The sequence below is a fragment of the Janthinobacterium sp. SUN176 genome (assembly GCF_030587335.1).
In the GTDB taxonomy this organism is placed as follows: domain Bacteria; phylum Pseudomonadota; class Gammaproteobacteria; order Burkholderiales; family Burkholderiaceae_D; genus Janthinobacterium; species Janthinobacterium kumbetense.
In genome coordinates this window covers 682,926-737,443 of the sequence record NZ_JAPWIA010000001.1, presented here as the reverse complement: position 1 = coordinate 737,443, position 54,518 = coordinate 682,926, and the positions used below count along the sequence as shown (strand labels likewise).

The window sequence follows — 54,518 nt, the reverse complement described above, 5'->3', positions numbered from 1 at the left end:
ATGCCGCTGGAACGCTTCATCGGCATGACGCGCTGGGACAACAACCCGGAAATGCGCAATTCGCGCTGGGGCAAGCAGCATATCGCCAACCTGGAAGCCCACCTGCCCTTTTCCAACCTCGAATATGCGATGCATGACCGCGATGGCCAGCTGCGCTGGTTCAGCATCAATGGCGAGCCGCTGTTCAACGAACTGGGCGACTTTCGCGGCTACCGGGGCACGGGGTCCGAAATCACGGAACGCAAGCTGGCCGAGCAGCAAATCCAGCACATCGCCCACCACGACGTGCTGACGGGCTTGCCCAACCGCGCCCTGCTGCGCGACCGCCTGGCGCAAGCGATGGCCCTGTCGCGCCGCAAGAACCGCGCATTATGGGTGCTGTTGATCGACCTGGACCGGTTCAAGTTCGTCAATGACAGCCTCGGTCACAAGGCGGGCGACCTGCTGCTGAAAACCATCGCCACGCGCTTGCAGTCCAGTCTGCGCGAAAGCGACACGGTGGCGCGCCTGTCCGGCGATGAATTCGTCGCCATCCTGTGCGAGCAGGCCGACGAAGTGCTCAGCGGCGCCATCGTGCAGCGCGTGATGGATGCCGTGGCGCAGCCTGTGCTATTGGATGGCAAGGAATTTTTCGTCACCTGCAGCATCGGCGTGGCCGTCTACGACATGTCGCGCTACGACGCGCCCGGCGACGTTACCCTGAATGGCGAGACGCAGAACCTGATCGAGCAGGCCGACATCGCCATGTACTGCGCCAAGAAACAGGGCCGCAACAATATCAAGTTCTACACGACGGCCATGAACCAGGCCACCCTGGAGCGCCTGCGCATCGAGACGGCGCTGCGCAACGCCCTGGAACGCGAGCAGTTCGTGCTGCATTACCAGCCGCAGGTGGACCTGGCCAGCGGGCGCATCGTCGGCGTGGAAGCGCTGCTGCGCTGGCAGCATCCGGACCTGGGCATGGTGGCGCCGCAGCGCTTCATCGCGCTGGCCGAGGATACGGGCCTGATCGTGCCGATCGGCGCCTGGGTCATGCGCGAAGCGTGCGCGCAGGTGAAACGCTGGCATGCGGCGGGACTGGACACCTTGCGCCTGGCCGTGAACCTGTCGGCGCGCCAGTTCAACGAGCCGAACCTGGTCGCGTCGATCGCCGACGTGCTGCTGGAAACAGGCTTGCCGCCCGCCTGCCTGGAACTGGAACTGACGGAAAGCCTGTTCATGCACGACGTGGCGCTGGCCGTCAGCCAGCTGCACGACATGAAGGCGCTCGGGGTGCAGCTGTCGATCGACGACTTCGGCACCGGCTATTCCAGCTTCGCCTACCTGCGCACCTTCCCCATCGACGTGCTGAAGATCGACCGCAGTTTCGTCGGCGACGTGGCGCGCGACGCGGACGACGCGGCCATCGTCGTCTCCATCATCGCCCTGGCCCACAATTTGAAGCTGCGCGTGGTGGCCGAAGGCGTGGAAACGGCGGAGCAGCTCGATTACCTGCGCCGCCATGGCTGCGACGAGGCGCAGGGCTATTATTTCAGCCGGCCGCTGCCCGCCCATGAAGTGGAAGCCCTGCTGCGGGCGGAAGAATCGCACGTCATGCTGTAGGCGACGGCGGCACCCTTGCCCCGAGTTCGAGCTCGTCCCAGTCGTCGTCCAGGCCGGATTGCGCCAGCAGGGAAGCCACATCCGTGGCATGCGCCGGATCAATGTCCTGCTCCGGATGCGGCCACACGAAATCGCATTCCGTGCAGACGATCACCTGCTGGCCCGTCTGGCGGACCGTGGCGTGCACCAGGTCGCCATATCCGTCGCAAGTGGGGCATTGCATGCCATGTGCGCTCATGCCCGGGCCTTACAGTTTCTGTTGCAGGAATTCGAGGAAGCAGCTGATGCGCTGCGCCAGCTGCGTGTTGCGGTAGTAGACGGCGTGGATCTGCTGGCGGTAGCCCGTGTAAAACGGCTGCAGCACCCGCACCAGCCGGCCGGCAGCGATGTCGTCCTTCGTCATGAAGTCGGACAGGCAGACGATGCCCTGGTCGTGCAACGCCAGCTGGCGCAGGGTTTCGCCGCTGGACGCGGCCAGCGCCGGCACGATCTGCAGGCTGTTGCCCGCTTCGTGGCGCAGCGGCCAGTTATTCCCCAGCTCATATTGCGCAAAACCCAGCAGCGCATGGCCGGACAGCGCTTCCGGCGTGGCGGGTTCGCCGTGGCGCGCCAGGTAGGCGGGCGTGGCCAGCACGTGCAGCGGGCTGGCGCTGAGCGGGCGCGCATGCAGGGTCGAATCGACCAGGGCGCCGATGCGGATGGCGATATCGGTGCGGTGCTCGAGCAGGTCGGCGATCTGGTCGTTGCTGGTCAACTCCAGGCGGATGTCCGGGTACATGGCGCGAAATTCCGCCACGTGGGGCACCACGCAATGGAGCATGAAGGGCGAGGCGGCATCGACGGACAGCCGCCCGGCCGGCTTCTGGCGGCGGATGCGGATCGATTCCTCCACGTCTTCCATCGACGCGAGGATGGCGCGCGCCTTGTCCAGGAACAGCTGTCCCTCTTCCGTCAGCTCCATGCGGCGCGTGGTGCGCGTCAGCAGCGAGGTGGCCAGCTTGTCTTCCAGGCGCGACAGGGCGCGGCTGACGCCCGAAGTGGTTTGTCCCAGGTGCACGGCGGCCGCGCTCAGGGTGCCGCTGTCGATGACGGTGACGAAGATTTTCAGGTCGTCCGAATTGATATCCATTGTTGCCTTATTATTGCCGCATTGTTGCGCTATTTTCACATATCGCGCCATTATAATGGAATCATGGCAACAGTGATGGCAAGGGATAACGTCAGGCAACGTAGAACAAAATGGCGATAAAATGACAGCTACTGCCGGCCAGCACGAACAGGTGCCAGATGCCGTGGCCATGGCGCAGCTTGTGGTCGGTGGCATAGAAAGCGATGCCGCCCGTGTAGCACAGCCCGCCTGCTACCAGCCACAGGAAGCCGTTCCACTCGAGCGCCGCCAGCAGCGGCTTGATGCCGATGACGATCAGCCAGCCCATGGCCACGTAAATCACCAGCGACAGGATGCGCGCGCCTTTCGCGTACACGTATTCCTGCACGATGCCCAGCAAGGCCAGGCCCCAGACGACGCCGAACAGCGACCAGCCCCACGGCCCGCGCAGGGTCACCAGCATGAAGGGCGTGTAGGTGCCCGCGATGAGCAGGTAGATGGCGCAGTGGTCGAGCCGCTGCAGCATGGCCTTGGCCTTGCCGCGCACGCTGTGGTACAGGGTGGAAGTGAGGTAGAGCGTGAGCAGCATGGCCGCATACACGCTGCAGCTGACGATTTTCCAGGGATCGCCCGTGCGGGCCGCCGCGACGATCAGGATGACGCCGCCGATGGCCGCCAGCGCGGCGCCCACCGTATGGGAAATGCTGTTGAACCGTTCACCGTGGTACATGCTTGACCGCCCGCCGCGTTAAAAACAGGCTCATCGTACACGCTTGGGGAGATCGGGGTGCGCGGTTTGCGCAAGGCAGGGACCGGAAAAGCGGGGGCGCATGCGATTGCCGCCCCGCTTGTTGCCGCTCAGGCTATCAGGCAGCTTCCGCCTTCTTGCGCGCGGGACGGCGCGCCGGCGTCTTGCGCGGCGCCTTGGCCGGCTTGTCTTCCGCCACGGCAGCCACTTCCACCGGCGCCGCTTCAACGACAGGCGCAGCTTCCACCACAGCTTCTGCCGCCTTCTTGGCCGGTTTCTTCGCCGCAGCCGCCTTGCGGGCCGGCGTGCGCGGCTTGGCCTTAGGCTTGGCTTCGGCGGCGGCTTCCACCGGCACTTCGGCTACCGGCTCAGGCGCAGGCACGGCTTCCACCACCGGCGCCACCTCGACGGCGACGACTTCGGCGCGCGCTTCGCGGGCGCCATCGCCATTCTTGCGGCCACCACGGCCATTGCGGCGCGAACCGCGCTTGGCGTTGCCCTCTTCTGCAACCACCTCGGCCACCGCTTCGGCGGCGGCTTCGGCCACTTCGTGCTGCACTTCCGGCTGCGGCGCCGGCGCATACTGCTCGATGACGACGGCTTCGGCGTCGGCCACCGGCACGAAGGCCTGTGGCGCGGACTCGCCGCGGCGTTGCTCGTTCTGCTTGCGGCCGCCACGGCCATTGCGGCGCGAATCGCGGCGGCTGCCGCCTTCGCGGTGATTGCCCTCTTCCGCCGTCACGCCGGTCTCGCCGCCGGCCTCATTGGCTGTATCCGCGTTCACGGCAGCCGGCACGGCCACCAAGCCGCTGCTGCGGTAGACATAGGCGCCCGATTTTTCATCGCGGCCAAATTCCAGCAAGCCGCGCGTCTGCGCTTCTTCCAGCAAGTTGCCGAAGGTGCGGAAACCGTAGTAGGACTCGCTGAAGTCCGGCTTGCGGCGCTTGATCGCTTCCTTCAGCATCGAGGCCCAGATCTTGCCGCTGTCGCCGCGCTCGGACACCAGCGCGTCGAAAGTCTCGACAGCCATTTCGATCGCTTCCGTCTTGCGCGACTCGTATTTTTCCTTGCGGCGCACTTCCTCGTCCGGCGAGCGCTTGGCGGCAGGCGTATCGCGCGCGTCGCGCTTGGCGGCCGTGCGGCGGCTTTCGCGCACCAGGTCATCGTAGAAAATGAATTCGTCGCAGTTGGCCACCAGCAGGTCGGATGTCGACTGCTTGACGCCCACGCCGATCACCTGCTTGGCGTTTTCGCGCAGTTTCGACACGAGCGGCGAAAAATCGGAATCGCCGCTGATGATGACGAAGGTATTCACGTGGGCCTTGGTGTAGCACAGGTCCAGCGCATCGACCACCAGGCGGATGTCGGCCGAATTCTTGCCGGACTGGCGCACATGGGGAATTTCGATCAGCTCGAAGTTCGCCTCATGCATGGTGCCCTTGAAACTTTTATAACGGTCCCAGTCGCAATATGCCTTCTTGACAACGATGCTGCCCTTCAGCAGCAAGCGTTCAAGGATGGGCTTGATATCGAATTTTTCGTAATTTGCATCTCGCACGCCGAGCGCGACGTTCTCGAAGTCGCAAAACACGGCCATGCTGAGGTTTTCTGGGGATGACGCCATAAGGGTGAATTCTCGCTGATGATAAGGGCGGACGGGAAGCGCAACGCCTCCCTTTTCGCCTAGTATATTCGCCCGCCCCCCGTTTCGGCGACAACTATCGTGCGCGGCCGCCTATTGTGCGCCGCCAGCGGCGCTCGCGCTGGCGCCGGCGACCGGCCAAACGACGCTTTCATCGACCGAATACAGCTGGCACGGCAGGTTGCTGCGCCGCTGGCACGAGGCCAGCGCGCGCACATCGGGGCTTTCGCCCTCCTCGGCCCAGCCCCAGGCGCCGCTGGCCGACAGGGCAAAGGCGCGCGGCGCGGTTTTTTCCAGGAAGACGCGGTAGGCGGCGCGCCCCTGCTCTTCCAGGTAGGGCACGGCGGCAATATCGTCCTGCGGCGCGAAATGCGTGGCGGGCGGCGACGGCGCATCGGCCACGCGGTAGACCTGGCGCACCGGCATGCCGATTTTCTGCAGGAAGCGCTCGGTGGCGGGCAGCCACACGGCCACGCCGTCGCGGCTGCCCAGGGTCAGGTGGGCGTCGCGCTTGAACGGGCCATAGGCGACCAGTTGCGCCCGGCCGCCGGAACCGGTAAAGGAATTGAACAGCCGCCGCGCCAGGGCGGGCCCGAAATAGGAATCGTTGGCGCCATACAGCCACAGGCTGGGAATGTGGTTGTAGGCGCCCAGGGTGGCGAAGGACTTGGCCAGCGCCCCTTGCCAGTCGCAGCCGGGCATGTCGACGCGCAGGCCGCCGGAAAAATTGAGCACGCCCCGCACGCCGGGCAGCACCCGGGTGGCCAGCGCCAGCGCCGCCATGCCACCGTACGACTGGCCCGCGACGACGATGCGTTCCGGGTCGACCCAGCTCTGGCGCCGCGCATACGCGAGCGCAGCCAGCACGTCGCGCGCCTGGCCCTGGGCGTTGCCCAGCATGTCGCAGCCGAAATCGCGGTAGGCGCCCGTGGAGCGCGCAAAACCGGCGCGCATGGGCAGCATCACCGCATAGCCGCGGCGCACGAATTCGGCGGCCATATAGATGAAGCGCTCGCGCGCCTGCAGTTTCGCCGGCCCGGCCTGCTTGCCGTGATTCATCAGCAACAGGGGAAACGGGCCGGGGCCGGCGGGACGGAACACCGTCGTCTCCAATGTCTCGCGCAAGCCGTCGCCGGCCGGCACCATGATGACCTGCTCGTTCAAGCGCGCATCGAGCGGCAGTGAGGCAGAAGCAGGCTGAGCTTGCAGGGTCAGGCAAGGCCAGCTGAGCAGCAAAGCCAGGCAAAGGCGGCGTACGAGGGGAGAAATGGCAGGCTCCATGCGAGATTTCCCAGCCAGTCTAGGCAGTGAAAGGGCGCAGGACAATATTAAAACATTATGGATGGGTAACTTTTTTTGCAGTCATTGACGACGCGGAAAAATGTTGCCTTGCACCAACCACATAGCGCCCGCATGGGAGTAAACTAGGAGCCTTCTGAAGGAGTTGCCATGTCCATATCCGCCCTCACCACCGGTACCTCGGGGCTGACCGCCAACCAGCGCGCGCTGGATGTGGCAGCCAACAATATCGCCAATGCGAATACCCAGGGCTTCCAGCCGCAACAAGCCGAGTTCCAGGAAGCCAGCCCGGCCGGCACGGGCGTCACCCTCTCCGTCGAAGGACGCAAGCTGGCCGCCGGCGAAAGCGTCAGCGGCGCCAATGCGAATGCGGCCAAGGCTGCCGAAAGCCGGCCGAACGGCGTCGGCCTGGCATCAGAACTGACGGATAACCTCGTCTACAAGGCCGGTTTTAATTTGTCGGCGAATGTCGTCAAGGCGGCCGACCAGGCCCTGGGCAGCCTGATCGACGTCAAGACCTGAGGCAGCAAACATCCACGGCGACTATCGGCAAGATAGTCTAATTTTTCATTTCCAGCGCCAAGGGCGCCATCGCCGGTTGAATCAGCGCCAGCAGCCGTTCGGCGGGAATGCCGTCGCGCGCCTGCACCGACAGGCCATGCAGCAGCGCCGCATAATAGTCGCCCAGCGCCTGCACGTCCGCCTCCTCTTTCAATTCTTCCGCCAGCTGCGCCGCGCGCAGGCGCTCGATCACGGCCTGCGTGCGCGCGCGGCGGTGCTGCGCCAGCCAGTCGGCGATGCCCGCGTTGTCCGTGCTCGTATTCGTGGCGGCCGTGACCACCATGCAGCCCTGCGGCTGGCCGCTGCGCGTATATAGCAGCACGGCTTCTTCCAGCATGCGCGCCACGGCGTCGCGCACATTCAGGCTGGCCGCCAGCGCATGCACGGCAAATGCGCCCTCGCCCGTTTCATACAGTTCCACGGCTTCGCGGAACAGCTGCTCCTTCGAGCCGAACGCCGCATAGATGCGCGCCGAGGCAATGCCCAGCGCCGCCACTAGGTCGGCCATCGATACGCCTTCATAGCCGCGCGTCCAGAACGCGTCGCGCGCTTTTGCCAGCGCCTGTGCGCGGTCAAATTCCCTCGGTCTTCCTGCCATTTTCATCCTTTGCTTGCAAACTGGCGGCCAGTATAACGCTTGCAAGCCACACCGATTCCGCATTTATTTTGCATCACGGTCTTGACCGCGCAGAAAATTTCGCCTATTCTTTGTCGATCGACAAACAATAGGAGCCGATATGAAAACCATCCAAGGACCAAGCCTGCACCTGGCACAATTCGCCGCCGATACGGCGCCCTTCAACACCCTGCCCGCCATCGCCGAGTGGGCGGCCGGCATGGGCTTCAAGGCCCTGCAGATCCCCGCCTGGGATGCACGCCTGTTCGACGTGGCGCAAGCGGCGCACAGCCAGCAATACTGCGACGACCTCGTCGCCATGCTGGCCAGCCATGGCCTGGTCATCAGCGAACTGACGACGCACATCCTCGGCCAGCTGGTCGCCGTGCACCCGGCCTACGACGCGCTGTGCGACAGCTTTGCGCCGGCACACCTGCACGGCCAGCCGGCGGCGCGCACCGAGTGGGCCATCGAGCAAGTGAAACTGGCGGCCATGGCCTCGAAGCGCCTGGGCCTGACCGACATGGGCACGTTCTCCGGCTCGTTCGCCTGGCCCTACCTGTTCCCGTTCCCGCAGCGCCCACCCGGCCTGATCGAGGCGGCCTTCGACGAACTGGCGCGCCGCTGGCTGCCCATCCTCGACGTGTGCGAAGAACAGGGCGTCAACCTGTGCTACGAAATCCACCCGAGCGAAGACCTGCATGACGGCATCAGCTTCGAGATGTTCTACGAGCGCGTGGGCCGCCACCCGCGCTGCAAGATGCTGTTCGATCCGAGCCACTTCGTGCTGCAGCAATTGAACTACCTGGAATTCATCGACATCTACAAGGACCATATCCGCATGTTCCATGTGAAGGATGCGGAATTCAATCCGACGGGACGACAAGGCATTTACGGCGGCTACCAGTCGTGGGAAAACCGCGCCGGACGTTTCCGCTCGCTGGGCGACGGCCAGGTCGATTTCAAGGCGATCTTCTCGAAGATGGCGCAAAACGACTACGCGGGCTGGGCCACCTTGGAATGGGAATGCTGCCTGAAGGACCAGGAAGTGGGCGCGCGCGAAGGCGTGGCCTACATCAACGCCCACATCATTCCCGTGACCGACAAGATCTTCGACGACTTCGCCGGCGCCCCCGTCAGCGCGACGCAGATCAATACCCTGCTCGGCATCACGAACAACTAATCAAGCAAATTAACTGAATCAATACAAGGACTTGCCATGCATCAGAATGAAGACAGCTACACCCACGACTACGTGCGCATCGACGGCCAGCGCCTGCATTGCGTCATCGCCGGCGAAGGCAAACCCGTGCTGCTGATCCCCGGCTGGCCGCAAACCTGGTACGCCTGGCGCCACGTGATGGCGGCGCTGGCCGCCCAGGGCTACCAGGCGATCGCCATCGATCCGCCCGGCAGCGGCCACTCGGAACGTCCGGCCGGCGGCTACGACACGGGCGCCGTTGCCGCCACCCTGCACCGCGCCATGCTGGCCCTGGGCCATGCGCAGTACGATGTCGTCGGCCACGACATCGGCATGTGGGTCGGCTATGCGCTGGCCAGCGATTTCCCGCAAGCCGTGACGAAACTGGCGCTGACGGAAGCCGTGATCCCGGGCCTGGCGCCGGCGCCGCCGATTTTTGTCGCGCCGTCCGACAACATCTTCCTGTGGCACTTCATGTTCAACCAGGTGCTGGACTTGCCCGAGATGCTCACGGCCGGCAAGGAGCGCGAATACATCCGCTTCATCCTGGACCGCTGGTCGTACCGCCGCGACAAGGTGGCCGTCGACGTGTATGCGGACGCCTATGCCACGCCGGGCGCCCTGCGCGCCGGCTTCGCCTACTACCGCGCCATTCCGGAAACCATCCGGCAAAACCTGGAGCGGGCGAAAAAGAGCCTGGCCATGCCCGTGCTGGCCATCGGCGCCGACCATGCGACGAATGACGCGCCATTGCTGACCATGCAGGGCAAGGCGGACATCTTGAAAGGCGCCATCGTCGCCGAATGCGGCCACTTCATCATGGAAGAACAGCCGGAAGCCTTCATCGCCCACCTGCTGCCGTTCCTGGCCGGAGAAGCCGCATGAGCCTCGATCCTCTGATCGCCGCCTGGCTGGAACAGACAAGGGATGCGCCGCCGCCCGCCTCGCTGGCGGACTTGCGGGCCGCCACGGAAACGGGGCTGCGCCAGTTGCACGGGCCGCTGGAAGACGTCGCCTCGATCAAGGATTACGTGCTGCCTGGCGAGCACGCGCTGACCGTGCGCGCCTACGTGCCCGCCGGCGCGGACACAAGCAAGCCCCTGCCGGCCATCGTCTTTGCGCATGGGGGCGGCTGGTGTCTGTGCTCGCTGGACCTGTACGACAATCCGTGCCGCGCACTGGCCAACGCCACCGGCTGCGTGATCTTTTCCGTCGACTACCGGCTGGCGCCCGAGCACAAATTCCCCGTGCCGCTGAACGACTTTTACCGGGCAGTCTGCTGGGTGGCGGACCATGCCGAAGCGCTGGGCATCGATGCGAAGCGGCTGGCCGTGGGCGGCGACAGCGCGGGCGGCAACCTGGCGGCCGCCGCGGCCCTGATGGCGCGCGACCAGGCCGGTCCCGCGCTGGCGCACCAGCTGCTGCTGTACCCGGCGCTCGATTTCGCCTTCGACACGCCGTCCTACCAGCGCTATGCGGAAGGCCATTCGCTGACGCGGGAAGCCATGCGCTTTTGCTGGTCGGCCTATCTGAACGAGCCGGCTGAAGGCGCGCAGCCCTATGCGGCGCCCCTGCGGGCAACGTCGCTGAAGGACTTGCCGCCGGCGACCGTGCTGGTGTGCGAGTACGATCCGCTGCATGACGAAGGTGAGGCCTATGCGCGGTATTTGCGCGACGACGGCGTGGCGGCGCAATGCGTGCAGCTCGACGGCATGATCCATGCGTCGATCCACATGCTGGGCTTGACGCCAGCGGCGCGCGGCCTGTTCGACGTGGCGGGCCAGGCCATGCGGCAAGCGCTGGCGGCATAAAAAAACGCGCCGGGGATGGCTCCACGGCGCGTTTTTTCCATCAGCTTATCGTCACTCCACCAGCTTGCGCACCTCGATGCCGTTCAGCCACTTCACGTGGCGCGGTCCCGTGCGGATGTCCTTTGCCGAAATGAGGGCGATTTCGCCATCGTTGTCGTCGAGCGCCTTGCCGTTTTTTTCGTAGTAGACGATCACGCCCTCGCCGGCCGGCGCGTTATACAGCTCGCCCCAGGAAAACACCACGGCATAGCCGTCGGTGGCCGTGGCGATGATGGCAAGCTTCTTGACGTCGTTGTGGCCCGGCGCATCGAGCACCGCCTTGTCGAGGATATCGCGCAGGCGCACGCCCTTGTAACTGGTGATGGTTTCGGCCTTCTCGCCGTTATGGCGCGTGACGGCGATTTCCCCGCCGTTGGCCGGCGGCAGCTGGCGCAGGTCGGCCACCTTCAGGGTCAAGGGCGTTTCCACCACGCCCGTCACGGTCAGCGCGTGGCTCATATTGTCGCGTGCCGGCGCCGGGTCTGCCCACGCGGGCACCGCCGCCAGCAGCGCCGCCGAAACGAGGCTTGTCAGTATTGTCTTCAACATGCTGTGTCCTTTCATGAAACATTCAAAAAATCAGAATTGGTACTGCGCATTGGCCAGCCAGGTGCGTCCAGCGCTGGGAAAACCGTCGGCCAGCGCGTAATTGCGGTCGCCCAGGTTCGCCACGCCCGCTTCCAGGGTCAAGGCCGGCAAGGGACGGTACACAGCCTTCAGGTTCACGGTCGTAAAGCCGCCGAGTTCCAGGGTGTTCGACACCCAGCGTCCGCTGTTCGATTCGGCGATGGCCACCACGTCCACCTGGCGCGCCGCGTGCAGCACGGCGTGCGCCGTCAGCTTGTGGCGCGGCACGTCCGTCAGGCGCGTGGCGCGGTCGCTGACGTTCCTCATGTCCGTGTAGGTGTAATTGCCGCCGAAATCCAGCCAGGCGCCGGCGCTGCCGCGCAAGCCAAGTTCCACGCCGCTGATGTGCGCCCTGCCCGCGTTGCGCATCTGCGAGCGCACGCCCGAGACATTCGCCACGCTCTGGATCTTGTCCTTCACGTCGCTGTAGAACAGCGCCGCTTCCACCTTGGCGCCCTGCACGTTTCCTTGATACCCCAGCTCATAATTCATCGCCTCTTCCGCGCGCAGGGCCGGGTTTTCGATATACGTGCCCAGGCGCTGCGAGTAGCGGTCCTTCAGGGTCGGCAGGCGCGACTTGCGCGCCACGGTGGCGTACACGCGCGCATCGGCGCCGACCTTGCGGAACAGTCCCGCCTGCAGGTCCGTGGCCGATTGATTGGCTGGCAAGGTGTAGGCATTGCCGGCGCTGTAGACAGTGTCCGGGCGCAGCTCATTGCGCGAGACGCCCAGCGACAGTTCCGTCGCCGCATCGAGGGCGATGCTGTCTTCCGCGCCCAGGGTCCACAAGGCATCCTTGTACCAGGTGGTGCGCACGCCTTTTGCATCGAGTTCCTGGTGTTCGTCGGCCTTGTAGCTGGCCACAAAACGCAGGCTGTGCGCGGCCAAGCGGAACGATTCGAGTTCCACCGCGCCGCCATTCGTACGGTCGTTATAGATGCTGCGCCCGCCGCTGACGCTGCCCTGGCCGCTGGTTTTCAGGGTCGCGTAGCTGCCGTTTGTGTAGGAGGTGATTTCATTGTCGTAGCTGTCATGGTACAGGCGCAATTTGAGGCGCTCGGCGTCGCCCAGGCGCGTCTGCGAGACGAAGTACACGCTTTCCTTGTTCCAGTACGGCCATTGCCAGTAGCGCGCGCCCACGGGATTGGTCGACGGCGGCTGGCCCTTTTCGCCATGCTGCTTATAGTAGCTCAGTGCATATTCGTCGCCTGCCTGCGCGCCATCGGGCGTGTAGCCCACCTTGAACGACAGTTTATGATCCTTGCGGTAGGAATTGTTGCGCATGCCGCCGTCTTCCGTGGCCGTGGGGCGGAAGTCCGACGACAGGGGAAAACCGTCGCTGTCGATATACGACACGCCCGCCTGCAGATACCACAGCCCCTGGTTGGTGCCCACGTTGGCCGACACCTGGCGCTCGCTGCCCGAGCCGAAACCGATGGACGTATCGCCTTCCATCCGCGCGGACGGCTTGCGCGACACCAGGTTGATGGCGCCGCCCAGGGTGTTGGCGCCATACGCCACGGAGCTGTAGCCCTTGGCCACCTGGATGGCGGCCAGGTCGCTGGTGGTGAAGCGGTTGAAATCGACGTAGCCGTCGTACGGCACGTAGACGGGAATGCCGTCGATGTACAGCGGCACCTGGCGCGCATCGAAGCCGCGGATGGCGACGGTTTTTTCATTGCGCGAATTGGTCGACAGCGACACGCCGGACAGCAGATTCAATGCATCGCCCACATTGTCGCGGTTAAAGCGGCGCATCTCGGCGCGGTTCACTTGCGCGCCCACCTGTTGTTCCATTTGGCCTGCCTGCTCGCGCTGGCCGATCACCGTCACCGTGCCCAGCACGAACGGCGCCGCCGCATCCACGCCATCGTTGCCCGCCGTTTGCTGCGCCTGCGCCGTCTGTGCCATTTGCGCCAGCGCCAGCATCACGGCGCCTGCCATTACCTGTTTCAACATCGTCTAGATCTTTCCACTCTCGTTATATATCGTCTTATATAGCGATACTCAAAAAAGCGGCCACGCATGCGGTGGCCGTCACCCAACAGCGCAATATACAGACGTATATAGCGACGCTCAAGCGACAAGGCGGGAAACCCCTGCGCAAGTCAATTTTCGAGGCAAATTTCATGCACTGTTTCATGCACTGCAGCATTTCGCTGTGCGAACGAATGTTTCACAAAACGGTTGACATGCCAGATTCGGCTAGGCAAACTGATTTCCAGGGAGCCTGAAAATGAATGCAAATATGACAAATATTCAGACCGCAGCAGATCCGGAACTCATCGTCTTCAGCGATGACGAGGAAGGCAAGGACCGCCAGTTCGTCAACGCGCTGGCGCGCGGGCTGGAAGTGCTGCGCTGCTTCCGTCCCGGCGAAGTGTTCCTGTCGAATGCGGACATGGCCAAGCGCACGGGCATCCCGAAACCGACGATTTCACGCCTCACCTATACCCTCACCAAACTGGGCTACCTGAATTACTCGGACAGCCTGGGCAAGTACCAGCTGGGCGCCGGCGTGCTGGCCCTCGGTTACCGCATGCTGTCGAACCTGGACGTGCGCAAGATGGCGCGCCCGCTGATGGAAGAACTGGCCGAACATGCGCAAGCGTCCGTCTCGCTGGGCACGCGCGACCGCCTCAGCATGGTGTACGTGGAAACGTGCCGCAGCAGCGCCAACGTCACCCTGCGCCTCGACGTCGGTTCGCGCATCCCCCTGATGACGACCGCCATGGGCAAGGCCCTGCTATGCATCCTGCCGCAGGCCGAACGCGACTACCTGATGGATCACGCCAGGGTGCACGAGACGGAACGCTGGCCGCGCATCAAGGCCGGCATCGAACAAGGCTTCAAGGATTACCAGGACCGGGGCTTTTGCATCTCGGCCGGCGAATGGCAGAACGACGTGCATGCCGTGGGCGTGCCCATGCTGGGTGCCGACGGCGAACAGGTGATGGCCTTCAATTGCGGCGGCCCCGCCTTTTTGCTGTCGCGCGAAAAACTCGAGTCCGACCTGGGACCGCGCCTGGTCGCCCTGGTCAAGACAGTGGAAAAAAACCTGGGCCGCGGTTAGACTGCGCGCCCCCTCTCAACATCGCCTCCGAGGACCCTGATGATACGCGACGAAGAAACCCTGAACATCCTGCTCGACAGCATCGCCCGTTTCGTGCGCGAAGTGCTGGTGCCGAACGAGGCGCTGGTAGCTGAAACGGACACCATCCCGCCCGCCATCGTGGCGCAGATGCGCGAACTGGGCCTGTTCGGCCTGTCCATTCCGGAAGCCTACGGCGGCCTGGAATTGAGCATGGAAGAGGAAGTGCGGGTCGCGTTTGAAATTGCCCGCACCTCGCCCGCCTTCCGCTCGCTGATCGGCACGAACAACGGCATCGGCTCGCAAGGCATCGTTATCGACGGCACGGAAGCACAGAAACAATACTATCTGCCCAAGCTGGCGGCCGGCGAGATCATCGGCTCGTTCGCGCTGACGGAAGCGGGATCGGGGTCGGATGCCGCATCCCTGCGCACGACGGCCGTGCGCGATGGCGACTTTTATATCCTCAACGGCAGCAAGCGCTATATCACCAACGCGCCCGAAGCGAGCATTTTTACCGTCATGGCCCGCACCGACCCCGTCAAGCGGGGCGCATCGGCCATTTCCGCCTTCATCGTGGAAAAGGACACGCCCGGCCTCTCGCTGGGAAAAATCGATAAAAAGATGGGTCAGCAAGGCGCGCATACCTGCGACGTGATCTTCGAGAACTGCCGCGTCCCGGCGGCAAACCTCATCGGCGGCAAGGAAGGCGTGGGTTTCAAGACGGCCATGAAGGTGCTCGACAAGGGCCGGCTGCACATCGCCGCCGTCTGCGTGGGCGCGGCCGAACGCATGCTGGCCGACGCCCTGGCGTATGCGATGGAACGCCAGCAGTTCGGACAGCCCATCGCCGAATTCCAGCTGATCCAGGCCATGCTGGCCGATAGCAAGGCGGAAATCTACGCGGCGCGCAGCATGGTGCTCGACGCGGCGCGCCGGCGCGACAACAAGGAAGACATTTCGACGGAAGCGTCGTGCTGCAAGCTGTTCGCCTCCGAAATGTGCGGCCGCGTGGCCGACCGCTCCGTGCAGATCCACGGCGGCGCCGGCTATATCAGCGAATACGCGGCCGAACGCTTCTACCGCGACGTGCGCCTGTTCCGCATCTATGAAGGCACGACGCAGATCCAGCAGATCGTCATCGCCCGCAACATGATCAAGGCAGCGCAAAAGTGAAGGAGGCCGCCATGGACATTCCCACCCTGCTGGCCGGCTTGCCGGCGCGCCTGTCGGCCATCCCGGCCCACTGGGCGGCGCGCGCGCCGGACGCGCCCGCGCTGCATGAAGCTGGCCGCAGCTGGACCTATGCGCAGCTGCAGCACAGTGTGGAAAGCGCCGCGCAGCTGCTGCGCCAGCTGGACGTGCGCGCCGGCGACCGCCTGATGGTGGTGGGCGAGAACAGCGCGCTGCAGGTGGCGCTGATCTTCGCTTGCGCCAGCATCGACGCGTGGATCGTCAACGTCAACGCGCGGCTGTCGGCGCGCGAAATCGATACCATCGCCACGCACAGTTCCGCGCGGCGCGTGCTGTTCCTGGCCGGCGCCTCGCCGGAAGCTGCCGCGCATGCTGCACGTCTGGGCGCGGCCAGCGCCACGGTCGACGGCATGGGCGAGCTGCTGGTCGGCGACTTGAACGAGGCAACTATCGTCGAAGACACGGTCCCCGGCAACGAACAGGTGGCCGCGCTGATCTACACGACGGGCACGACGGGGCAGTCGAAAGGCGTGATGCTCACGCACCGCAACCTGCTCTTCATCGCCGCCGTGTCCAGCACATTGCGGGGATTGAGCAGCACCGACCGCGCCTACGGCGTGCTGCCGATTTCGCACGTATATGGCCTGGCCTCGGTGGCCCTCGGCACCCTGTATGCGGGCGCCGCCCTGTACCTGGTGCCGCGCTTTTCCGTCGATGGCCTGCTCTCGGCCCTGAAGGACGACGGCTTGACCATCGTGCAGGGCGTGCCCGCCATGTACGCGAAACTGTTGCAAACCCTGGGCGGCGCCGATACCCCGCTGCCGACGAAGCTGCGCTTCGCGTATGCAGGCGGCTCGCCGCTGGCGCCGTCGCTCAAGCACGAGGTGGAAAAGCTGCTGGGTACCGCGCTGCACAATGGCTACGGCATGACGGAAAGCGCGCCCACCATCAGCCAGACGCGCCTGGAAACGCCGCGCCGCGACGATTCCGTCGGCACGCCGATTCCCGGCGTGGAAGTGCGCGTAGTGAGCGTCGACGGCCTTGACGTGGCGCCGGGTGAGCCGGGCGAACTGTGGATACGCGGGCCGAACATCATGGCCGGCTATTACCGCGAACCGGCCATGACGGCGGCCACCATGCGCGATGGCGGCTGGCTCAATACGGGCGACATGGCGCGCCAGGATCCCGACGGCGCCCTCTTCATCGTGGGCCGCACCAAGGAGCTGATCATCCGTTCCGGCTTCAATGTGTATCCGCTGGAAGTGGAAACGGCCCTGAACGCCCACCCGTCCGTGGTGCAGTCGGCCGTGGTGGGCCGCACCGTGGCCGATGGCAACGAGGACGTCATCGCCTACGTGGAGCTGGACCCGCGCCAGCCCGCCAGCGTGGCACAATTGCAGGCCTGGCTGGCGCAGACCCTGTCGCCGTACAAATGCCCGTCCGCCATCATCGTCATGGACGCGCTGCCGGCCGCCGCCACGGGCAAGATTTTAAAGGGGCAGCTGCGGCAAATGGCGCAGAATGCACGATAAGTTGACCATGTAATACCAGAACCGACAATAAAACCAAGCCACATCACCGGAGGAGACACGATGAAACGCACCTACACACGCATCGCCATGGCAGCACTGGTTGCCAGCGCCTGGATGACGCAGGCCAGCGCCGACGAATTCCTGGTCGGCGCGGAAATCCCGCTGACGGGCAACCTGGCGCGTGTCGGCGCCGGCATGCAGGAAGGCATCATGGTCGCGGCCGAAGTCTTCAACAAGACCAACGGCAAGCACACCATCAAGATCATCACCGTCGACGACGAATCGGCGCCCGCCAAGGCCATCGCCGCCGTGGAAAAGCTGGCCAGCCAGGGCGTGGTGGCCATCACGGGCGGCTATGGCTCGAACAATATCTCGCCCGCCTCGGACACGGCGAACAAACTGGGCCTCGTCTACATCACCTCGGGCGGCGTGGACGACAGCCTGGTGTCCAGCGGGCGCAAGAATTTTTTCCGCATCAATAACACGGCCGGCTACGAAAAAGCCATGCTGGGACTGCTTGCCGACGTGGGCGCCAAGTCCGTCTCCATCGTGTATTCGACCAAGGATGCCACCACGGGCCTGGCGAAGGACGTGGAAAAAGCCCTGGCAGCCAAGGGCGTGAAAGTGACGACGCACTCGTTCGACCCGGCGATTACGGACTTCAAGCCCATCATCAACAAGATCAAGCTGCAGGACAAATCGGAAGTGGTGGCCATGGTCGGCTATGAAAACGACTATGTGGGCATCATCCGCGCCGCCCGCGTCCTGAAGCCGAAGATCAAGGCCATGGTGGGCGTGTGGTCGCTGGCCACGCCAAAAATGGCGGCCGACTTCCCCGACCTGATGCCGAACGTCTTCGGCACAGCCCTGCTGCCCTTCCCTACCGAATTCAAGACGGCCGACGGCAAGGCGTTCAGCGACGCCTACAAGCAGCTGTACAAGAAGGAACCGGACTACCTGGGCCAGTTCGGCTATGTGCAGTCGATGCTGCTGTTCGAAGCGATCGCGCGCGCGGCCGACAAGGGCACCATCAAGAAAGGCGGCGTGGCCGAGGAAATGCGCAAGACGGACCGCGAAACCCTGATCGGCCGGGTGCAGTTCGCCGCCAACGGCGACAACCAGAACTTCGTGCACCGCATGGCGCAGCACCAGGACAAGAAAGTGGTGATCGTCTGGCCGAAGGAACACGCGACGGGCAAGCTGGCCTATCCAGCCCTGCCCTGGTAGGCAGCCTCCCGCTGCGCACGCGCGCGTCCGCCCGGGCGCGCACCGATGAACGGCAGCCCAGGCGCATCTTCGCGATGCCCTTGGGCTGCCTGACGGGATGACGACATGACAGAATTAATCTTGCAAGCCCTGTATTCGGGCTTGCTGCAGGGCGGCTCCTACGCCCTGATCGCACTAGGACTGGCGCTGGTCTTCGGCACCATGAAAGTGATCAACCTGGCGCACGGCGAACTGGTGCTGCTGGCCGCCTACATCGCCTACAGCGTCGAATCGGGCCTGGGCCTCGGTCCCATGTTCGCCATTCCCATCGCGCTGGTGATCGTCAGCCTGACGTCCGTGGGCGTCTACCTGATCGTCAGCCGCATCAAGAAAGACCGCGAAATCAATTCGCTGATCCTCACCTACGGCATCGGCGTCATCCTCACCAATTTCATCCTGCTCGTGTGGAAGGCCGACATCCGCTCGACGTCGTCGAGCTGGCTGCAGGAAGGGTTTGAAATCGGCCCGTTTTTCAGCATGCGCAGCGAAGTGATTTTCTTTGGCGTCAGCCTGGTGCTGATGGCGGCGCTGTGGCGCTGGCTGTCCACCAGCTGGTATGGCCGCGCCGTGCGCGCCGTCTCCAGCAACCGCGACGCGGCCAAGCTGATGGGCATCGACCCGGGCCGCACGGAACTGGTGTCCTTCCTGGTCGCCGGCATCCTGGCCGCCTTCGCGGGCGTCGCCCTGTTCAGCTATGGCGTGATCCAGCCGGCCTACGGCGGCGCGCTGACGGTGAAAGCCTTCATCATCACGGTATTGGCCGGCATCGGCTCCATCCCCGGCGTGCTGCTCGCCGCCGTGCTGCTGGGCGTGGCCGAAGCGCTGACCGTCACCCTGGCCAGCTCCGCGCTGCAGGAATTGTCCGGCATGGTGCTGTTCCTGCTGGTGCTGTTCATCATGCCGAACGGCTTGTTCGGCGCACAACGGAGGCGCGGATGAAGCGCTCGACACTGATATCCATGACGGGCCTGCTGCTGGCCGCCTATGTCGCCGTGCCGCTGGCCCTGGGCGCCAACCAGTATGTGATGAGCATGGTGGTGGCGGCCCTGATCATCGGCGGCGTAGCCATGTCCTGGGCCCTGCTGGGCAACCTGGGCGGCATGGTCAGCTTCGGCCACGCAGCCTTCTTCGGCGTAGGCGCGTATGTCTCCGCGCTGGCCACCGTAAAACTGGGCCTGCCCGTGTTTGCCGCCATGCTGCTCGGTGGCGCGGGCGCGGCCGTCGCCGCCGTCATCATGCTGCCCGTGCTGCGCCTGCGCGGGCCGTATTTTGCGCTGGCCATCCTCGCCTACGCCCACATCTTCCGCATCCTGGCCACGGAATGGAGTTCCGTGACGGGCGGCGCCGGCGGCATCAACAATATCCCGGCCTTGCCTACCGTCTTCGGCTTCGACCTGGCCAGCAAGACAGGCGCCTACCTGGTGGTACTGACCCTGGTGGTGGCGTGCGCGTTTGCCTACAGCCGCATCCGCGCCAGCCACTACGGCATCGCCCTGCGCGCCATGCACGACAGCGAAGACGCCACGCGCGTCGTCGGCGTCAACAGCACCCTGCTGAAAGGCGCCATGCTGCTCGTATCGGCCTTCATGGCGGGCCTGTTCGGCGCCTTCAACGCCCACTACATCAATTTCCTGGAACCGGATTACGCCTTCAACAGCCTGTGGGTGACCTTGCCCATCGTGGCGGCCATCTTCGGCGGCTACCGCACGATACTCGGCCCCGTGCTGGGCGCCGTGGTGGTCTACCTGGTCGACCAGCTGATTTTCAAATCGCTGATCCCCACGGGCCACCAGCTGGTGCTGGGCATGCTGCTGGTGGCGATGATCGTCTTCAGTCCGAACGGCTTGCTGCCGCTGCTGCGCAAACTCGTCAATGCGAAGGAAAAAGCACATGCTTGAACTCGATAATGTGTCCGTGCGCTTCGGCGGCCTGACGGCCGTCGATTCCGTCACCCTGAAGGTGGGCAGCCACGACGTGATCGGCCTGGTGGGCGCGAACGGCGCCGGCAAGACCACCCTGTTCAACGCCATTTCCGGCCTGGTGCGCCCCACCAGCGGCGGCATCAGCTTCGAGGGGCGCGACATCATGGCCACGCCCATGTACCAGCGCGCGCGCCTGGGGCTGGGCCGCACCTTCCAGATTCCGCAGCCCATGCATGAATTGACGGTGCGCGAAAACCTCGTCGTGGCGCAGCGCTTCGGCACCGGCAAAGTGGACATGCGCAAGATCGATGAAATCCTCGACTTCACGAGCCTCGCGGACAAGGCGCAGCGCGACGCGGCCAGCGAACTGGCGCTGACGGAATTGAAGGCGCTGGAAGTGGCCAAGGCGCTGGCGACGAACCCGAAACTGCTGCTGCTCGACGAAGTGCTGGCGGGACTGGAAACGAATGGCAAGCGCCGTTTCATGGGCATGCTGAAGGATTTGCATGCCGCCTTTGGCGTGGGCATCGTCATGATCGAGCACGATATCGAAACCATCAGCAATCTGTGCCAGCGCGTGGCCGTGCTCAATTTCGGCCAGCTGATCGCCGACGGCACGCCCGATGCGGTCTTCCGCGACCCGGCTGTCATCGAAAGCTATACGGGAGCCGCGCATGCTTAACATAGAGAATCTGCGCGCCGGCTATGGCGCCATCAATGTGCTGTGGGATGTGTCGCTGTCCATCCAGAAGGGCAAGCTGACCACCATCATCGGCCCGAACGGGGCCGGCAAGACCACCCTGCTGCGCGCCATCATGGGCTTGCTGCCCGTGGGCGCGGGCAGCATCGCGCTCGATGGCACGCCCATCAACGGCACGCCGACGTGGAAGATGAGCGACGCGAGGGTCACGATGATACCCGAGGGGCGCATGACGTTCCGCGACATGAGCGTGGAAGAAAACCTGATCATGGGCGCCTTTCCGAAGGAGCACCGCAGCCACATGCCTGCGCGCCTGGCGGAAGCCTACGCCATGTTCCCGCGCCTGCACGAGCGCCGCAGGCAGCTGGCAGGGTCCCTGTCCGGCGGCGAGGCGCAGATGCTGGCGATGGCACGGGGCCTGATGTCGGACCCGTCGCTGCTGATCATCGACGAGCCGTCGCTGGGACTGGCCCCGCTGGTGGTCAACGAACTGTTCGAGATCCTGGCGCGCCTGAACGATGGCAAGCGCACCATCATTTTAGTGGAGCAGAACACGGCGCGCGCCGTGGGCGTGGCCGACCACGTCTACCTGATGCAAAGCGGCAAGGTGGCGCTGTCGCAGGCGGCCTCAGAGGTCGACCTCGAGCACCTGCATGCGCTCTACTTTGCGCGCTAGTCGCCGGAAAACACCAGCCCCGGCATCTTCGCCACGCAGTCGAGGTTCAGGGGCGCGCGCGGGTCGCGCAGGAAGGCCAGCGTCAGCTGTCCGCCACAGCGGTTGAACATGGCGCCATGCGCCTGGCCCGGTATCTGCACGAAGCGCGCGTTGGGCATGCTGCGCAGCAGGCGCCGGCCCCAGGCTGGCGGCGTCACGGGATCGAATTCGCCGGCCAGGATCAGTACCGGCACGTCGCTTTTCACGGCATCGTTTGCCTGCGCCGCAGCCGCTGCAACGCGCCAGGCGCCGCACATCCCGGGCGTCGCCGTGCGGTTATCCACGCCGCCCAGCCCCAGGGCCGGCGCCACTTGCGCAGCCATGCGGTCGGGCTGCTCGAACGGCATCTCCTCGCCGCACCAGATCGACAGGCGCAGTCCCCAGTTGAAACTGGAAGGCTTGCTGCGCAGCAATGGCAGCAAGCCTTGCGGGCGTCCCTGCCCCGCTTCGCTGATCAGGCGAGGCAAGGCGGGGATCAGCGCGGGCTGCTGCAAGCCCTCGGCCAGGGCATTGACGATATCGCGCCGGCGCAGCACGCGCCCGGGCGCCGCGATGCCGTCGCGGTCCGCGCGCGCAAGCAGCGCGTCCAAGCGTCCGCGCAGGTCCGGATAGCGCACGTCGCACGCAGGTTCCGTCGCGCAGCCGTCGAGGACCAGGTCGATGGCGCGCCGCAGCGGCGCGGCGGCCATTTCGTCATAGTTGATGTCAACCGGCAGCACGGAATCGAGCACCACGCTGCGGACGCCCTCGGGATGCCGCGCCAGCACCGTCTGCGCCAGGCGGGTGCCGTAGGAGTAGCCGATCAGGTTCCACTGCGCGATGCCGAGCAGGCGGCGCAGATCGTCGAGGTCGTCCGCCGATTCCGCCGACGTGTAGCCGTCCAGATCGATGCCGGACGCCACCAGCCCGGCGCGGCAGCGCGCAACGGCCTCGGTCTGCACGGCCGGCGAGGCGTCAGCCGCCCGCAGCACGTTCAGCTCAGGACAGGCGAGCGAAGGCTGCGCATGCTTGTTGCCGCGTCCTTCCAGCAATATCTGGTCGCGTTCCAGCAGGAAGGGATTGCCTTTGCCGCTGCTGCGCCCGTCGATGCTGCTCAAGCCCGGCCCGCCCGGGAGATACACGACGGGATCGGCGGCGGGCGTGGCCGCGCCGCTACGGAAAATCATGACCGGCAAGGCGATGGCGCGGCTGTCGGCCTTGCCCCGATGCTCGGGGACGGTCAGCACGCCGCACTCTATCTTTTCGCCGGGCAGCACCGGCACCGCACAGGCGGACGCTGCGAAGGCCGGTTTGACGGGCAGTGTGTCCGGCGCGGCGGCGCAGGGCTGCGCCGCTGTTACCAAACACGCGGCGGCAAGCATGGAAAGGCGAAATGGAAGCAAGGAACCTCCTCGGCAGCATGGGCATACGACAGGATGGAGTGGTACATTGGCCACTCATTTAGTTGCCAGATTACCACGCAATCGCGGCCCTGACCGCAAGAATCTGCTACCGGGCCGGGGTGCAGTTCGACCGGCCTGCGGCCGTCACTCGTCGTCCTCGTCGTCGTCGTCGTCGTCGTCGTCGGCCAGCTTGTCAAACACCTGCAGCTCGGCCTTGCTCAGCCCGGTCATCACGAAGGGATCATCGGCAGGAAAGCGGCCAGTATCGACCAGCATGCGCAGCTTGCTCAAGCGATCGCCCAGCGCCAGCGCTTGCGCCTGCGGATCGGCGTGGTCATCGGTGCCGGCCTGCCCGATCGCGCGGGTCACGGACTCGGGAAACTCCCATAATTCGGCGATCCGTACCGACAAGATGCGCGCTTGCGCAAACACCTGGGCAATGAAGGCGTCCGATTGCGGGAAGGCATCGGGCGCGTGCATCTGGTCGATCAGGCGGAACGCCACCACCAGGCCCACATTGGCCATCAGCCCCGCCAGATAGGCGTCGAAGGCGTTGGCCTGCATTGCGGGCGCGACCAGGTTGGCCGCCAGCGCACATTTCTCGGACTGGCGCCAGATCAGCGGCGCCGTGCGTATGGTCAACCCGCCACTCTGCATGCTGACGATGGGGCGGAAGGCGACGCGGGCGAGCAGCATGCGCATGCCGTTTTGCCCGAGCAGCATGATGGCGCCTTCCATATTGTTGATCGACGGGCTGGCGTTGTAGCGCGAATGGTAGCGGGGCCGGTTCGCTTCGCGGTAGACCTCGGCGACCAGCGGCACGTCCTGGGCCAGCTGGCGCGACAGCTCGGCCGCGCTCATGTTTTCATTTTGCAAGGTACGCATCAACTGCGGAATGATGGCGGGAATGCGCGGCACCAGCGCGGCGCCAGCGATCGGTTCACTGGCCAGGCGCGTCAATTCGTCCAGAATCTGCTGTTCAGCCTGCGCTGTCGCCTGCGCCGAACCCGCGGCCGCCAGCCAGCGGTAGTAGATGGCATCGATTTCGGTGATGGTGGCTGGCTGCCGTGTCATCTCGGGCGCCGCCGCTGCCGTGACTGGCGCAAGCTTGCTTTTTTCGCCGCCGTTCAGTAATTTTCCTATCCAACCCATTTTGCTTTTCCAGCCCTATATGCATCACTATCGCGACATCCGCTGCGCGATTTTACTTGATGACAGCCGTGCCGGTGCGGCGGGCGTGGCCGCCTTGGTCCACCTGCCGCAAAGTGCTACAGTGGCGCTCTCGCAGTTTCCCCTCTTTGCAAGGTAAATCATGAGCAATATGCTGGCCCGCTACGTCACCACCCAGGCGTACAACAACGCCTGGAGCAACCACCGCCTGCTGAAAGCCTGCGGCGAGCTAAATCTGGCCGAATTCCAGGCGACGCGCGTCAGTTTTTTCCCCACCATCCAGTTCACCCTGAACCACATCCTCACATGCGACTGGTTTTATCTCGACGCGCTGGAGCGCGAGCTGCGCGGCGAGGCGCCGCATGCCGACTGCTATGCCTTCTTTGAACAGGACGAGCCATTTACCGACTGCGCCACGCTGCAGGCGGCTCAGCATGCGTCTGACGCGCGCCTGATCGCCCACTGCCGCAGTCTGTGCGACGCCGACCTGGCGCGGCCCGTGACGATCCTGCGCGACACGCCGCAAGTCGACACGCGCCAGCGCATGCTGGCCCACCTGTTCCAGCACCAGATCCACCACCGGGGGCAAGTGCACGCCATGCTGGCCGGCACGCGCATCGCGCCGCCCCAGCTCGACGAATTCTATTGCGCCGGCGAAGCGGGAGAGCGGGCGCAGGACTTCCTGGAACTGGGCTGGACGGAAGACGACGTGTGGGGGCCACGCTGAATGCAAACATGAGAAAACTTCTTAGATGCAATTGAAATAAGAGAAATCGCAGCTAACGATAGTGCTAGAGCAGCAAGTTGTTGATCGGAATACCGACTACAAGTATTGAACAATGCTCTACGTATGCAATCCTCGATACCATTGTCGCGGGAAACTTCACTGTTGAGTTGCAGCGAAATATGACCTACTTTAGCGCGGATACCAGCCACGAATCGTCAGTTGTCTTCGAATAGTCCGCCATACGCAGCATCTCCATTACAGCAAAATGGCTCATGCACAGATTGAAGTGAAATCTTTGAATTGGCATACTCGTCCATCGGAAAGAAAGCGCCCCCAGGCTCACAATATATCGCGAAATCGCCGTGTTTCATACCGCAGTTTTCACAGTGGTTCATCCAATATGAGCTGTTGGTAGTTTTGCTGAAGTCCACGTAATAGTGACGTGTTATCAGTTTAAGACGAGCGATAACGGTAGGTGGAAGATCAGTAACGTAAAGAGCCATCGCCGAACTATCGTGCTCATACCATTCATCGACACCGTCCTCGTCCTGTTCTACCGTCTGATGCCCTGGTGGCAAAACAAATCCATATACTCGCGTCAACTCGTCGCACTTCCAGCAAACTGTCTCTGTTTGAGCGATACCATAACGCTGTGATCGAATATTAACGTCCGGTACCGTCGGCAGCCAACGACCAAAAGCACTGGAGTCCACACCGTCAGGCACAAACCAAACCTTCAGGGTAGCATCCCATCGAGCTCCAAGTTGCTTGGCTTCGTCTTTCTCAGAAAACGGTACGTTGAGATTAATACGTGCCATACGGTTCCTCCTCACCTTTTATTAGTCGTCAATAATAAAATTGATTGGCGTCACCACAACACTGACTTTGCACAACCGAATATCCTTGAATTATATAACGAGCCAGTGCCAGGTAAATTCCGCTTCCGAACAATTCTTGCTTTTTAAATGCATCAATTAACCGCGACAATATTCTCGACCTCAAAAAACCAATGGATAAGAAACTCGGATTCCGGAGGCTGCTTATCGCAGATGCAAAATCTTCTTATTTTTAAAATTCATCATCCCAAACAATAATTTTTCAAATGCAAATTAGCTGTAGTTTGATGACCAAACCAAGTCTAACTTTTCTAATGAGGAAATGTATTTGAGGACGAAGTATGCTTTTGTTTGACGAATGTAGAAGCTTCATCTGATGGTTTACTAGCGGCCGGAATTATTCCCCGGCGTGGCAGCACACGCACAGCTTGTTACCATCGAGGTCGCGGAAGTAGGCGCCATAGTAATGGGCGTGGTAATGGGGCCGCAGGCCGGGCGGCCCTTCGCACACGGCGCCCAGCGCCAGCGCGGCCCGGTGGCAGCGGTCCACCTGCGCGCGGCTGGCCGCCAGCAAGGCCGTCATCTGGCCATTGCCGGGAGCCGCCGGCAAGCCGTCGTGCGGCGCCGTCAGCACGAACAAGGGCCGCGGCGCATCCTGCGCCATCCAGCCCGCCCAGGGCTTGTCCCGGTCATGGAATTTTTCGATCAAGCCCAGCTCTCCCAGCAGGGCAGTGTAGAACGCGTAAGCGCGGGAAAAGTCGTTGGTGCCGAGACAGATATGGGACAGCATGCTGCTCCTTCATGAATTCATGCATGTGCGGCGAGATGCGCGAGCTGATTATAATGGCGCATCGCATTCCCACACGATCCCATGCCAGACCTCGACCTCCTTCAGTTGTTCGCCCCCTCCAGCGCCGACCTTTCCGCCTTGCTGGCCTTCGAACTGGAAAACCGCGCGTACTTTGAAAGCTGGGTCACGGCGCGCGCGCCATCCTATTACCACCAGGAAGCCATCGCCGCCGCCATCGAGCAGGCGCAGCGCGAACGCCAGCAGGATCTCGCCTACCAGTATCTGGCCAAGCTGGACGGGCAAATCATCGGCCGGGTCAACTTGACGGCCGTCACGCGCCCCTATTTCAACAAGGCGACGCTCGGCTACCGCATCGGCGAACGGTTCGGCGGACGCGGCTACGCCACGCGCGTGGTGGCCCTGCTGCTGGAAGAGGCTTTCGGCACGCTGGACCTGTGGCGCGTGGAAGCGACGGCGCGGCCGCAAAACCTGGGCTCGGTCGCCGTCATGCAGCGCAACGGCTTTCACCAGTATGGCCGTTCGGAAAAAGCCATGCGCTTCCAGGATGCCTGGTCGGACTTGCTGTACTTTGAACGGCGCAAGGAACACGCGGGCGCCTGAAAAACCGAGCAACTGCTCTCTAAAACAGGCGGCCCTTACCTGATGTTGTAAAATAGGCAAATGTGGCGCGACGTCGGCCATGTCGCTTGCCAGCCTTTCGCACACGCGGATGCACTCACACTCAGGGAACAACATGCGCAATACAGACAAGAAAGCCTACCTCGTCGGCGGCGGCATCGGCTCGCTGGCCGCGGCCGCCTTCATGATACGCGACGGCGGCATGCAAGGCAGCAACATCACCATTTTCGAAGCGTCGCCCGTGACCGGGGGCAGCCTCGACGGCGGCGGCAATGCCGAAGATGGCTATACCCTGCGCGGCGGGCGCATGCTGACCACCGACAATTACGAGTGCACCTGGGACTTGTTCAAGAGCATCCCCTCGCTCGAGCATGCGGGCCAGAGCGTCTACGACGAAACCGTCGCCTTCAACGAACTGCACCTTCCCCACTCGCGCGCGCGGCTGGTCGACCGCAACCGTTTCAAGGTCGACGTCAGCAGCATGGGCTTTTCCATGCAGGACAGGCTGGAACTGCTGAAGCTGGCGGAAGCGGACGAAGACACGCTGGGCAGCAGCGCCATCACGGACTGGCTCTCGCCCGCATTCTTCGACACCCGATTCTGGTATATGTGGGCCACCACGTTCGCCTTCCAGCCCTGGCACAGCGCCGTCGAGTTCAAGCGCTACCTGCACCGCTTCATGCTCGAGTTTTCGCGCATCGAAACCCTGGCAGGCGTCAAGCGCACCGTCTACAACCAGTACGATTCGCTGGTGCGCCCGCTGGTCGCCTGGCTGCAGGCGCAAGGCGTGAACCTCATCATGGATTGCACGGTGACCGATATCGAGGTGCAAGAATCCGATGGCCGCCTGAGCGCCACCGCCATTGCCTGCCAGCGCCGCGGCCTGGCCGACGTGGTCCCCGTCGCCGCGGGCGACCTGGTGTTTTTCCAGAATGCCTCGATGACGGATGCATCCAGCTATGGCAGCATGCACCGCGCGCCCGCCAGGCGCACGAAGCACGACAGCCATGGCTGGCGCCTGTGGGAAAAGCTGGCCGAGGGCCGGCCGGAACTGGGACGCCCCGCCGCCTTCAACGGCAGCATCCCCGAATCGTACTGGGCCTCGTACACGGTCACCTTGAAGGACAGCGCCTTCTTTGACCGGATGGAGCAATTCACGGGCAACAGCGCGGGCACGGGCGGCCTCGTCACCTTCAAGGACAGCAACTGGCTCATGTCCATCGTGCTGGCGCACCAGCCCCATTTCGCCGGCCAGCCTGCGGGCGTGCAAGTATTCTGGGGCTACGCGCTGCACCCTGACCGCATCGGCAACTTCGTCGCCAAGCCCATGTCCGACTGCAGCGGAGAGGACATCCTGCGCGAGCTGTGCGGCCACCTGAACTTCGACCTCGAGCTCATGGCCACGGCGAACTGCATTCCCTGCCGCATGCCCTACATCACCAGCATGTTCATGCCCCGCGCAAAGAGCGACCGTCCCCTGCCCGTGCCGGCCAGCTCCGTCAACCTGGCCTTCGTCAGCCAGTTCGTGGAAATCGCCGACGATGTCGTCTTCACCGTGGAATACTCGGTGCGCGCAGCGCAGACGGCCGTCTACCAGTTGCTGGGCGTGCAGCGCGCAGTGCCGGCCATCCACGCGCACGACAAGTCGCTGAAGGTCAAGCTGGACGCCGTCATCAAGGCGTTCAAATAGGCGAATTTTGCGGGCTCAAGGCCGTTTTCAGGCTATCGGCCGCGACTTTGTGGCAGCGCAAGGCACCGTGATAATGGACTGATAACGTCAAGGTTCGGGAATCTTATCTATCTTGCAAAGTCCAACATGAAAGTGCGGCTACGCCTGTTCGAACATGTGCTGCTGGTGCTGGCATTGGCCGTCGCCATCTTTGCCGCCGCCATCGTGCTGGCACGCATGACGCAGTGGGCGGAAGCGCAGGAATTGCCCGTCTACCTCGTACAGGGCATGCATCTGGTGGGCAAGGTGCTGTTTTTCCTGGATGGCTGCATCGTCATTGCCGTCAGCAGCATTCTGGCCGCCCGGCTGTTCCGCCTGCTCACCAAGGAGGATTTATGAACGACCTTCACTACCTGTTCACGCTCCGGCATCCGCGCCGCTTCTGGTGCAGCGCCATCGTCATCGCCGTGGCCTCGGCCATCCTGCTGGGCCCATGGCTCGACAGTATTCCCTGGCTGGTGGCGATCCCCTTCGTGGCTGGCGGCTTGCTGGTAGCGCTCGGCGAGCTGTGGGACGAGATGCACGGCAAGCGCCGGCGCAACGGCGACGACGACGCGCATGCGCCGTGCCGGCATCCCTGAAACCGGCGTAGTGATGCGTGCACACAACAATGGTCACGCCATCGGCCGCGCCTGCGTTGATTTAAGACTGGCTTCAGCCTCGCCGTGCATCGTGATATGGCGCCAGCAGCAATGGCGCTTCCCTTCACCCTCACGGGCACTGCCCAGCGAAAGAGCCGACATGAGCACATGGATGCGCGCCAACAAAGGTTTTTTGATGTTCCTTCTGCTGTTCGGCGTGTTCCGCACGGCCGTGGCGGACTGGAATCCCATCCCGTCGGCGTCGATGCGCCCCAACCTGCTCGAAGGCGACGTGGTCTTCGTCAACCGCCTCGCCTTCAACCTGAAAGTGCCGCTCACCGATATCGTGCTGCAGCGCCTGGGCGAACCGCAGCGGGGCGACATCGTCACCTTTTCCTCGCCGAAAGACGGCACGCGCCTGATCAAGCGCATCATCGCCCTGCCTGGCGACACGGTGGAAATGCGCAATGAGCAGCTGGTCATCAATGGCCAGCCCGCCCAGTACACGGCGCTCGACACGGCCCCTGAAACCATCGCCCACGTGGGCCAGCTGACGGCGCAGCGCATCCGCGAACGCAACCAGACCGAACAGCACCTCATCCAGGTCTTGCCGCAAATGGCCGGCGCGGCGCGCAGCTTTGGCCCCGTGACGGTGCCAACCGACCATTTCCTCATGCTGGGCGATAACCGCGACAACAGCGCCGACTCGCGCTACTTCGGCTTCGTGCCGCGCGCGTTGCTGATCGGCAAGGCCGAGCGCATCCTCGTGTCGGCCAATATCCAGGAGCATTGGCAGCCGCGGCTGCAGCGCTTCGGCATGAAGCTGGAATAAACCTCCCTCCTGCAACGGCGCCATGCTTTTCGGTTAGCATGGCACATCATGCAAAATTTTCCCTCAGCCAGCCTGCGGTCCGCCAGCGACGATCTTGCCCTCGATCAGCTGGCACAGTTCCTGCGGCGCCATCCCGACGTGCTGCTGCTGACGGGCGCCGGCATCAGCACGGCGTCCGGCATACCCGATTACCGCGACACGCAAGGCGTGCGGCGTGGCAATGCGCCCGTGCAAGGCCCCGATTTTCGCCGCCAGGAAGCCGTGCGTCGCCGCTACTGGGCGCGCAGCATGGTGGGTTGGCCGACCCTGGCGCGCGCTACGCCGAATCCCGGCCACCTGGCCATCGCGCAACTGGCCCGGCGCGGGAGAATAGGCGGCCTGGTCACGCAAAACGTGGATGGACTGCATCAGCAAGCGGGCAGTACCGCCGTCACGGAGTTGCACGGCAGCATACATGGCGTGGTCTGTCTCGATTGCCGGGCTCGCCACACGCGCCGCCTGATCCAGGATCAGCTCGAACACGACAATCCGCAGTTGCTGGGCGCCACGGCCACGCCGGCGCCTGACGGCGACGCCTTGCTGGAGCCGTCGCAGCTGGCCACCTTCCACCTGCCCGTCTGTCCCCGCTGCGGCGGCACCCTGCAGCCGGACGTGGTGTTTTTCGGCGATGGCGTACCCGCCGCCTGTGCGGCCGAAGCCGAGCGCAAAATGATGGAAGCTGGCGCCCTGCTGGTGGTGGGCTCGTCCGTCATGGTGTATTCCAGCTTTCGCCTGTGCCGCATGGCAGCCGAAACGGGCAAGCCCGTGGCCGCCATCAACCTGGGCAAGACGCGCGCCGACCATTTGCTGGCCTTCAAGACGGAAGCGCCGGCGCAAGATACCCTGCCGCTCATCGCGGCCATGCTGGATTGATGCGGTCCCTGCCGCCGCCACGGGAATCGGCACGCATGCTGGCCGGTGCCGGCATCGCCGTGCTGCTGCATGTGCTGCTATGGCAAGTACTGCGTTCAAACAAGCTGCCGGTCCCCCCTTTGCTGCCGCAGCGCAGCATGCAAATGCTGTTTTTGGCCCCCGTAGCGCGGCCCGCGCGCCCCCTGCCGCCAGCCGTCTCAAAAAGCCAGGCGCGACCCCGGCATGCCGTGGCCATCACGCCAGCGCCAGCAGCAATGCCCGCGCCCGCTGCCGACGCCGCAGCATTGCCGCCGCCCGCTGCGCTCGACCTTGACGCCTTGAAACGCCTGGCCAAGGAAGCGGCGCGCCAGGAGGGGCCATCCCTCGCCGGGCCAGCATTGACAACCAGCAACAAGACGGCGCAAGCCATCGCCAGCGCCGCGCGGCCCAAGTGCGACAACGATTACAAGCCACGGCTGGGCAATGTGGAATTCGCCGGCCTGGCCAAGCTGCCCTTCCTGCTGAAAGGCGCGACGGGCGACAGCGGCTGCAAGTGGTGACGCGCCGCCGGCGCCCGCCCATGACAGCGCTCCCCCACTCTGGCTATACTGTGAGATTAACGAGGAGAATTCATGCTGGAACTGTTGAGTGAACACGCCTGTTTTGGCGGGGTACAACGCTTTTATCGCCACGACGCGCAAGCCATCGGCTTGCCCATGCGTTTCTCGGCCTTCATTCCCGATACGGCGCCAGGCAGCGTGGCCACCACCAAACGCCCCGCCCTGTTTTACCTGGCTGGTCTGACTTGCACGGAAGAAACGTTCATGATCAAGGGCGGCGCGCAGCGCGTGGCCGCGGAAGAAGGCTTGATCCTGATCGCCCCCGACACCAGCCCCCGCGGCGCGAACGTCGCGGGCGAGAGCGACTCCTGGGATTTCGGCGTGGGTGCCGGCTTTTACGTGGACGCCACCGAGGCGCCGTGGAGCAGCCACTACCGCATGTACAGCTACATCCTGGAATTGCGCGCCCTGCTGGAGCAGGAACTGGCCATCGACGCGCAGCGCACGGGTATTTTCGGCCACTCGATGGGCGGCCACGGCGCACTGGTGCTGGCCTTGCGCAACCCGGACCTGTTCCGCTCCGTTTCCGCCTTCGCCCCCATCGCCGCACCGAGCCAATGTCCGTGGGGCAAGAAAGCGTTTTCGGGCTACCTGGGCAGCGACGAGGCCAGCTGGCAGCAATACGACGCCAGCGCGCTGATGCACGGCCTGCAGGGCCAGCCGCCACTGTTTCCCGAAGGCATCTTGATCGACCAGGGCCTGGCCGACAAGTTCCTGCCCGAGCAACTGTGCCCCGAGGTGTTCGAAGCGGCGTGTCGCGACGCCGGGCAGCCCCTGCAGCTGCGCCGCCATGCCGGCTACGACCACGGCTATTACTTCATCGCCAGCTTCATGGAAGAGCACGTGCGCTTCCATGCGAAGAACTTGCGCGCCGCCTGAGCCGCTGCGCTACTGCGCCGTGCTGGTATGCCCGTTGAAATGGCGCGTGTACCAGTCCGTCGCCAGCAAGGCCGCCTGGTGGCGCGTGTCGGGGCCGCCAGGGGCGGCGATCTGTTCCAATTGTTTGTCGCAGCGCAAGGTGGCAAACGCCATGCGGTTCAGGCCAGCCACATCGGGATCGCGCCCGCCCACGATCAGCAGGGACGGCACGCGCACGTTTTCCAGCGCCGCCTTGCCGGCCATTTCCACCTGGCCATCGCACACGGCCAGCGCGGCGATTTCCGCGCTGCGCCAGGCCGCCAGCTGCATCACGACGGCCGCGCTGGTGCCATAGCCATACAGGCCGCAGGGCAAGCGCCGCGTGGACGGGTCGAGCTGCAGCCAGCCCAGGGCTTTTTCCAGCTGGCGCGCCAGCAGCACGATATCGCTGCGCACGAAATACGCGTGGCCATTGCTGCCGCCGCCAGGCTCGACGCCGCCCTGGTCGAAGCGCAGCGTGGCGATGCCCGCCCGCAAAAAATCCTGGGAAGTGGCGTGGCTGGAAGCGCCCAGGTAGTCGCTGTCGGCGCCTGCGCCGTGGGCAAACAGGACGATGCCCACCGGCCGTTCGGGCATTTCAAGCACGCCATCCATTTGAAGTTCATCGGCCGTAATGCTGACAAATTGTTCTTGCATGGTTGCCTCCGCAATCGAGCTGGGATCAAGCTAAAGCTGAAGTCAAGCTGTACGCTGATTTTACGCTGATCTTGCCGGGCCGGGGACAGCCTGCGTGCCCCGGGCGGCTAACTTCAGTGTAGCAGCCCGCGGCCATTCCTGCGCAGCCGTTCGCGCATCGTCACCGGCAAGGCAGGACTATACGGCGCCGTGCCGGTCCAGCCCCTTCAGCACGGCTTCCGGGCGGATCGGCAAATGCCGCACGCGCGACGCCACGGCGGCGAAGATGGCGTTGCCGATGGCCGGCGCCACGGCCGTCGTGGGCGGTTCGCCCATGCCCGTCGCCGTATGCGTGCTGGCAACGAATTCGATGTCGAGCTCGGGCACGTCGGCCATGCGCAGGGGCGTGTAGGTATTCAGGTTGGTATCCTTCACTTCGCCGTTCAGGAAAGCCGTGCCCTCATGCAAGGCCATGCTCACGCCCCACAGGGCGCCCCCTTCCGCCTGCGCCAGCGCGCCATCGGGGTCGACGATGCTGCCCGCATCGATCACCATGAACAATTTTTCGACTTTCACCATGCAAGTGCTGCGGTCCACCTTGACCCGGGCGACGCAAGCCGTCCAGGTGGGCATGTCGCGTTCCTGGCCGAACGTGGCGGCGATGCCCAGGCCCGTGTCGGGCGGCATGGCCTTGCCCCAGCCAGCCTTGTCCGCCACGCGCTGCAGCACGTGGGCCAGGCGCGCGGCGCCGCCGACGGCGTTCGGCGCGCTGCCCCCATTGCGGCCCGACGCCTGCAGCAAGGACAGGCGGAATGCCAGCGGATCGACCTTGGCCGCCTGCGCCGCCTCGTCCATGAAACTTTCCACAGCCCAATTCGTCCAGCCGGGACCCACGGAGCGCAGCCAGCCGGGGCGGAAACTGCTGTTGGCCAGGTCGTTCGACACGGCCCGCACGCGCTGCGCACCCACCGAATACCAGTGGTCGGCGCCGGCGATGGCGAACGGGTCATACGGATGGCCCTGCTTATCCTTGGCCAGGAAGGCGGGGATCATGGCTTGCGTGGGCCAGCCGGCGCTGGCCTCGTGCACCATCGCCGACACCTTGCCCGCGTCGTCGAACGCCATGCGCACATGCTGCACGGACGGCGAACGGGGCGAATCGAAACGGGCATCGTCGGCCCGCGTGCAGATCATCTTGACGGGGCGCCCCACGGCTTGCGCCGCCAGGGCGGCCGGCACGCAATAGTCGCCATTCAGGCGCCGCCCGAAACCGCCGCCCAGCAGATAGGTGTGCAGCATGACCTTGCTCTCCGGCACCTTCAGCGCTTGCGCCAGCACGGGCAGGATCAACGATTGCCACTGGTTGCCTGCATGAATGTGCCAGACGCCGTCGATTTCCTGCGCCAGGGCATTCACGGGTTCCAGCTGGAAATGCAGCACGGTGCTGGTCGTGTAGTGGCGCTCCAGTTGCAGGCTGGCATCCTTGAACGCTTGCTCCACGCCATCATCATCGACCACGCGCGCGCCCAGGCTGGCATCGGCCAGCTGCTTGGTGGCGTAGTTGAGGATATCCTGCTCCGCCACGTGGGCCGCCGCGCCGGCCCGCCATTTCACTTGCACCAGGTCGGCCGCGCGCACGGCGGCCGCATACGTTTCGGCCACCACCATGACCCAGCCGGGCACCGTGCCGCTGGGATCTTGCAAGGCGAACGAACGCAGGTAGCCCTTGACCTTTTTCGCGGCCGCATCATCGATGGACACCACTTTCGCGCCGTAGCGCGTGGGCGGAATCTTCGGGCGCGCATACAGCATGCCCTCGACGTGCGCATCGATGCCGTACACGGCCGCGCCATTGAGTTTCGCGGGAATGTCCAGCGCCTGCACGTGCTGGCCGATCAGGCTGCGCTGCTGCGGCGTTTTCAGCACGATGGCTTTCAATTGCTCCGGCGTGTACTGGCGCGCCAGTTTACCACGGCGCACGATGTCGCCATAGCTGATCGACCGTCCCCGGCCGTGCACGACGCCCAGCCTGGCGTGGCAGGCGGACACGGGCACGCGCAGCAGGCGCGCGCCCTCCTCGACCAGCGCCAGGCGCCCGGCCGCGCCGGCACGGCTGAGCGGGTCGAAATTCTGCCAGACGGACCAGCTACCGCCCGTCACCATCAAACCCCATTTCGGGTCCGTATCCACATAATGCAGGCGTACCTTGCTCCAGTCCGCTTCCAGTTCCTCGGCGACGATGCGCGCCAGGGCCGTACCGATATGCTGGCCCATTTCCGCCTTGGCGATATTGACGGTGATCATGCCATCGCGGCCGATCTGGAACCAGATGCTGGGGTCGAACACGGGCGCGGCCGGCTTGGCGGGCGGCACGCGTGCCACCTTGCTGTCGGCCAGGGAACTGTCGGCGCGCAGGAAGGCCAAAGTAAACCCCGTGCCGGCGGCGGCGATCAGGAAACCGCGCCGGCCCAGCGAGCTGGGACGGGCGGCAGAATTTTCTTTCGGCAACTTAAACACCGGGCGCCTCCTGCATGCCGGCCGCCAGCTTGATGGCCTTGCGGATGCGCACGTATGCCATGCAGCGGCACAGGTTGCCGCTCATGACGGCATCGATATTCGCATCCGTCGGCTGCGGATAATCTTTCAACAAGGTGGCCGCCTGCATGATCTGGCCCGACTGGCAATAGCCGCACTGGGGCGCCTGCGTGGCCAGCCACGCCCGCTGCAAAGGATGCGTGCCATCGGGCGAGAGGCCTTCGATGGTGGTGATGGCGCAGCCGGCCACGGCGGCAATCGGCGTAATGCACGAACGCATGGCGCGGCCATCCACGTGCACGGTGCAGGCGCCGCACATGCCGATGCCGCAGCCAAACTTCGTGCCCTTCAAGTTGACTTCATCGCGCAACACCCACAGCAGGGGCGTCTCGGCGTCGGTCTCGGTGCCGAAGGGCTGGCCATTCACGGTAATGTTATACATAAGAAACTTTCAAGAGTTACTTGCCGGCGCGCGTGCGCGCCACGGCCGCTTCCAGGTTCGTCCAGGCCGGCTGGTGGCTGCGGCTGCGGCGCAGATAGGCGGCCAGCTGGGCCACGTCATTGTCCGTCAGCGAAGCGGTAAAGCCGGGCATCAGCACGCCGGGCATGGCCGCATCCTTGCTGATGCCGTGCAATATCACCTGGATCAGGTTGGCGGGATCGGGCGCGCTGACGGCGCTGTTCAGGCTCAGTTCCGGGCGCAGGGCCACGGGCCGGCCATCGCTGTTCGAGTGGCACGACGCGCAGGCGGCCACATACAGGCTGGCGCCACGGTCGTTGTCGACCAGGCTGACCCTCTGCGAGCGGGCGATGCCGGCCTTGACCACGGCATCCGTATCGACCTGGCGTTGCTCTGCCCCGGCCACGCCGGCAAAATACGTTGCCAGCGCGCGGATATCGCTATCGGGCGAGGCGCCCATGCCTTCGTGCACGACGGCCGACATGGGTCCTGCCGCCACGCCGTGCAGTGCCGTCGCCCCCGTGCGCAGGAAGGCGTACAGCTCGTCCTGCGTCCATGGCAAGGGGGCCGTGTTGGCGCTGGTCAAGGCCGGCGCATACCAGTGGTCGATGGCCGCGCCCAGATAGGGCGAACCGGCCAGCTCGGCGCCCAGCGCATTGCGCGGCGTGTGGCAGGCGGCGCAATGGGCCAGGCCTTCGGCCAGGTAGCGGCCCCGGTTCCAGTCCAGGCCTTGCGCAGGATCAAGCTGGAATGTCGCTGGCTTGAAAAACAGCAACTTCCATCCCGCCTGTAGCGGCCGCAAGTTCAGGGGAAACGGCACGCTGTTGGCGGGCGCCGCCGCATACACGGGCGGGCGCGTCATGAAATACGCGTACAAGGCCGTCAAGTCCGTATCCGAGACGAGGTTGAAATGCGTGTATGGGAAAACGGGGTACAAATGGGCGCCATCGCGGCCCACGCCTTCACGCATGGCCCGCTGGAAGGCGGCCAGCGACCAGCGGCCGATGCCCGTTTGCCGGTCGGGCGTGATATTCGTCGCGTAGATCGTGCCGAACGGCGTGGCCAGCCCGTGGCCGCCCGCGTAATCGGCGCCGTCCCTGGCCGTATGGCAGGCGGCGCAATTGCCCATGCCCGCCAGGATGCGGCCCCGCTCCACCACTTGCGGGGAAAATGCCGTGGCGGCAGGCGGATCGATGGGCGCCAGCGCGGGGCGCCAGTAATACAGATACGCGGCCAGGGCCGCCACGATGAGCAATGCCAGCGACAACAGCAGGCCGGTGAAGATTTTCTTGAGCAAAACAGGAACCAGTGAAAAGTAAAGGCCAGGGTGTAAGCAAGGCGCACGGGCCGCCGGCTAACGGCGACGGCAACAGGGCCACGGTGACAATCTTACCGCGATTGTGACTTGTTGTATGTACGCAATGACACGCAGGCAACGCCGCAGGCGGGCTGCGCCTTATAATCAGCGTTTCAGCACGCCGCCGCTCCTTCATGCATACCGTTACCATCATCCTCATCCTCGTCCTGACCGTCGTCCTGTGCGGCTTTCTCGCCCGCTCGCGCTGGGTCAGGCTGCCGCTGCCCCTGATCCAGATCGCCGGCGGCACGGGATTGGCCTTGTTTGGCGTGCAAGTGCCGCTCGACCCCGACATTTTCTTCCTGCTCTTCATCCCGCCGCTGCTGTTTCTCGACGGCTGGCGCATCCCCAAGGGCGCCTTCTTTTCCGACGCGCGCTCGATCCTGATGCTGGCCATCGGCCTGGTGCTGTTTACCGTGCTGGGCATGGGCTTTTTCATCGACTGGCTGATCCCCAGCGTGCCGCTGGCCGTCGCCTTCGCGCTGGGCGCCATCCTCTCGCCGACGGACCCCGTGGCCGTCTCGGCGATCGCCGCCGGCAACCCGATCCCGCCGCGCCTGATGCACATCCTCGAAGGCGAATCGCTGCTGAACGACGCGTCGGGCCTGGTGTGCTTCACGTTTGCCGTAGGCGCCATGATGACGGGCGGCTTTTCCATCGGCGCCGCCTCGCTGAGTTTCCTGCAGGAAGCGGGCGGCGGCATCGTCATCGGCCTGGCCATCTCGTGGGGCGTGGGCCTGGCGAATAAATGGCTGGTGAGCAAGGTGGGCGAAGAACCGGGCCTGCAAATCCTCATCAGTATCCTGATCCCGTTCGCCGCCTACCTGGGCGCCGAGCAAATCCACGGTTCCGGCATCCTGGCCGCCGCCACGGCGGGCGTGTCCATGCATTACGCCGACCTGATCGGCCGCCCGCTGGCCGCCACGCGCACCCAGCGCAAGGCCGTGTGGGATACCGTGCAACTGGTCTTGAATGGCGTGATCTTCGTCATGCTGGGCGCGCAGCTGCCCGCCACCGTCGCCGGCTTGCCGGCCGCCTCCGCCGAAATCGGCGCCGGCAGCGCCTGGAAGCTGCCCCTGTTCGTCATCGCCATCACGGTGGGGCTGACCTTCATGCGCTTCCTCTGGGTCTTCATTTCCATGAAACTGACCCTGTTCAAGCACCACAAGAAAATCGCGGGCGAACCGAAGGATGCGGCGCTGCTGGCGCGCCCCAGCCTGCGCCTGCTGCTGGTGGCGTCGTTCGCGGGCGTGCGCGGCGCGCTGACCCTGGCCGGCATCCTGACCCTGCCCCTGTTCTTGCCCGATGGCAATCGTTTCCCGGCGCGCGACCTCGTCATCTTCCTGGCCATGGGCGTGATCCTGCTGTCGCTGCTGCTGGCCAGCGTCACCCTGCCCCTGCTGACCAAGGGCCTGGTGTTCGCGCCGCCCGCGCGCCGTTCGACGGAAGAGCGCAATGCCCGCGCCGCAGCCGCCGAAGCGGCCATCGCGCGGCTGGAAAAAGTGTGCGAAGGCATCGACAAGAATGACAAGCAGCAAGTCGTCACGGAAGCGGCCAACCGCCTGATCGAAGCCTACCGGCGCCGCCTCGCGTATGGCGAAAGCAGCAACGACGAGGCGATGCGCTTGCAGGAACTGGCCAAGGCCGAGCGCGCGCTGCGCCTGGAAGCGCTGAATGCGGAGCGCGATGAACTGTTCCGCCGCCGCATTTCGGGCGAACTGGACGACACCATCCATTTGCGCCTGCTGCGCGAAATCGACTTGCTGGAAGCGACACTGGAAGAATAGCAACACTCTGGCGTGCCACGGCAGTGTTGACAAGTAATTCTCATGGCAAAGAATGCAAGTTTTCACATTCGTGTTTATAATGCAAGGTTGTATGGCGTAGCGCCGTGATTTACTTTCAACCGGGACTTCCGTAGAGTCTGTGTTGCTGAGTAACAGTATAAGTAGCCACCCGACCCGAATAAAGACACCGACGCCGTGCCCTCTTCCCCCCGCCACCGGCAGCGCTCCGCGCCGCCAGCCCTGTTTGCTGTCGTGCTGCTGGCTTCGCTGCTCGCCGGCACCGCGCTGGCGCCGTGCGCGGCATGGGCGCAAGCGGGCGCGGCGGCCGACGCCAGGCGTCCCGCCGAGGTGGCCCAGGTCCTGTTTGGCATCGTCAGCTATGTGCGCTGGCCCGTGGCGCGCCAGGAAGTGCGCGTCTGCATGGTCGGTGCGCCCCGTTACGGCGCGGCCATCGTCGACACGCCCGCCTCCAGCCTGGGCCAGCGCATCCGCGTGAAAATCCCGGCGCTGGCAAGCGCGGCCAGCGAATGCGACGTCGTCTACCTGGGCAGCCTGCCTGAGGGAGAGCGCGAGCACTTGCTGGCGCAGCTCATCGGCAAGCCGATTTTATCGGTCGCCGAACCCGGCACGTCGTGCACCGTGGGCACCATGTTCTGCCTGCGCCTGAACGAGGCGCAGATCGGCTTTGACGTCAACCTCGACGCCATCGCCCGCAGCGGCCTGCGCGTACATCCGAACGCCTTGCAAATTGCACGTCGCAAGGGACCGCCGCCATGAGCGCCCGCATGAGCACCAAGCCTGCCCGCGCGCCCCGCCCCACGCTCGACAGCGTGCTGCGGCGCGCCCACCTGAGCGTGTCGCTGATCGCCGTGCTGGCGGCCGGCCTGACCCTGACGGCCGTGGCGCTGCTGGCCCTGCGCGTGTATTCGGACCAGAACCTGCGCCTGGTGGCCCGCTCGATGAGCTACACGGTGGAAGGGGCCGTCGTCTTTGGCGACTCCCAGGCCGCCAGGGAAGCGCTGGCCTTGATCGGCGTCAATGAAGATATTGACCAGGCGCAGGTGAGCGACACGGCCGGCAAGGTGCTGGCCCGCTGGGAACGTGGGCAACATGGCACGCGCTACTACATCGAACGCGCGCTGACGGGCTGGATGCTGCCCGATTCGCTGACCTTCCCCATCACGCGCAATGACCAGGCCATCGGCAACATCACCCTGGTGCCGCACAGCCGCAGCCTGCTGCCCTTCCTGCTCAGCGGCCTGGCCTGCCTGCTCGCCTGCCTGGTGCTCAGCCTGGCCGTCGCCGTGCGCCTGTCGCGCCGCATGGAAACAGAAATCACGTCGCCCCTGCGCCACCTGGCGGAAACGGCCCACCGCGTGCGGCGCGACCGCTCGTTCGAATTGCGCGTGCCGCCAGCCAATATTGCCGAGTTGAACCAGATCAATGACGACTTCAACGCCCTGCTCGACGAACTGGAAGCATGGCAAAGCCATCTGCAAAAGGAAAACGCCTCGCTGTCGCACCGCGCCAACCACGACAGCCTGACGGGCCTGTCGAACCGCGCCTTCATGGAAGCGGAGCTGGAACGCGCCATCCTCGAAGCGCGGGTCGGCAATGGCAAGGTGGCCGTGCTGTTCCTCGACAGTGACCGCTTCAAATACATCAACGACACCTTCGGCCATGCCTCGGGCGACCGGGTACTGGTGACGATCGCCGCCCGCATCAAGCAGCAATTGCGCGAGGGCGACCTGGTGGCGCGCCTGGGCGGCGACGAATTCGCCATCCTGCTCAAGCCGCTGCGCAACAGCAGCGACGCCATGCACATCGCCGACAACATCATCGCCGCCATGGCGCAAGCCATTGAATTGCCCACTGGCAACAGTATCGTCAGCTCGCTGACCATCGGCGTGGCCGTCTTCCCCGACCACGCCATCGACGCCGTCTCGCTGGTGGGCGCGGCGGATGAAGCCATGTACCGCGCCAAGCAGGCGCAGCGCGGCACGCGCCAGGTGGCGCGCCTGCCGCAACCCCATATTCACCCCTGAACCAAGGAGCAACACCATGCAATTTCTCTACACACAATTACGCCGCGGCGTCCTCGGTCTGTTCATGCTGGGCCTGCTGGCCGCCTGCCAGAGCACGCCAGAAATCAAACCGCTGTTCAACGCCGAGCAAGTCGCCACCTTGAAGGAGCAAGGCTTCAACCAGACCGACGAAGGCTGGGAACTGAGCTTTACGGACAAGCTGCTGTTCGAATTCGACGCCGCCAAGCTGACGGCACCGAGCCGCAACGCCATCCAGAAAATCAGCGCCGCTCTGCTGAAAGTGGGCATTACCCACATGCGCGTGGAAGGCCATACGGATAACGAAGGCACGGAAGCGTACAACAACAAGCTGTCGCTGGCGCGCGCCAACGTGGTGGCCGACGCCATGAGCGCATCGGGCATTCCGCGCGACAACATCACCGTCAAGGGCCTGGGCATGAGCAAACCGGTCGCCTCGAACGCCAGCAAGACGGGCAAGGCGGAAAACCGCCGCGTCACCGTCATCGTCTCGGCGCCTTGACCTTGCACCTGGACGTGCCCGCCGTGCGCTGGGTCGTGATGGGCGTGTCCGGCTGCGGCAAGAGCGCCGTCGGCAGCCTGCTGGCCGACGCCCTGCACGTGCCCTACGTGGAAGGCGACGACGTGCATTCCCCGCAAAACGTGGCGAAGATGGCGGCCGGCATCCCGCTCGACGATGCCGACCGGGCCGGCTGGCTGGCCGCCCTGCGCGAACGCATCGCTGCGGCGCGCGCGCAAGGCAGCGGCCTCGTCGTCTCTTGCTCGGCCCTGAAGCGCACCTACCGCGACGTGCTGCGCGCAGGCGATCCGGCCCTGCGCTTTGTCCACCTGGACGGCCCGCGCGCCGTGCTGGAAAGCCGCTTGCAGCGCCCGGGCCACTTCATGCCCGCCAGCCTGCTCGACAGCCAGCTTGCCACCCTGCAACCGCTGCAGGCGGACGAGGCCGGCATCGTGCTCGATATCCGCCAGCCGCTGGCCGCGCTGCTCGAACGGATCCTGCAAACGCCCTGACTGGCAGCCGTGCGGCTGGACAGCCCGCGGCCCCCTGTGTAGACTGGCGCGCACTTTCATGAGGGATTTCTATGAGCACACCAACGACAAAACCAGCACCGGGCCCGGAATTCTGGGAACGCGCCGACCAGGTCATCGCCCTGGCCAATGAGCAATGCATGCACAGCGGCGGCAATGAAGTGGCCACCTCGCTGCTGTACGCGGCAGCCCGCTTCAACGCCTTCCTCGTCGCCAGCAAGAGCAACGACGTGGCCAAGATGCAGGCAGAGAAGGAAGGCGCCGTGGCCTTCTTCACGGAACAGTACAAGCGCATGCTGACCGACAACTTCAACGATTACATCACCAACTTCGACAAGTACACGCAACCGTCGTCGGCCCCCAAGGGCTGATGCCAACGGCCAGCCTGGACAGTCACCGCGTCCGCGCCAGCCACGCTGGCGAAGTGCTGGACGGCGTGGTGCGCTACGCGCCGCCGCCATCGCTGTGGCTGGCGGCCATGCTGGCCGGCGCCGTGACTGGCGCCCTGTTCTTCTTTAGCTGGACGGGCGTGGCGCTGTTTACCGTCAGCACGGCCATCGTCCTGCTGTTCGGCCACTCGCTGGGCAGCCACCGCAAACTGATCCACAACAGCTTCGAATGCCCGCAATGGCTGGAATATGTACTCGTCTACCTGGGCGTGCTGGTGGGTCTGAGCGGCCCGCTGGGCCTGCTGCGCCAGCACGAGCTGCGCGACTATGCCCAGCGCTTGCCCGACTGCCACCCGTATCTGCGCCACGGCGCCGGCTTCTGGCGCGATGCTTGGTGGCAACTCCACTGCCGCCTGGACCTCGACCACCCGCCCCACATCGCCATCGAGCCGCGCATCGCGCACGACCGTTTTTATCGTTTCCTGGAAAAAACCTGGATGCTGCAGCAATTGCCGTGGGCCATGCTGTTCTACGCCTGGGGCGGCTGGGGCTACGTCTGCTGGGGCGTCTGCGCGCGGGTCAGCGCCGGCGTGCTGGGCCACTGGCTGATCGGCTATTTCGCCCACAACCATGGGCAAATGCACTTCCATGTCGATGGCGCCGCCGTGCAAGGCCGGAATATCCGCCTGACGTCGCTGCTGACCATGGGCGAGTGCTGGCACAACAACCATCACGCGTATCCGGGTTCAGCCAGGCTGGGCCTGCTGCCGGGCGAATGGGATCCGGGCTGGTGGATGCTGCTGCTGTTGCGGCGCCTGGGCCTTGTCTCCGGCCTGCGCCTGCCGCACGACCTGGCGCCGCGGCCGGAACTGCGCCAACGGCTGCCCGCCGATAGTTATTGACCAATCGTTCACCAATGCATATAGTGGAAGCAAATACGGGACATCCCGCCCCGCCGCACGCATTGCATACGTACCATGGCCAGACCGCGCAACTTCGACGAAACGACCGTCATCAGCCAGGCTGTCGCCGTCTTTGGCAGCCTGGGCTACAACGCCGCATCGATCGATGACCTGGTCAAGGCGACCGGTTTGCTGCGCGGCAGCCTGTACAAGGCATTCGGCTCCAAGCGCCATCTGTTCGAGCGCGTGCTGGCGCAGGCGCTGCAGCCTGGCTGGCCGGCGCGGGAAGAAGCGGTCGATTTGCTGATCATCGCCTTGAAGGAACTGGCGCCCTCCGACGCCGCCATCACGGCGCTGTGCCGCGCCGCCGTGCAGGACACGGGCGCCGGGACGGCCCGCCTGCTGGGCGAACGCCTGTTAAGCCATCTGGATCAACCACCAAAGGAGACACCATGCCTGTCCTCGAATTGAACGACGATGCACTGACCATCCGCCTGGCCCTGTGGGAAAAGCTGGCCTCCTTTCACGGCAACCTGCGTATTCCCCTGCAGCATGTGCGTGGCGCCACCGACGATGACGGCTTTCGCGGCACGGCCCTGGGCTTGCGCGCCCCGGGCACCAACCTGCCTGGCGTCATTTCGGCGGGCACCTACCACAAGGGTGGCGACCGCCAGTTTGTCTTCATGACGCGCGGCACGCAGCCGCTGGTCATCGAATTGCAGGGCGAAAAATGGGCGCGCCTGGTACTCGGCGTGCCTGACGCGCGCGCCATGGCGGCGCGCATCAATGCGCTGGCCACGGCGCCAGCCTGATGCATCAGCCCGGCTCGCCGGCCAGGTAATTGTTCTTCACGCGCACATAGTGCTCGGCCGAATAGCGCAGGTAGGCGATTTCGGCCTCGGTCAGCGCGCGCACCTTGGCGGCGGGACGGCCCACGTACAAATGGCCGCTTTCCAGCACCTTGCCCGGCGACACCAGGCTGCCCGCGCCCAGCATCACGTGTTTTTCCACCACCACGTCATCCATGACGATGCTGCCCATGCCGATCAGGCACTCGTCGCCGATGGTGCAGCCGTGCAAGATCACGGAATGGCCGATGGTGACGTACTTGCCGATGGTCAACGGTGAACCATCGGGCTTGGCCGCATTCCTGTGCGACACGTGGCCCATGGAAAAGTCCTGGATATTGCTGCCTTCGCCGATGACGATGCGGTTGACGTCGCCGCGCAGCACGCTGTTGCACCAAATGGAACAGTCGTCGCCGATCTGCACGTCGCCAATCACTTGCGCCGTGTCATGCAGGTAGACGCGCTCGCCCAGCACGGGACGGGTATTCAGGTAAGAGCTTACAGGCATTGTCTTCTCGTTTCTTTAACATTAAACAACAGGTTTCACACCCAGCCGGCGGCCAGCGAAAAAATCGCCAGCCCATGCGCCAGGGATGCGCCCAGCAAGCCGGCACGGCAATATACCAGCCCCGCCACCACGCCTTCGATCACGGTGAACACGAGGATGGGCGCGCCCACCTGCGTGACGGTGGTGGCGAGAAAGGCGTGGCACAGGCCAAACAGCAGGCCCGACACCAGCGCCGCGCGCCAGGCCGGCAGCCAGGCGCGCAATTGCTGCTGCAGCAAGCCGCGAAACAGCAATTCTTCATAACAGTTGGCCGCCAGCGCAAAGCCCAGCAGCAAGGGCAGCGCGGATGGCGCGACGGGCGCCAGCGAGGGCAAGTTAAACACGGCTTTCAAGCCCGTCGCCAAGGCGATGATCACGCACGCGCCCGCCACGCCCAGCAACACGGACAGGGCCGGCCGCGTGCCCAGCCAACGGATCTGGCGGCGCGCCTCGCTTTCCAGCCAGCAAGTACTCGCCACCAGGGCCAGCGACATGGCGCCCAGCGCCAGCAAGACCGGCGGCGGCGCCGTGAAACGCAAGCCGCCCGCCGCCACTTGCCAATAGCCATGCGCCGTCATCGCGTCGCGCGCCAGCACGAAAAACAGCATGTGCACGAGCACGCGCAGCAGCGGCACCGTCCGGGGAACGGCCAGCAGCAAGGCGGCGCAGACGAGGAAGGCGGGCGTGATCGCCAGCAGATACTGCGCCAGGGAAGTGATCTCGGGCATCGTTCAATCGTTCGATAGTGCCAACGGGCACGGGCGCAACAATTGTATGCGGCGGCCGGCAACATGGGCAAGCCGTCTGCCGATGCCGCCGTCATGCCGCCTTGCGCCAGCCATGCATCAGCGCATGCGCCGCCAGCCCGGCCGCCAGCCCCCACAGGGCGCCGCCCACGCCCAGCAGGGTCACGTTTGCGGCCGTGGCCAGGAAGGTGATCAGCGCCGTTTCGCGCATGCGCACGTCCGCCATCGCCTGCGCCAGGCTGTTGCCGATGGCGCCCAGCAGGGCCAGGCCCGCCAGCGCCGTGATGAAGGGGCGCGGCAAGACCATGAACAGGCTGGCCAGGGTGACGCCGAAGATGCCCACCAGAATGTACAGCACGCCGCACGCCAGGCCCGCGACATAGCGCTTCGACGGGTCCGCATGCGCATCCTTGCCCGTGCAGATGGCGGCCGTGATGGCGGCCACGTTGAACGCGTGCGCGCCGAATGGCGCCATGAGCAGCGATCCGAGGCCCGTCACCGTCAAAATGGGATTGGCGCTGACCTGGTAACCGTCATTGCGCAGCACCAGCATGCCGGGCATGTATTGCCCCGTCAGGGTGATCAGGAACAGGGGCAGCGCCACGCCCAGCAGCGACGCCACGGAAAAGCGCGGCATTTCGAACACGGGCGCGGCCAGGGCCAGTGCTATGCCTTGCGTATCGATGCGCCCCTGCGCCAGCAGCAGAGCCAGGCCGATCAGCATGATGCCCACCACGGCAAAGCGCGCCGTGAAACGGCGCAGCACGGCGTACGACAGCAGCAATACCACCACCAGCAGCGGATCGGCGCTGGCGCCGCCGAACGCGTTCACGCCGAATTGCAGCAGGATTCCGGCCAGCAAGCCGGCGGCGATGCCGCCCGGTATCAGGCGCACCAGGCGCTCGAAGGCGCCGGACATGCCCAGCAAGATGAAGGCGATGGCAGACACGATATAGGCGCCGATCACCTCGGCATACGGCGTATGCGGCATGACGGTGGCCAGGAAGGCCACGCCGGGCGTGGACCAGGCCGTGATGATGGGTGTGCGGTAACGGTAGCTGAGCCAGATGCCCGTCACGCCCACGCCGATGCTCAGCGACCAGACCCAGGACGCCGTCTGCGCCGCGCTCAGCTGGGCCAGCTGGGCCGCCTGGAATACCAGCACGAAGGTGCCGCCATAGTTGACGAGGACGGAGATGAAGGCCGCCATGGCGGGGGACGCCAGGTCGCGCCAGCGCGCCCGTGTCGTGTTGTCGATCGACGCCGATGATGTGGAACTGGTCTGCATGCGTGTGCCCTTGCCTGAGGTTCAAAAGGGGCATCTTAACGGCCGCATGGACTGCTCAGGCAGGCCACTTTACGCATGCACAACAGACCACTTGAGCGCTCACCCCAGCGCGCGGGCCAGGCGGACGATGCCGCTGTCGATCTCGTGCGGCGTGAGCGCGGCAAAACCCAGCAGCCAGCCGCCCCGCTCCGGCGGCCTCGCGTATAGCCGGCTCAGGCCCGGCAGCACGATGCCCGCCTGTGCCGCCAGGCGTATCGTTTCCAGCTCGTCCCTGCCCCCGTGCAGCAGACACGGCATCTGCAAGCCGCCCGGCGGCAGCTGCGCCGCGACCACGTGCGGCAAGTGCCGCTGCACGGCCTGCGCCATCGCATCGCGGCGCACGGCGTAGACCTTGCGCATGGCGCGCACATGGGCCGCGAAATGGCCATCGGCGATGAAACGGGCCAGTGTCAGCTGGTCCAGCTGCGGCGTATGCCCGTCGAGGATGCTGCGCGCATACGTCATCGGCTTGACCAGCGCGGGCGGCAGCACCATGTAGCCGAGGCGCAGCCCCGGATACAGCGACTTGGCAAAGGTGCCCAGGTAGATCGTGCGCTGCTGCGTGTCCAGCCCCTGCACGCAAGCTGTCGGCAAGCCCGCGTAATGAAACTGGCTGTCGTAATCGTCCTCGACGATCCAGCCCTGGCGCTCGGCGGCCCAGGCAGTCAGGGCCAGGCGGCGCTCAAGCGCCAGGGTGGCGCCCGTCGGGTATTGATGCGACGGCGTGACGTACACCGTGTTGGCCCCGCTGCGGTCCGCGCGCAGGTGCTCGATGGACAAGCCATGCGCATCGACGGGTACTGGAATCACCCGCAATTGCGCCATCTCGAACGCCTTGCGCGCGCCGAAATAGCCGGGGTCTTCCATCAGGATGGGGCCGTGCGCGTCGGCCAGCACTTGCCCGCACAGGTACAGGGCCTGGCGCGTGCTGCTCAGCACCAGCACCTGGTCCGCCGTGGCCCGCGCGCCCCGCTCCAGGTTCACATAGTCGGCGATGGCCTGGCGCAGCGGTTCCGCGCCTTGCGGGTCGCCGTGCAGCAGCACGCCGGCCTGGTGTTCGCCGGCGGCCTGGCGCCGCAAGCGCTCCCACACGTCGAGCGGAAAGGCCCGCGTTTCCGGCAAGCCCGTGGCGAAGGCCTTCACGCTCTGCTGGTCGGCCACGCCGCCGCTGGCGAGAATCTGCGCGCCGCGCGCGCTGAGGGCCACCGGCTGCGCGGACCAGGGCGGCAACGCAGTCGCAGGCTTGCCCAGCAAGCTCGCGCCTATCGTCGGCGAGACAAAACTGCCCGATCCCGCCTGCCGCCGCACATAGCCATCGAGGCGCAGCTGCGCATACGCCATTTCCACCGTCTCGCGCGACACGCCCAGCGACTGCGCCAGCGCGCGCGTGGCCGGCAGGCGCAGGCCGGGCGCCAGCACGCCGTCGAGTATCAGCTGGCGCAACGCGCGCTGCACCCGCACGCGCAAGTCGAGCGCCGCCAGTTCAGGCGCGGCGATGCGGATTTTCAGGGTGTCGAGTTCGAACTGCGGCGTCATAGGGCCTTGGCGCGGGCCGCATCCACGGCGGCCATGCTGCTGGCCAGCGAAAAGCCATGCTGCTGCAGCACCGCCACCAGCTGCTCGCCGGCGCAGCCCAAACGCAGGTTTTCCGCCACCCAGTCATGCCAGGCAGCGCCGATCTCCGGCATGGGTTCTTCTTCCAGCGTGAGACCGAGTATGCAGCTGGCCAGCAAACCGTTGATGCGCTTCGTGTCGATCAGGTGCTGCACCACCGCATGGCCCGACTGCGGATACGGGTGCAGGGTGCAACGGCCGAAGGCGGCCAGGCGCTGCGCGTGCATGGCGTCGAGGTTCACCGATTCGCTGGCACTGGCGCCCGCATTGGCGACGTCGGGCCGGGCCACGTCGGGCCGCGTGCCGAACACCAGGTGCAGCTGCGTATCGGCCGTCGCCCTGGCGCGGCACAGGGCCGCCAGGTCGTAGTAGCCAGACGGCGGCGGGTCTTGCGCCAGCGACTCCATCACGGGCAGCCAGCGCAGCTCGTGGTACAGGCGCGCCTGCTGCACGTCCAGAAAAGACAAGGGTCCGAAGGCGACGATCTGCTGCGCCTCGAGCAGCAAGCCATACATGACGGCCGCGTACGCGCCCATGGACTGGCCGACGGTGCTGACCTGGCCGGGCGCGATGCGGCGCACCAGCTCGCGCAGGGCTTGCGCCGTTTCATCCACATGATTGCCCAGGCCAGCGATGCGCCGGTGGTACCAGGCGTTGCCCGAATCGCGCACGAGGATCTTGTTCAGATGCTGTCCGCTGGCCTGCTCCAGCTTGCGCAGGCGCCCGTAAAAATCGAAGGCGGGACGCGTCGTCCACGAAACAAAACCGAAAGCGATGACCAGCGGCGCGCCCGGCACGATGCGGTCGACCAGCACGTCGTCGGCACTGGTGGCGACCAGTCGATTATCCAGCGCTTGCGCTTGCAGCATCGGCCCGGCTCCCCGATCAAGGTTGAAACAGCAGAAAGCATGAGTGTAATGCCAGTACTGGCAAAATGGAAACATTCGCCGCTGCGGTACGCGGGCAGATACGGGAAAACTGCTAATCTTGCGGCTATACACCTTGATACTGGAGCTCGCCATGCTGCATCGCCTCACATACCTGTCCCTCGCCGCCGCCATCGCCATGGCCGGCGGCTGCGCCGCCACGTCCGACAGCGCCAAGCCGGACACCGGCCTGACGCCCAGCTACAGCCTGACGAATACCTACTGGAAGCTGACGGAACTCGATGGCGCCCCGGTGACGATGGCGCCGCAGCAGGAGCGCGAAGTGCGCATCACCCTCACCGACGATGGCAAGGTCCATGGTTTCACGGGCTGCAACCAGGTCATGGGCGGCTACACGCTGGCCGGCACGGCCCTGCGCTTCACGCAGCTGGCCGGCACGCGCATGGCCTGCCCGCCGCCCCTGATGCAGCTGGAAAGCGCCGTGCTGGCCAACTTGAACAGCGTGACGGGTTACCGTTTCGAAGGCGAGTACCTGATCCTGCTCAAGGATGGCGCGCCCGTGGCCAGGTTTGAATCGGTCTACCTGTGAAATAAAAATCGACTGCCGTTACAATGGCTTCCAGCCCATCATCCGGAAGGAAGCCATGTCCGCACTGCCCTCGCCGTCTTCATCCCCGACACCATCGGCCGCCGGCCGCTACCGGGCTTTTCTTTTTGACATGGACGGCACCGTCATCAATTCCATCGCCGCCGCAGAACGCATCTGGGGCACCTGGGCGCAGCGCCAGGGCCTCGACGTGGCAGCCTTCCTGCCCACCATCCACGGCGCGCGCTCGGTCGACACCATCGCCAAACTGCGCTTGCCCGGCGTCGACGCGCAGCGCGAATCGCAGGGCATCACGGATGCCGAAATCATCGATGTGGAAGGAATTATTGAAATCGCGGGCGCGCTGCGCTTTTTGCAATCGCTGCCGCCCGCGCAATGGGCCATCGTCACCTCGGCGCCGCGCGCGCTGGCCACGGCCCGCCTGAAGGCGGCCGGCATGCCGATACCGGCCATCATGGTGACGGCGGAAGACGTCAAGGCGGGCAAACCCCGGCCCGATTGCTATTTGCTGGCGGCGGAAAAACTGGGCGTGGCGCCCTCCGATTGCCTGGTGTTCGAGGATGCCTCCGTCGGCATCGAGGCAGGAGAAGCGGCTGGCGCAAAGGTCATCGTCGTCACCGCCACGCATGCGCACCCGCTGGCCACCCGCCACCCGGCCATCGACAATTATGAAGCCATCGTCGCGACGGTCGATGCTGACGGATTCATCGTGCTGGCGCAGTTATCTGACCCTGCGGTTGCAGCACGCGCGACAAGATAGCCTGCTCCAGCGCGGCGAAGGCCGCATGGCCGCGCTGGCGCGGGCGCGGCAAGTCCACCGGCACGTCCATGGTGACCTGTCCATCCTCGATCAGCAGCACCCGGTCGGCCAGGGCCACGGCTTCGGCCACGTCATGCGTCACCAGCACGGCCGTGAAACCGCGCGCCAGCCACAACGACTCGATCAGCTGCTGCATCTCGATGCGCGTCAGGGCGTCGAGCGCGCCCAGGGGTTCGTCGAGCAGCAGCAGTTGCGGCTCGTGCACGAGGGCGCGCGCCAGCGCCACGCGCTGTTTCTGCCCGCCCGACAGGGCTGACGGCCAGTCGTCCGCCCGCTCGGCCAGGCCCACCGTCCACAGCGAGGCGGCTGCCGCGCCGACGGAACGGGGCAAGCCCAGGGCCACGTTGTCGAGCACCGTCTTCCACGGCAGCAGCCGCGACTCCTGGAACATGATGCGGATATCGGGCGCGCCCACGCCGCTGCCGATGGCGATTTGGCCTTCATCGACGCTTTCGAGGCCCGCGATCGAGCGCAGCAAGGTGCTCTTGCCGCAGCCGCTGCGTCCCACGATGGCGACAAATTCGCCCGCTTCCAGCTGCAGGTCGACGTTTTTCAGGACCGGACGTTCGCCATAGGCCTTGCTCAATTGCGTCAAGGCCAGCGGCACGCCGCGGCGCGCCAGAGGGGCCTGCGGGGCGGCCTTGGCCTGCGGTGCGCTGGCCGGGTCGTACTGCACGAAGTGCGACAGGAAATCCGTTTCGATCTGGATGGGGGCAAGCAGCATGGTGTTCTTTCCTCATTTCGTCACTATCGGTAGGCGGGATTCCAGCGCAGGCAGTGGCGTTCCAGCCGGCGCGAGAACAGGTCAGCCAGCTTGCCCAGCAAGGCGTACAGCAAAATCCCCACCAGCACCACGTCCGTTTGCAGGAATTCGCGGGCATTCATGGTCATGTAGCCGATGCCGGCCTGCGCCGAGATGGTTTCGGCGACGATCAGCAGCACCCACACGAGACCGAGCGAAAAGCGCACGCCCACCAGAATGGAGGGCATGGCGGCCGGCAGGATCACGTCGCGGTACAGGGGCCAGCCGGACAGGCCGTAGCTTTTCGCCATCTCGATCAAGCCCTGGTCGGCCGAGCGGATGCCGTGGAAGGTGTTCAGGTAGACGGGAAAGAAGACGCCGACGGCCAGCAGGAACAGTTTCGCCGTCTCGTCGATGCCGAACCACAGGATCACCAGCGGGATCAGGGCCAGGGCCGGGATGTTGCGCACCATTTGCAGGGTCGTGTCGAGCAGGGTTTCCGCGTGGCGGAAGCTGCCCGTCAAGAGTCCCAGCAGCAGGCCCAGTCCCGCGCCGACGGTGAAACCGACCGTGGCGCGCCACAAGCTCGTTTTCAGGTGCAGCCACAATTCGCCCGACACGGCCAGGTGCCAGAAGGCTTTCGCCACGGCCCACGGCTCGGGCAGGATGCGGCTCGACAGCCAGCCCCACTGCGCCGCCAGCTGCCAGGCCAGCAGCAGCGCCACGGGCAAGGCCCACGGCGCCAGCGCATTGCGCCACGGCGTACCGGGCAGACGCTTGGTGGTGAAAGTGGGGCCGGCGCCCATCTCAGGCCGCCTTTTTCTGCGGCGCGGCCGGCACGATATTGCTGGCCATGACTTCGCCGAACGGCCCCGTCAGTGACTGCTCACCCACGGCCTTGCCCTTGCCCAGCAACGGGAATACCAGTTCGGCGAAGCGGTACGACTCTTCCAGGTGCGGGTAGCCGGAGAAAATGAAGGTGTCGATGCCCAGGTCCGCGTATTCCTGCATGCGCGCCACGACCGTCGGGCCATCGCCCACGAGGGCCGTGCCCGCGCCGCCGCGCACCAGGCCCACGCCGGCCCACAGATTCGGCGACACTTCGAGCTTGTCGCGCCGCCCGCCATGCAGGGCCGCCATCCTTTGCTGGCCCACGGAATCCATCTTGCCGAAGGCCGCCTGCGCCTTGGCGATGATGTCGTCGTCCAGGTGGCTGATCAGTTCATCGGCCGCGCGCCAGGCCGCCTCGTTGGTTTCGCGCACGATCACGTGCAGGCGGATGCCGAAGCGCACCGTGCGTCCCCGCTTGGCGGCGCGCGCGCGGATGTCCGCGATTTTCTCGGCGACCGCGGCGGGCGGCTCGCCCCACGTCAGGTACACGTCCATCTGCTCGGCCGCCAGTTCATGCGCGGGCTCCGACGAGCCGCCGAAGTACAGCGGCGGATATGGTTTCTGCACGGGCGGATACAGGGTTTTCGCGCCCTTCACCTGGATATGCTTGCCCTCGAAATCGTAGCCGGCCGCGCCGCCCTCGCCCGCCAGGGTGGCGCGCCACACCTTGATGAATTCATCGGAGATTTCATAGCGCTTGGCGTGGTCGGCAAACAGGCCGTCCGCTTCCAGCTCGCCCTGGTCGCCGCCCGTGACGACGTTGATCAGCAGGCGCCCGTTCGACAGGCGGTCAAAGGTGGACGCCATGCGCACGGCCAGGCCGGGCGTGGACAGGCCGGGCCGCACGGCCACTAAAAATTTGAGCTTTTGCGTCACGCTGATCAAGGACGAAGCCACCACCCACGCATCTTCGCAGGAGCGGCCCGTGGGCAGCAGCACGCCGTCGTAGCCCAGGGTATCGGCGGCCACGGCCACCTGGTGCAGGTAATCGGCATCGACGGGGCGCGCGCCCTGCGACGTGCCCAGGTAGCGGCTATCGCCGTGGGTAGGGATGAACCAGAAGACATTCAATGACATGGTGCGCTTTCCTTTGCTTGTTTATTTTGTGCTGGTGGCCAGCTGGCGCGCCGGCAGCAGCGCGTCCTTGACGACGATCGGTTTCGGGATCAGCTTCAGGCTGGAAAAGGCATCGGCCACCCTTTGCTGCGACGCGATGACGTCGACCGACACGGGTTTGACGCCATACGCATAGCGCGAGGCGGCCAGCGCCACGACATCCTTGCCCAGCCCCGTCTGCGCCGACAGAATCGTCGCCACTTCTTCCGGGTTGTTGCGGCCCCAGTCATCGACCTTGGCCACTTCATCGAGCACGATGCGCAGGATTTCCGGGTTTTTCTCGGCATACGTGCGCGAGGCGAGATAAAACTGGTAATTCGCCACCAGGCCCTTGCCATCGGCCAGCACGCGGGCACCCAGCTGCTTTTCGGCGGCCGCCAGGAACGGGTCCCAGATGGCCCAGGCGTCCACGCTGCCCCGCTCGAAGGCGGCGCGCGCATCGGCCGG

59 protein-coding genes (2 of these 59 cut by a window edge) are annotated in these 54,518 nt (G+C 65.0%); 34 read left to right on the top strand and 25 right to left on the bottom strand.

Features of this window, described 5'->3' with window-relative positions; all coding sequences use genetic code 11:
* On the top strand, window positions 1-1,602 hold the 3' portion of the coding sequence (locus O3299_RS03460; RefSeq protein ID WP_289915776.1) for an EAL domain-containing protein. The gene continues 1,278 nt to the left of window position 1, outside the view; only the last 1,602 of its 2,880 coding nucleotides appear in the window; its start codon lies beyond the left edge, outside the window; the stop codon is at window positions 1,600-1,602.
* Here the strand turns inward: O3299_RS03460 and O3299_RS03455 are convergent.
* From O3299_RS03455 to O3299_RS03435, 5 genes are all read right to left on the bottom strand, one after another.
* Window positions 1,592-1,840, bottom strand: a complete 249-nt coding sequence (locus O3299_RS03455) for a hypothetical protein (protein WP_305061514.1) — start codon at window positions 1,838-1,840, stop codon at window positions 1,592-1,594. The genes O3299_RS03460 and O3299_RS03455 overlap by 11 nt on opposite strands.
* Before the next feature lie 9 nt (window positions 1,841-1,849).
* A complete protein-coding gene (locus O3299_RS03450; protein ID WP_099664521.1) occupies window positions 1,850-2,731 on the bottom strand; it encodes a LysR family transcriptional regulator in 882 nt (293 codons plus the stop codon).
* A gap of 91 nt (window positions 2,732-2,822) precedes the next feature.
* Window positions 2,823-3,440 carry a hemolysin III family protein gene (locus O3299_RS03445; protein WP_251351207.1) on the bottom strand — a complete coding sequence of 206 codons (618 nt, stop codon included), beginning with the start codon at window positions 3,438-3,440 and terminating at the stop codon, window positions 2,823-2,825.
* Window positions 3,441-3,576: 136 nt separating this feature from the next.
* Window positions 3,577-5,082 (bottom strand): NYN domain-containing protein, encoded by a 1,506-nt coding sequence (locus tag O3299_RS03440; protein ID WP_305061513.1) that lies wholly within the window; start codon window positions 5,080-5,082, stop codon window positions 3,577-3,579.
* Window positions 5,083-5,193: 111 nt separating this feature from the next.
* Window positions 5,194-6,381, bottom strand: a complete 1,188-nt coding sequence (locus O3299_RS03435; RefSeq protein WP_305061512.1) for a dienelactone hydrolase family protein — start codon at window positions 6,379-6,381, stop codon at window positions 5,194-5,196.
* A gap of 168 nt (window positions 6,382-6,549) precedes the next feature.
* Here O3299_RS03435 and O3299_RS03430 point away from each other — a divergent pair, with 168 nt between their 5' ends.
* The gene (locus tag O3299_RS03430; RefSeq protein WP_099664525.1) at window positions 6,550-6,921 is read left to right on the top strand and encodes a flagellar basal body protein; all 372 of its coding nucleotides are present in this window, start codon (window positions 6,550-6,552) and stop codon (window positions 6,919-6,921) included.
* Window positions 6,922-6,958: 37 nt separating this feature from the next.
* On the opposite strand, the gene O3299_RS03425 is transcribed toward O3299_RS03430, so the two are convergent.
* Window positions 6,959-7,558, bottom strand: a complete 600-nt coding sequence (locus O3299_RS03425; protein ID WP_305061511.1) for a TetR/AcrR family transcriptional regulator — start codon at window positions 7,556-7,558, stop codon at window positions 6,959-6,961.
* 139 nt (window positions 7,559-7,697) lie between these two features.
* Between O3299_RS03425 and O3299_RS03420 the strand changes: the two genes are divergently transcribed.
* Genes O3299_RS03420 through O3299_RS03410 form a run of 3 tightly spaced genes read left to right on the top strand, consistent with a single transcriptional unit; the run spans window position 7,698 to window position 10,588 of the window.
* A complete protein-coding gene (locus O3299_RS03420) occupies window positions 7,698-8,759 on the top strand; it encodes a sugar phosphate isomerase/epimerase (protein ID WP_305061510.1) in 1,062 nt (353 codons plus the stop codon).
* Window positions 8,760-8,795: 36 nt separating this feature from the next.
* Window positions 8,796-9,662, top strand: a complete 867-nt coding sequence (locus O3299_RS03415) for an alpha/beta fold hydrolase (RefSeq protein WP_077402718.1) — start codon at window positions 8,796-8,798, stop codon at window positions 9,660-9,662.
* Window positions 9,659-10,588, top strand: coding sequence for an alpha/beta hydrolase (locus O3299_RS03410; RefSeq protein WP_305061509.1), 930 nt, complete (start codon window positions 9,659-9,661; stop codon window positions 10,586-10,588). Before O3299_RS03415 ends, O3299_RS03410 begins: the two co-directional genes overlap by 4 nt.
* Before the next feature lie 51 nt (window positions 10,589-10,639).
* Here O3299_RS03410 and O3299_RS03405 read toward each other — a convergent pair whose 3' ends face one another.
* Together O3299_RS03405 and O3299_RS03400 are read right to left on the bottom strand one after the other, a co-directional pair.
* Window positions 10,640-11,176, bottom strand: coding sequence for a molybdopterin-dependent oxidoreductase (locus tag O3299_RS03405; protein WP_305061508.1), 537 nt, complete (start codon window positions 11,174-11,176; stop codon window positions 10,640-10,642).
* Between the two features lie 30 nt (window positions 11,177-11,206).
* Window positions 11,207-13,213: a TonB-dependent siderophore receptor gene (locus O3299_RS03400; protein WP_305061507.1), complete on the bottom strand. Its 2,007-nt coding sequence runs from the start codon at window positions 13,211-13,213 to the stop codon at window positions 11,207-11,209.
* Window positions 13,214-13,502: 289 nt separating this feature from the next.
* Between O3299_RS03400 and O3299_RS03395 the strand changes: the two genes are divergently transcribed.
* From O3299_RS03395 to O3299_RS03360, 8 genes are all read left to right on the top strand, one after another.
* Window positions 13,503-14,327 (top strand): IclR family transcriptional regulator, encoded by an 825-nt coding sequence (locus tag O3299_RS03395; RefSeq protein WP_099664531.1) that lies wholly within the window; start codon window positions 13,503-13,505, stop codon window positions 14,325-14,327.
* A gap of 39 nt (window positions 14,328-14,366) precedes the next feature.
* Window positions 14,367-15,521 (top strand): acyl-CoA dehydrogenase family protein, encoded by a 1,155-nt coding sequence (locus tag O3299_RS03390; protein ID WP_289911591.1) that lies wholly within the window; start codon window positions 14,367-14,369, stop codon window positions 15,519-15,521.
* An 11-nt stretch (window positions 15,522-15,532) separates the two neighbouring features.
* The gene (locus O3299_RS03385; protein WP_305053225.1) at window positions 15,533-17,071 is read left to right on the top strand and encodes a class I adenylate-forming enzyme family protein; all 1,539 of its coding nucleotides are present in this window, start codon (window positions 15,533-15,535) and stop codon (window positions 17,069-17,071) included.
* Window positions 17,072-17,131: 60 nt separating this feature from the next.
* Window positions 17,132-18,298, top strand: a complete 1,167-nt coding sequence (locus O3299_RS03380) for an ABC transporter substrate-binding protein (protein WP_305053226.1) — start codon at window positions 17,132-17,134, stop codon at window positions 18,296-18,298.
* A 105-nt stretch (window positions 18,299-18,403) separates the two neighbouring features.
* Entirely contained in the window at window positions 18,404-19,276 is an 873-nt protein-coding gene (locus tag O3299_RS03375; RefSeq protein ID WP_035817692.1) for a branched-chain amino acid ABC transporter permease, read from the top strand.
* The gene (locus tag O3299_RS03370) at window positions 19,273-20,235 is read left to right on the top strand and encodes a branched-chain amino acid ABC transporter permease (RefSeq protein WP_305053227.1); all 963 of its coding nucleotides are present in this window, start codon (window positions 19,273-19,275) and stop codon (window positions 20,233-20,235) included. Before O3299_RS03375 ends, O3299_RS03370 begins: the two co-directional genes overlap by 4 nt.
* Window positions 20,228-20,941, top strand: coding sequence for an ABC transporter ATP-binding protein (locus tag O3299_RS03365; protein ID WP_289898981.1), 714 nt, complete (start codon window positions 20,228-20,230; stop codon window positions 20,939-20,941). The genes O3299_RS03370 and O3299_RS03365 overlap by 8 nt, the downstream gene beginning before the upstream one ends.
* The gene (locus tag O3299_RS03360) at window positions 20,934-21,635 is read left to right on the top strand and encodes an ABC transporter ATP-binding protein (protein WP_289898982.1); all 702 of its coding nucleotides are present in this window, start codon (window positions 20,934-20,936) and stop codon (window positions 21,633-21,635) included. Before O3299_RS03365 ends, O3299_RS03360 begins: the two co-directional genes overlap by 8 nt.
* On the opposite strand, the gene O3299_RS03355 is transcribed toward O3299_RS03360, so the two are convergent.
* Together O3299_RS03355 and O3299_RS03350 are read right to left on the bottom strand one after the other, a co-directional pair.
* Entirely contained in the window at window positions 21,632-23,056 is a 1,425-nt protein-coding gene (locus O3299_RS03355; RefSeq protein WP_305061506.1) for an alpha/beta hydrolase, read from the bottom strand. The two genes, O3299_RS03360 and O3299_RS03355, sit on opposite strands and share 4 nt — an antisense overlap.
* A gap of 144 nt (window positions 23,057-23,200) precedes the next feature.
* The gene (locus O3299_RS03350) at window positions 23,201-24,130 is read right to left on the bottom strand and encodes an HDOD domain-containing protein (protein ID WP_305053229.1); all 930 of its coding nucleotides are present in this window, start codon (window positions 24,128-24,130) and stop codon (window positions 23,201-23,203) included.
* Between O3299_RS03350 and O3299_RS03345 the strand changes: the two genes are divergently transcribed.
* Both O3299_RS03345 and O3299_RS03340 read left to right on the top strand, forming a co-directional pair.
* Window positions 24,090-24,365: a hypothetical protein gene (locus tag O3299_RS03345; protein ID WP_305061505.1), complete on the top strand. Its 276-nt coding sequence runs from the start codon at window positions 24,090-24,092 to the stop codon at window positions 24,363-24,365. The two genes, O3299_RS03350 and O3299_RS03345, sit on opposite strands and share 41 nt — an antisense overlap.
* 3 nt (window positions 24,366-24,368) lie before the next feature.
* Window positions 24,369-24,953, top strand: coding sequence for a DinB family protein (locus tag O3299_RS03340; protein ID WP_305061504.1), 585 nt, complete (start codon window positions 24,369-24,371; stop codon window positions 24,951-24,953).
* A gap of 215 nt (window positions 24,954-25,168) precedes the next feature.
* On the opposite strand, the gene O3299_RS03335 is transcribed toward O3299_RS03340, so the two are convergent.
* On the bottom strand, window positions 25,169-25,771 hold the full coding sequence (locus O3299_RS03335; RefSeq protein WP_305053232.1) for a DUF5710 domain-containing protein: 603 nt from the start codon (window positions 25,769-25,771) through the stop codon (window positions 25,169-25,171).
* Window positions 25,772-26,186: 415 nt separating this feature from the next.
* A complete protein-coding gene (locus O3299_RS03330) occupies window positions 26,187-26,579 on the bottom strand; it encodes a VOC family protein (RefSeq protein WP_305053233.1) in 393 nt (130 codons plus the stop codon).
* 81 nt (window positions 26,580-26,660) lie between these two features.
* Between O3299_RS03330 and O3299_RS03325 the strand changes: the two genes are divergently transcribed.
* The 8 genes from O3299_RS03325 to fghA all read left to right on the top strand — a co-directional run bounded on the left by O3299_RS03325 (window position 26,661) and on the right by fghA (window position 32,750).
* On the top strand, window positions 26,661-27,200 hold the full coding sequence (locus O3299_RS03325) for a GNAT family N-acetyltransferase (RefSeq protein WP_305053234.1): 540 nt from the start codon (window positions 26,661-26,663) through the stop codon (window positions 27,198-27,200).
* Window positions 27,201-27,279: 79 nt separating this feature from the next.
* Window positions 27,280-28,908 (top strand): oleate hydratase, encoded by a 1,629-nt coding sequence (locus tag O3299_RS03320; RefSeq protein WP_370385264.1) that lies wholly within the window; start codon window positions 27,280-27,282, stop codon window positions 28,906-28,908.
* A gap of 126 nt (window positions 28,909-29,034) precedes the next feature.
* The gene (locus tag O3299_RS03315; RefSeq protein ID WP_099664541.1) at window positions 29,035-29,286 is read left to right on the top strand and encodes a hypothetical protein; all 252 of its coding nucleotides are present in this window, start codon (window positions 29,035-29,037) and stop codon (window positions 29,284-29,286) included.
* Entirely contained in the window at window positions 29,283-29,528 is a 246-nt protein-coding gene (locus tag O3299_RS03310) for a hypothetical protein (protein WP_251351185.1), read from the top strand. The genes O3299_RS03315 and O3299_RS03310 overlap by 4 nt, the downstream gene beginning before the upstream one ends.
* 160 nt (window positions 29,529-29,688) lie before the next feature.
* Window positions 29,689-30,360: a signal peptidase I gene (lepB, locus tag O3299_RS03305; RefSeq protein WP_305061502.1), complete on the top strand. Its 672-nt coding sequence runs from the start codon at window positions 29,689-29,691 to the stop codon at window positions 30,358-30,360.
* A gap of 48 nt (window positions 30,361-30,408) precedes the next feature.
* Complete coding sequence (locus O3299_RS03300) at window positions 30,409-31,272, top strand: NAD-dependent protein deacetylase (RefSeq protein WP_305061501.1); 864 nt, start codon at window positions 30,409-30,411, stop codon at window positions 31,270-31,272.
* Window positions 31,272-31,811: a hypothetical protein gene (locus O3299_RS03295; protein WP_305061500.1), complete on the top strand. Its 540-nt coding sequence runs from the start codon at window positions 31,272-31,274 to the stop codon at window positions 31,809-31,811. Before O3299_RS03300 ends, O3299_RS03295 begins: the two co-directional genes overlap by 1 nt.
* 72 nt (window positions 31,812-31,883) lie before the next feature.
* On the top strand, window positions 31,884-32,750 hold the full coding sequence (gene fghA / locus O3299_RS03290) for an S-formylglutathione hydrolase (RefSeq protein ID WP_305061499.1): 867 nt from the start codon (window positions 31,884-31,886) through the stop codon (window positions 32,748-32,750).
* Window positions 32,751-32,759: 9 nt separating this feature from the next.
* Here fghA and O3299_RS03285 read toward each other — a convergent pair whose 3' ends face one another.
* The 4 genes from O3299_RS03285 to O3299_RS03270 all read right to left on the bottom strand — a co-directional run bounded on the left by O3299_RS03285 (window position 32,760) and on the right by O3299_RS03270 (window position 37,696).
* Window positions 32,760-33,425: a dienelactone hydrolase family protein gene (locus O3299_RS03285; protein WP_077402643.1), complete on the bottom strand. Its 666-nt coding sequence runs from the start codon at window positions 33,423-33,425 to the stop codon at window positions 32,760-32,762.
* Window positions 33,426-33,602: 177 nt separating this feature from the next.
* Window positions 33,603-35,921, bottom strand: a complete 2,319-nt coding sequence (locus O3299_RS03280; protein WP_305061498.1) for a xanthine dehydrogenase family protein molybdopterin-binding subunit — start codon at window positions 35,919-35,921, stop codon at window positions 33,603-33,605.
* On the bottom strand, window positions 35,914-36,381 hold the full coding sequence (locus O3299_RS03275; RefSeq protein ID WP_034782880.1) for a (2Fe-2S)-binding protein: 468 nt from the start codon (window positions 36,379-36,381) through the stop codon (window positions 35,914-35,916). Before O3299_RS03275 ends, O3299_RS03280 begins: the two co-directional genes overlap by 8 nt.
* Window positions 36,382-36,397: 16 nt before the next feature.
* On the bottom strand, window positions 36,398-37,696 hold the full coding sequence (locus O3299_RS03270) for a cytochrome c (protein WP_305061497.1): 1,299 nt from the start codon (window positions 37,694-37,696) through the stop codon (window positions 36,398-36,400).
* 194 nt (window positions 37,697-37,890) lie between these two features.
* Between O3299_RS03270 and O3299_RS03265 the strand changes: the two genes are divergently transcribed.
* The 9 genes from O3299_RS03265 (at window position 37,891) to O3299_RS03225 (ending at window position 44,738) form a co-directional block, all read left to right on the top strand.
* The gene (locus tag O3299_RS03265; protein WP_077402630.1) at window positions 37,891-39,543 is read left to right on the top strand and encodes a Na+/H+ antiporter; all 1,653 of its coding nucleotides are present in this window, start codon (window positions 37,891-37,893) and stop codon (window positions 39,541-39,543) included.
* Window positions 39,544-39,738: 195 nt separating this feature from the next.
* Window positions 39,739-40,320 carry a YfiR family protein gene (locus tag O3299_RS03260; RefSeq protein WP_289898996.1) on the top strand — a complete coding sequence of 194 codons (582 nt, stop codon included), beginning with the start codon at window positions 39,739-39,741 and terminating at the stop codon, window positions 40,318-40,320.
* Between the two features lie 8 nt (window positions 40,321-40,328).
* Window positions 40,329-41,588 (top strand): diguanylate cyclase domain-containing protein, encoded by a 1,260-nt coding sequence (locus O3299_RS03255; RefSeq protein WP_305061496.1) that lies wholly within the window; start codon window positions 40,329-40,331, stop codon window positions 41,586-41,588.
* Between the two features lie 16 nt (window positions 41,589-41,604).
* Entirely contained in the window at window positions 41,605-42,108 is a 504-nt protein-coding gene (locus O3299_RS03250) for an OmpA family protein (protein WP_251351177.1), read from the top strand.
* Between the two features lie 38 nt (window positions 42,109-42,146).
* Window positions 42,147-42,617 carry a gluconokinase gene (locus O3299_RS03245; RefSeq protein ID WP_251351276.1) on the top strand — a complete coding sequence of 157 codons (471 nt, stop codon included), beginning with the start codon at window positions 42,147-42,149 and terminating at the stop codon, window positions 42,615-42,617.
* Between the two features lie 71 nt (window positions 42,618-42,688).
* A complete protein-coding gene (locus O3299_RS03240; protein ID WP_092712778.1) occupies window positions 42,689-43,006 on the top strand; it encodes a DUF3144 domain-containing protein in 318 nt (105 codons plus the stop codon).
* On the top strand, window positions 43,006-43,926 hold the full coding sequence (locus tag O3299_RS03235) for a fatty acid desaturase (protein ID WP_305061495.1): 921 nt from the start codon (window positions 43,006-43,008) through the stop codon (window positions 43,924-43,926). The genes O3299_RS03240 and O3299_RS03235 overlap by 1 nt, the downstream gene beginning before the upstream one ends.
* A gap of 75 nt (window positions 43,927-44,001) precedes the next feature.
* Window positions 44,002-44,397, top strand: a complete 396-nt coding sequence (locus O3299_RS03230; protein ID WP_305061494.1) for a helix-turn-helix domain-containing protein — start codon at window positions 44,002-44,004, stop codon at window positions 44,395-44,397.
* Window positions 44,379-44,738: a hypothetical protein gene (locus tag O3299_RS03225; protein WP_099664554.1), complete on the top strand. Its 360-nt coding sequence runs from the start codon at window positions 44,379-44,381 to the stop codon at window positions 44,736-44,738. Before O3299_RS03230 ends, O3299_RS03225 begins: the two co-directional genes overlap by 19 nt.
* A gap of 4 nt (window positions 44,739-44,742) precedes the next feature.
* Here O3299_RS03225 and O3299_RS03220 read toward each other — a convergent pair whose 3' ends face one another.
* The 5 genes from O3299_RS03220 to O3299_RS03200 all read right to left on the bottom strand — a co-directional run bounded on the left by O3299_RS03220 (window position 44,743) and on the right by O3299_RS03200 (window position 49,877).
* Window positions 44,743-45,282: a gamma carbonic anhydrase family protein gene (locus O3299_RS03220; RefSeq protein ID WP_077402605.1), complete on the bottom strand. Its 540-nt coding sequence runs from the start codon at window positions 45,280-45,282 to the stop codon at window positions 44,743-44,745.
* 35 nt (window positions 45,283-45,317) lie between these two features.
* Entirely contained in the window at window positions 45,318-46,049 is a 732-nt protein-coding gene (locus O3299_RS03215) for a CPBP family intramembrane glutamic endopeptidase (protein WP_305061493.1), read from the bottom strand.
* 91 nt (window positions 46,050-46,140) lie between these two features.
* Window positions 46,141-47,277, bottom strand: coding sequence for a benzoate/H(+) symporter BenE family transporter (locus O3299_RS03210; RefSeq protein WP_305062942.1), 1,137 nt, complete (start codon window positions 47,275-47,277; stop codon window positions 46,141-46,143).
* Window positions 47,278-47,454: 177 nt separating this feature from the next.
* On the bottom strand, window positions 47,455-48,930 hold the full coding sequence (locus O3299_RS03205) for a PLP-dependent aminotransferase family protein (RefSeq protein ID WP_305061492.1): 1,476 nt from the start codon (window positions 48,928-48,930) through the stop codon (window positions 47,455-47,457).
* Window positions 48,927-49,877, bottom strand: coding sequence for a hypothetical protein (locus O3299_RS03200; RefSeq protein WP_305061491.1), 951 nt, complete (start codon window positions 49,875-49,877; stop codon window positions 48,927-48,929). Before O3299_RS03200 ends, O3299_RS03205 begins: the two co-directional genes overlap by 4 nt.
* Before the next feature lie 151 nt (window positions 49,878-50,028).
* On the opposite strand from O3299_RS03200, the gene O3299_RS03195 reads away from it, so the two are divergent.
* Complete coding sequence (locus O3299_RS03195) at window positions 50,029-50,484, top strand: META domain-containing protein (protein ID WP_289905548.1); 456 nt, start codon at window positions 50,029-50,031, stop codon at window positions 50,482-50,484.
* Window positions 50,485-50,539: 55 nt separating this feature from the next.
* Window positions 50,540-51,262 carry an HAD-IA family hydrolase gene (locus tag O3299_RS03190; RefSeq protein WP_251351169.1) on the top strand — a complete coding sequence of 241 codons (723 nt, stop codon included), beginning with the start codon at window positions 50,540-50,542 and terminating at the stop codon, window positions 51,260-51,262.
* On the opposite strand, the gene O3299_RS03185 is transcribed toward O3299_RS03190, so the two are convergent.
* The 4 genes in view from O3299_RS03185 to O3299_RS03170 are tightly spaced (at most 23 nt apart) and all read right to left on the bottom strand, a layout consistent with a single transcriptional unit that may run on beyond the window.
* Entirely contained in the window at window positions 51,207-52,046 is an 840-nt protein-coding gene (locus O3299_RS03185) for an ATP-binding cassette domain-containing protein (protein WP_289905549.1), read from the bottom strand. The two genes, O3299_RS03190 and O3299_RS03185, sit on opposite strands and share 56 nt — an antisense overlap.
* A 23-nt stretch (window positions 52,047-52,069) precedes the next feature.
* Entirely contained in the window at window positions 52,070-52,870 is an 801-nt protein-coding gene (gene ssuC / locus O3299_RS03180; protein WP_289905550.1) for an aliphatic sulfonate ABC transporter permease SsuC, read from the bottom strand.
* A gap of 1 nt (window position 52,871) precedes the next feature.
* Window positions 52,872-54,032 carry an FMNH2-dependent alkanesulfonate monooxygenase gene (gene ssuD, locus O3299_RS03175; protein WP_305061490.1) on the bottom strand — a complete coding sequence of 387 codons (1,161 nt, stop codon included), beginning with the start codon at window positions 54,030-54,032 and terminating at the stop codon, window positions 52,872-52,874.
* 21 nt (window positions 54,033-54,053) lie between these two features.
* Window positions 54,054-54,518, bottom strand: the end of a protein-coding gene (locus O3299_RS03170) for a sulfonate ABC transporter substrate-binding protein (RefSeq protein ID WP_305061489.1). Its footprint extends 534 nt past the window's final position; the window shows 465 of its 999 coding nt (coding positions 535-999); the start codon falls outside the window, past its right edge; the stop codon is at window positions 54,054-54,056.

What these genes read in the sequence shown, in the direction of transcription:
- O3299_RS03310 (WP_251351185.1), top strand. Translation starts at nt 29,283, where the DNA reads ATGAACGACCTTCACTACCTGTTCACGCTCCGGCATCCGCGCCGCTTC.
- O3299_RS03190 (WP_251351169.1), top strand. Translation starts at nt 50,540, where the DNA reads ATGTCCGCACTGCCCTCGCCGTCTTCATCCCCGACACCATCGGCCGCC.
- O3299_RS03380 (WP_305053226.1), top strand. Translation starts at nt 17,132, where the DNA reads ATGAAACGCACCTACACACGCATCGCCATGGCAGCACTGGTTGCCAGC.
- O3299_RS03285 (WP_077402643.1), bottom strand. Translation starts at nt 33,425, where the DNA reads ATGCAAGAACAATTTGTCAGCATTACGGCCGATGAACTTCAAATGGAT.
- O3299_RS03300 (WP_305061501.1), top strand. Translation starts at nt 30,409, where the DNA reads ATGCAAAATTTTCCCTCAGCCAGCCTGCGGTCCGCCAGCGACGATCTT.
- O3299_RS03230 (WP_305061494.1), top strand. Translation starts at nt 44,002, where the DNA reads ATGGCCAGACCGCGCAACTTCGACGAAACGACCGTCATCAGCCAGGCT.
- O3299_RS03185 (WP_289905549.1), bottom strand. Translation starts at nt 52,046, where the DNA reads ATGCTGCTTGCCCCCATCCAGATCGAAACGGATTTCCTGTCGCACTTC.
- O3299_RS03410 (WP_305061509.1), top strand. Translation starts at nt 9,659, where the DNA reads ATGAGCCTCGATCCTCTGATCGCCGCCTGGCTGGAACAGACAAGGGAT.
- O3299_RS03235 (WP_305061495.1), top strand. Translation starts at nt 43,006, where the DNA reads ATGCCAACGGCCAGCCTGGACAGTCACCGCGTCCGCGCCAGCCACGCT.
- O3299_RS03400 (WP_305061507.1), bottom strand. Translation starts at nt 13,213, where the DNA reads ATGTTGAAACAGGTAATGGCAGGCGCCGTGATGCTGGCGCTGGCGCAA.
- O3299_RS03370 (WP_305053227.1), top strand. Translation starts at nt 19,273, where the DNA reads ATGAAGCGCTCGACACTGATATCCATGACGGGCCTGCTGCTGGCCGCC.
- O3299_RS03455 (WP_305061514.1), bottom strand. Translation starts at nt 1,840, where the DNA reads ATGAGCGCACATGGCATGCAATGCCCCACTTGCGACGGATATGGCGAC.
- O3299_RS03395 (WP_099664531.1), top strand. Translation starts at nt 13,503, where the DNA reads ATGACAAATATTCAGACCGCAGCAGATCCGGAACTCATCGTCTTCAGC.
- ssuD (WP_305061490.1), bottom strand. Translation starts at nt 54,032, where the DNA reads ATGTCATTGAATGTCTTCTGGTTCATCCCTACCCACGGCGATAGCCGC.
- O3299_RS03350 (WP_305053229.1), bottom strand. Translation starts at nt 24,130, where the DNA reads ATGACACGGCAGCCAGCCACCATCACCGAAATCGATGCCATCTACTAC.
- O3299_RS03360 (WP_289898982.1), top strand. Translation starts at nt 20,934, where the DNA reads ATGCTTAACATAGAGAATCTGCGCGCCGGCTATGGCGCCATCAATGTG.
- O3299_RS03265 (WP_077402630.1), top strand. Translation starts at nt 37,891, where the DNA reads ATGCATACCGTTACCATCATCCTCATCCTCGTCCTGACCGTCGTCCTG.
- O3299_RS03340 (WP_305061504.1), top strand. Translation starts at nt 24,369, where the DNA reads ATGAGCAATATGCTGGCCCGCTACGTCACCACCCAGGCGTACAACAAC.
- lepB (WP_305061502.1), top strand. Translation starts at nt 29,689, where the DNA reads ATGAGCACATGGATGCGCGCCAACAAAGGTTTTTTGATGTTCCTTCTG.
- O3299_RS03210 (WP_305062942.1), bottom strand. Translation starts at nt 47,277, where the DNA reads ATGGCGGCCTTCATCTCCGTCCTCGTCAACTATGGCGGCACCTTCGTG.
- O3299_RS03435 (WP_305061512.1), bottom strand. Translation starts at nt 6,381, where the DNA reads ATGGAGCCTGCCATTTCTCCCCTCGTACGCCGCCTTTGCCTGGCTTTG.
- O3299_RS03325 (WP_305053234.1), top strand. Translation starts at nt 26,661, where the DNA reads ATGCCAGACCTCGACCTCCTTCAGTTGTTCGCCCCCTCCAGCGCCGAC.
- ssuC (WP_289905550.1), bottom strand. Translation starts at nt 52,870, where the DNA reads ATGGGCGCCGGCCCCACTTTCACCACCAAGCGTCTGCCCGGTACGCCG.
- O3299_RS03415 (WP_077402718.1), top strand. Translation starts at nt 8,796, where the DNA reads ATGCATCAGAATGAAGACAGCTACACCCACGACTACGTGCGCATCGAC.
- fghA (WP_305061499.1), top strand. Translation starts at nt 31,884, where the DNA reads ATGCTGGAACTGTTGAGTGAACACGCCTGTTTTGGCGGGGTACAACGC.
- O3299_RS03205 (WP_305061492.1), bottom strand. Translation starts at nt 48,930, where the DNA reads ATGACGCCGCAGTTCGAACTCGACACCCTGAAAATCCGCATCGCCGCG.
- O3299_RS03365 (WP_289898981.1), top strand. Translation starts at nt 20,228, where the DNA reads ATGCTTGAACTCGATAATGTGTCCGTGCGCTTCGGCGGCCTGACGGCC.
- O3299_RS03315 (WP_099664541.1), top strand. Translation starts at nt 29,035, where the DNA reads ATGAAAGTGCGGCTACGCCTGTTCGAACATGTGCTGCTGGTGCTGGCA.
- O3299_RS03275 (WP_034782880.1), bottom strand. Translation starts at nt 36,381, where the DNA reads ATGTATAACATTACCGTGAATGGCCAGCCCTTCGGCACCGAGACCGAC.
- O3299_RS03245 (WP_251351276.1), top strand. Translation starts at nt 42,147, where the DNA reads ATGGGCGTGTCCGGCTGCGGCAAGAGCGCCGTCGGCAGCCTGCTGGCC.
- O3299_RS03450 (WP_099664521.1), bottom strand. Translation starts at nt 2,731, where the DNA reads ATGGATATCAATTCGGACGACCTGAAAATCTTCGTCACCGTCATCGAC.
- O3299_RS03220 (WP_077402605.1), bottom strand. Translation starts at nt 45,282, where the DNA reads ATGCCTGTAAGCTCTTACCTGAATACCCGTCCCGTGCTGGGCGAGCGC.
- O3299_RS03195 (WP_289905548.1), top strand. Translation starts at nt 50,029, where the DNA reads ATGCTGCATCGCCTCACATACCTGTCCCTCGCCGCCGCCATCGCCATG.
- O3299_RS03225 (WP_099664554.1), top strand. Translation starts at nt 44,379, where the DNA reads ATGCCTGTCCTCGAATTGAACGACGATGCACTGACCATCCGCCTGGCC.
- O3299_RS03330 (WP_305053233.1), bottom strand. Translation starts at nt 26,579, where the DNA reads ATGCTGTCCCATATCTGTCTCGGCACCAACGACTTTTCCCGCGCTTAC.
- O3299_RS03430 (WP_099664525.1), top strand. Translation starts at nt 6,550, where the DNA reads ATGTCCATATCCGCCCTCACCACCGGTACCTCGGGGCTGACCGCCAAC.
- O3299_RS03200 (WP_305061491.1), bottom strand. Translation starts at nt 49,877, where the DNA reads ATGCTGCAAGCGCAAGCGCTGGATAATCGACTGGTCGCCACCAGTGCC.
- O3299_RS03420 (WP_305061510.1), top strand. Translation starts at nt 7,698, where the DNA reads ATGAAAACCATCCAAGGACCAAGCCTGCACCTGGCACAATTCGCCGCC.
- O3299_RS03320 (WP_370385264.1), top strand. Translation starts at nt 27,280, where the DNA reads ATGTCGCTTGCCAGCCTTTCGCACACGCGGATGCACTCACACTCAGGG.
- O3299_RS03445 (WP_251351207.1), bottom strand. Translation starts at nt 3,440, where the DNA reads ATGTACCACGGTGAACGGTTCAACAGCATTTCCCATACGGTGGGCGCC.
- O3299_RS03390 (WP_289911591.1), top strand. Translation starts at nt 14,367, where the DNA reads ATGATACGCGACGAAGAAACCCTGAACATCCTGCTCGACAGCATCGCC.
- O3299_RS03215 (WP_305061493.1), bottom strand. Translation starts at nt 46,049, where the DNA reads ATGCCCGAGATCACTTCCCTGGCGCAGTATCTGCTGGCGATCACGCCC.
- O3299_RS03440 (WP_305061513.1), bottom strand. Translation starts at nt 5,082, where the DNA reads ATGGCGTCATCCCCAGAAAACCTCAGCATGGCCGTGTTTTGCGACTTC.
- O3299_RS03385 (WP_305053225.1), top strand. Translation starts at nt 15,533, where the DNA reads ATGGACATTCCCACCCTGCTGGCCGGCTTGCCGGCGCGCCTGTCGGCC.
- O3299_RS03250 (WP_251351177.1), top strand. Translation starts at nt 41,605, where the DNA reads ATGCAATTTCTCTACACACAATTACGCCGCGGCGTCCTCGGTCTGTTC.
- O3299_RS03295 (WP_305061500.1), top strand. Translation starts at nt 31,272, where the DNA reads ATGCGGTCCCTGCCGCCGCCACGGGAATCGGCACGCATGCTGGCCGGT.
- O3299_RS03335 (WP_305053232.1), bottom strand. Translation starts at nt 25,771, where the DNA reads ATGGCACGTATTAATCTCAACGTACCGTTTTCTGAGAAAGACGAAGCC.
- O3299_RS03345 (WP_305061505.1), top strand. Translation starts at nt 24,090, where the DNA reads ATGGCATCGATTTCGGTGATGGTGGCTGGCTGCCGTGTCATCTCGGGC.
- O3299_RS03405 (WP_305061508.1), bottom strand. Translation starts at nt 11,176, where the DNA reads ATGTTGAAGACAATACTGACAAGCCTCGTTTCGGCGGCGCTGCTGGCG.
- O3299_RS03255 (WP_305061496.1), top strand. Translation starts at nt 40,329, where the DNA reads ATGAGCACCAAGCCTGCCCGCGCGCCCCGCCCCACGCTCGACAGCGTG.
- O3299_RS03375 (WP_035817692.1), top strand. Translation starts at nt 18,404, where the DNA reads ATGACAGAATTAATCTTGCAAGCCCTGTATTCGGGCTTGCTGCAGGGC.
- O3299_RS03240 (WP_092712778.1), top strand. Translation starts at nt 42,689, where the DNA reads ATGAGCACACCAACGACAAAACCAGCACCGGGCCCGGAATTCTGGGAA.
- O3299_RS03425 (WP_305061511.1), bottom strand. Translation starts at nt 7,558, where the DNA reads ATGGCAGGAAGACCGAGGGAATTTGACCGCGCACAGGCGCTGGCAAAA.